A 57,671-nucleotide genomic window follows, 5' to 3' on the forward strand; every position below is an offset into this window, starting at 1 on the left:
ATTCAGCGCATAGGGGAATGAAATGTTGTTTTTTTCTGTAAATACTTCTATGACAGACCGTTTGCTCAGAATCAGATCTCCGGCCATGATACAGTCAATATTTTTGAATATATCTTCTTTACTGAAGCTGGCCAGAAAGCCCAGTCTGCCGGTATTGACACCGATCACCGGAATCTGAAGGTCCTGAATGTAAATCAGAGCATTCAGAATGGTACCGTCTCCTCCGAAACTGAAGAAAAAATCTACTTCATGGTTTTTCAGATCATCCCGGGAGGCAAAGGTCTGAAAGTCTCTGGAGAACTGAAGATTCTGGGCGGTAGTTTCGTGCAGTACAGATTCTATATTACGGCCCGCCAGTTCAGAAATAAATCTGCTCAGGTAAAGGAAGGTGTCCAGGTCTGTTTTTTGCGAATATATAGCAGCTTTCATGTGTACCTGTGCGTATTAAAATTCCAGATATTTCTGAAAGAAACCAAAACGGTCTTTCAGCAAGTCTTCTTTTTCGTCGTTATAATGTTTGTGAACTACATGGTAACCATATCTCTCGAACGTTTCATCAATTGAGGTAAGGTTTTCACTGCTGATTTTAAGCGTAAGCCAGAAATTATCTTCGTTAATGGCGCTCACATAGCATCCGTAGATTTTGGCGTTGTTGGACTCTACAATTCTTGCAATTTCCGTAAAAGAATAATGTTTGCTCGTAGTCTGTATGGTGAGAATGGCTCCCGGCTCAGAGAATAAGGGATATTTTGAGAATTCATTAAAAATGTCGTCACACGAGATATACCCCAGATATTTCTCAGTAAGTCCAATAACCGGTACTACATTCGCATTAAAGATATGAAAAAGTTTTACCGTATCCAGAATACTGCCATCTTCCAGAATTGCAAATCTTTCGAAATGGATTTCCAGACTTCCCAATGTTCCTTCCGGGCTCTCCTCCAGAAAACTCTGGCTCAGCGCCCCTGCAAACACGCCTTGTTTTTTAATAAAGACGTGTGAGTACCCGAATTCTTTGGCAAACTCACAGGCTTCCTCTATAGAATCCGACCAGTTGAAGGCAGGATAATCTTTCGAAATATAATCCTTAATAAACATTACGCTAAAATAATAAAAAATACAGAAAATAACAGACCGATGTGCATTTTGAAAAAAAGTAAAAATAAATTTGGAGGGTGTCATTCTAAAAATGTATCTTTGTCGCCTTTCATTTTTACTTTTTATTAGATTTATTTCAAACTGCATTGTCCATCAGGGTTTTGCAGTTTTTTTATTTTAAATTTCTGAAAAACTCCCACATCATGATTCCCCCGCATACCGAGACATTCAGGGAGTGCTTGGTTCCCATCTGGGGTATTTCTATAAAATCATCATACAGCGGGAGTGCTTCTGCAGTAAGTCCCTCCACTTCATTGCCCAGTACCAGCGCATATTTCTGACCTTTCTCTATGCTGTAATTTTCTGCACTGATGCTGTCTGTGGTTTGTTCTATTCCGGCTATAAGGTAGCCTTCCTTCCGCAATTGCTGCAATGCGTCTGCTATATTTTCTTCATATTGCCAGCTTACACTTTCTGTGGCGCCCAGTGCCGCTTTGTGAATTTCTCTGTGCGGGGGCACAGGGGTAATGCCGCACAATACGATTTTCTCTGCAATAAAAGCATCGGCTGTACGGAAGATGGCGCCTACATTATGCATGCTGCGCACATTGTCCAGTACCACCACCATCGGAATTTTTTCCAGTTGCCTGAAGCCTTCCACATCAATCCTTCCCAGTTCTTCCAGTTTCAGTTTTTTTGTCTGCTTGTTCATGATACCGGCAAAGATAAAGCATTAACCCGAAAGAAACCTGAAGAGATACCCGCACTGTGCTCTTTGTGCCACTTCAGTTTTTTGATTAAATTATTTGTATTTTTACGCTCCAATTTTTCTGAAAATCATGGCCAAGGCAAAGAAAGAAACCCCCTTAATGACGCAGTATAATACCATCAAGGCTAAATATCCTGATGCTTTGCTTTTGTTCCGGGTGGGAGATTTTTACGAGACCTTCGGGCAGGATGCTGTACGGGCTTCACAGATTCTGGGCATCGTACTGACCAAGCGTAACAATGGCGAGAGCAGCATTGAACTGGCCGGGTTTCCGCATCATTCCATAGATTCTTATCTGCCGAAACTGGTTCGTGCAGGATTGCGGGTGGCCATTTGTGACCAGCTGGAGGATCCCAAATCGGTAAAAGGCATTGTAAGGCGGGGTGTGACTGAACTGGTAACGCCGGGAGTGACTTTTAATGACCAGGTACTGATGTCCAAAAAAAACAATTTCCTGCTGTCTGTGCACCGGGAAAAGGAAAATTATGGAATGGCGCTGGTAGACATTTCTACCGGTGAGTTTTTTATTGCCGAAGGACATGCAGATCAATTGCTGCACATTATTGATACTTTTGATCCCAGCGAAATTATCTTTCAAAGAACCAAAGAATTACCGGATGCGGTGAAAAACCGCAGTACCTTCAGGCTGGAAGACTGGGCATTTCAATACCATTATGCTACAGAGAAGCTCACGGCTCATTTTAAAACGGCCTCATTGCGAGGTTTCGGTATTGAAAAAATGACGCTGGGCATTACGGCAGCCGGTGCTGTTTTTGCGTACCTGGTAGAGGATACCCATCACGATTTGCTGGCGCATATTACCAAAATACAGCGTATTCCTCAAGAAGATTATCTGATGATGGATCCTTTTACCCTTCGTAACCTGGAAGTGGTGCTCCCCGCACACAAAGAAGGAAAAAGCCTGTTGGATATCATAGATAAAACCAGCACGCCCATGGGCGGACGTTTGATGCGCAGACGCATGATCCTGCCCCTGAAGAGTGTACAGGAAATAGAACGGAGACTGGCTCTTGTAGAGTTTTTTAATAATGAAGATCATCTGAAATTCGACATTCAGAATATTCTGAAAGGCATATCTGATCTGGACCGGCTGATGGGTAAACTTGCTGCGGAAAAAATCTCACCGAAAGAATTCGGTTATCTGCGTCAAAGTCTTGCCGGCATACAGGAAATCCGCGAAAAATTAAGTGTGCATCATGATTTTGCTGCCTGGCTGGAGCCGCTACAGGATATGGCTCCGCTCATTGAATATCTCCACCATCAGCTGAATGCCGAACTTCCGGTTCTGCTTTCCAAAGGAAATGTTATCAGTGCTGGTGTTTCTGAAGAGTTGGATTACCTGCGTGGTCTTCAGAGCAAAGGAAAATCTTTTCTGGATGAGATGTGTGCCCGCGAAATCGAAAGCACCGGGATTTCTTCTCTGAAAATAGATTTTAATAATGTCTTCGGGTATTATATAGAAGTGAGAAATACCCATAAGGACAAGGTGCCGGAAAGCTGGACGCGCAAGCAGACCCTGGTCAATGCAGAACGCTATATCACAGAGGAACTGAAGGAATATGAACATCAGATTCTGGGTGCCGAGGAGAAAATTACCATACTGGAGCATCAGTTATACCGGGGGATTTGTGCCTACGTAATGGATTTTATGGATCAGATTCAGTACAATTCCCACATCATCGCCCAGCTGGATGTGGCCGTCGGGTTTTCTGAGCTGGCCGTGACCGAAAGCTATACCAAACCCGGACTTCATGATGGTTTTTCCATTGATATTAAAGAAGGAAGACATCCCATTATAGAAAATGCCCTGCCTTTGGGCGAAAAGTATATTCCCAATGACATCTATCTGGATCAGGATACCCAGCAGATTATTATGGTGACCGGACCCAATATGGCGGGTAAGTCTGCCATCCTGAGACAAACTGCGATTATTTGTCTGCTGGCACAGATCGGGAGTTTCGTGCCGGCAAAGCATGCTCAAATTGGTATACTGGACCGGATTTTCACCCGCGTGGGAGCCTCAGATAATATTTCAGCAGGTGAATCTACGTTTATGGTGGAGATGAATGAAGCGGCCAGCATTCTGAATAATGTGACGGACCGCAGCCTTATTCTGCTGGATGAACTGGGCCGCGGAACCTCCACGTATGACGGGGTTTCCATAGCCTGGGCTATTGCGGAGTATCTGCATCAGCATGTTACGAAACCCAAAACACTCTTTGCCACGCACTATCATGAACTGAACGAAATGACCCTGAATTTTGAAAGGATCAAAAATTTCCATGTGTCCATTCAGGAGAATAAGGGGAATATTATTTTTCTTCGGAAACTGGTGCCGGGAGGCAGTGAACACAGTTTCGGGATTCATGTAGCCAAGCTTGCCGGCATGCCCGCGTCTGTAGTACGCCGGGCTTCAGAAATCCTGAAAACACTGGAAAGCAGCCGTTCCCAGAAAGATAATAAAGATTCTATAAAACGGCTTACCGAAGAAAACATGCAGCTTTCCTTCTTCCAGCTGGATGATCCGGTGCTGGAGAACATCCGCGAGGAGCTCACGAAAATTGACATCAATACCCTGACGCCTATCGAAGCCCTTATGAAACTGAATGCCATCAAGAAAATGACCGGTAAGTAGTGATTCATACTTGAAAAATAATATCTTTGAATGAATTACACCAGGTATGAAAAGAGATCTCTATATTGACTTTGCGAAGGGTTTCGCCACGCTTTCCATCATCTTCATTCACACGGTTTTCTGGTCCGGGCAATTCTATGTACCCACGGAAATGCGCGTGCTTTCTTTACTGATTGATGTTCCGCTCTTCTACGCTTTGTCCGGCATTACTTCCGGTGGCAATGTAGAAAAAACACTCTACCGGCTTTTGAAACTTCAGATTACGTTCATGATTTTCGTGACGTTTTTGTTTTTCCTGGATTATCTTTTCAAGGTGGCCGGCATCCATATTTTCGGGATGGAATGGATGAAAAATTTCTATTCTTCTTTCGGATCCAAATATGTGCCCCGAAGCATCAGTGATGTGCCGCAGTGGCAGAATCTGGGCAACTGGTACTTGCACCAATATACCAATGCAGATACTTTTCCTGTGGTAATGGGCAGTTTCTGGTACCTGAAAGTGTATTTCATTCTGACCGTTCTGGGAGTATTGATTCTGAGGTTTTTTAAAAATCATATCAATTGGTTTATTGGAATATGCTTCGGACTTACGCTGTTATTCAATATTTTTCCACACTATTATCCTACGGGTCAGGTAGGCTATGTGGCACTTTATCTGGGGATTTTTCTGGTGGCTCACCAGTTGAAAGGCAAGAAGGTTCCACGGGGCTGGATTCCCGTATTGTATGGTATTTTGCTGTTGATTCTGATTTTTCTATTCCGCGAATATGGAAAGGAGTTGTTCTTAAAAATGAATAAGGCGAAGTTTCCACCGAAATTACTGTACGTATTTTGGTCATCATTCTCACTGGTCACCCTTTTTGTGCTCTATAACCGGCTGAAAATTTCAAAACCCAACTGGCTCACCTACATTGGCAAAAATGCCATTTTCTACTATTTTGCACAAGGCATCAGTTCATCCCTCGTCTATTTCGCAGTAATTGCACTGCAGGACGAAATGAAATGGTGGGTTCTTCTGCTCCTCATTTATGCTTTGAATGTGGGTTTAGCAGTTGTCATTGCCGAAGCATTAAAGAAAGTAGATGCGCTGGGCTGGAAAATACTGGAGTTTTTACGCAAAAAAACCGCATCGGCATGAGCAGATACGGTTCTATAAAATAATACTTGGGTGATTTAGTTCTTGCGGCCGCTTCGGGCAATTAAGGCAATGATTACAATCAGTACCAATGCGCCGATTACCCAGTAAAGAGGGTTGGTTACCCATTCCTCGGTAGTCGTAGAGGTGGTTACAGATTGCTGTACTGTTTCAGTAGCCTCCTGTGCGAAAGCCAGAATACTGCAAAACAGCATGATGATCAGTAAGGTCAGTTTTTCGTAACGTCTCTTTATAAAATTTGTAGTTTTCATAATTCAGAAATTTAATGTTTGATGATAATTAAATTTCAATTTGAGTACCAAAAACATCAGCCACCCGAAACATCTTTAAATAATATAAGCAATTCTTATAATTCTGAAAAGTTCCGGCTGGGCTGGTTTATGTTTTTAAATAATCTTAAATTTACCGAAAAATTAAGAATATGTTCAAACTGAAACTTCCTACAGATCCCCGCTGGGCGAATATTGCTGAAGGAAACCTGAGCGAAATCCTGACCGATCATGCCTGGTGCGAGCAAAAAGCTGCAACAAACGCCATTACCCTGATCACCATGTTGCCGGAATATCCTGAAATCGTTACGGAATTGCTGGTCATTGCTCAGGAAGAGCTGGAGCATTTTCAAATGGTACATGAAATCATCAAGAAAAGGGGCTATGAACTGGGACGTCCTCGCAAGGATGATTATGTGAATGACCTTTTTAAATTCATTATTCAGGGAAGCCGCGAAGATCTGATTGTTGATAAAATGCTTTTTGCGGCCATGATTGAAGCCCGGAGTTGCGAACGGTTCAAGGTGCTTACCGAAAACATTAAAGATGAAGAGTTAAAGTTTTTTTACCGCGACCTGATGATTTCTGAAGCCAATCATTATACCGCTTTTATCGGCTACGCCAGACAATTGGGCGATCCCGAAAAAGTAAACCGGCGCTGGGAAGAATGGCTGGAATATGAGGCCGGAGTCATCCGGAGTTATGGAAAAAAGGAAACCATACACGGATAATTGCCAGATATGAAACGAATACAGACCGAAACGGTACTCAACGTGCTCCTGAAATCTTTTTTTCAGGGACTGATGATTGTAGGTCCCTTCGGACTTACCATTTTTTTTATCTGGTACATCGTTTCTTCTGTAGATAACCTGTATCCGGCCATTTCGGCAAAATATCCCGGGGTTGTTTTTCTGTCAGTAATCAGCATCATTACCCTCCTGGGATTTCTGGGAAATAAATTTATTGTGGGCAGATTCCTGCTGGACCGCATGGATACACTTCTGGAAAGTACTCCCGGCATCAAGCACATTTATACCCCTACCAAAGATGTGATGTCTTCCTTTGTGGGAGACAAAAAGAAATTTAACCGGCCGGTCTGGGTGAAAACTAATGAAAATCCTGTGGTTTGGCGCATTGGCTTTCTGACCCAGGAAGATATGACCGATGTGGATAAACAGGACTTCGTAGCAGTGTATCTGCCGCACTCATATGCCATCTCCGGCTGGGTGATTGTCACCGATGAAAAGAATGTAAAGCCCGTGGTGGGAATGAGCGCTGCGGCAGCCATGAAATTTGCCGTAAGTGGTGGTGTGGCCGGATTTCACTCAGATAAAAATGTATTCAAAGCGCCGGAGTGAAGATCACTTTACCTATGATTCAGCATTTTCAGCGCCTGCATGGTGCAGACCCTTTCTATTATAATCAATTAAAAAATATTCAGCATAATGAAACTTCCATACGCAGAACCTTATCGCATAAAAATGATCGAAGAAATCCGCCAGTCCACGCCGGAAGACCGTGCAAAGTGGCTTAAAGACGCGGATTTTAACCTTTTTAACCTGAAATCTTCACAGGTTTTTATTGATTTGTTAACAGATTCCGGTACAGGATCCATGAGTGACAGACAATGGAGTGCACTGATGACCGGGGACGAAAGCTACGCCGGATCCCGCTCTTTTCAGGAGCTTCAGGAAACTGTACAACGCATCACCGGATTCAGATTTTTGCTGCCTACCCATCAGGGCCGTGCAGCAGAAAATGTTCTCTTTTCTGTCCTGGTAAAAGACGGAGATGTGATTCCCGGTAACTCCCATTTTGATACCACCAAGGGACATATAGAAATGCGTAAAGCACATGCAGTAGATTGTACCATAGACGAAGCTTTTGACATTGAAAATATGCATCCTTTCAAAGGTAATATTGACCTGGAAAAACTGGAAAACGTATACCAACAGTACCCGAAAGAACAAGTTCCGTTCTGTCTGATTACCGTAACGTGTAATACCTCCGGCGGGCAGCCTGTTTCTTTGGAAAACATCAAAGCTGTAAAGGAATTATCTGACCGCTACGGTATTCCGGTGTATTTTGACAGCGCGCGATATGCAGAAAACGCCTACTTCATCAAGAAAAGAGAAGCCGGGCAGGAGCACAGAACCATCAAGGAAATCTGTAAAGAAATGTTTTCTTATGGAGACGGAATGACCATGAGTTCTAAAAAGGACGGACTGGTAAACATAGGCGGATTTGTGGCGCTGAATAATGAAGAGGTATTCCGTCAGGCATCCAATATCACCATTATTTATGAAGGATTCATCACCTACGGTGGGCTGGCCGGAAGAGATATGGCTGCGCTGGCTGTAGGACTGGACGAAGCTACTGAATTTGATTACCTGGAAAGCCGGATTTCACAGGTGGAATATCTGGGAGCGAAACTGATGGAATTCGGCATTCCCGTGCAGAAGCCTATTGGGGGGCATGCGGTATTTGTTGATGCCCTGAAGTTTCTGCCGAATGTTCCTCGGGAAGAGTATCCTGCGCAAACTTTAGGGCTGGAACTGTATAAGGAAGCCGGAATTCGCGGGGTGGAAATTGGAACCCTGCTGGCAGACCGTGACCCTGAAACACGTGAAAACCGCTATCCGAAGCTGGAATTGCTGAGACTGGCCATTCCGCGCCGTACCTATACCAATAATCATATGGATTATATTGCAGCCGGACTGAAGAATGTATATGACCGAAGAAACGAAATTACCAAAGGTTATAAAATCACCTGGGAGCCGCCATTGCTGCGTCACTTTACCGTGAAACTGGAAGAAGCCTGAGAAGACAGGATTTCTGAATAATAAAATAACCGGAAACAGCACGTTTCCGGTTATTGTTATTTAAGCCTGAGCTCTTATTTATTGTGCAGATCCGCTTCTGATAAGGTCAAAAGAAGCACCCACCAAAAACGCAAACTGATTGTTCAAACGTCTGTAACCAATTCCTTCTGTATTGAATTTTGCAATCGGGAACTGAGTCTCTGCAAATACGCCGAATCCTTTGTCAAAGAAATAACGAACACCGGCATGGGCACCAAAATTCTTCAGACCAAGATTCAGACCCGGATAGATGTCAAAGTTTTCCGGCAAGCCGATCACGTCTCCCAGGTGCGCACTGGCACGAGCTTTCACGTCAAAACGGTGTTCTGCTCTAGGTTTTCCGTCTACCACGTTTTCATCTACACCCAGCAGGTAACCTGCCTGTGCACCCACAGAAAAACTTTCGCCCAGTCCGTAGTCCAGTGAAGTCACAATCCCTGCGCCGCCGCTCTGAATGTTGGCACCCAGATTCAGACGAAGGTCTCCGCTTCCGCGGAATGCATCATTGTCAGATTGTGCGCCGGCAAAACCAAATGCCACCATGGCAGCCCCTAAAAATATTTTTTTCATAATTTAAAATTTTACGTTGCAAAGATACTCTATTTATTTTTTTGATATTTTATACAGTTTTCCGCTGTCTGTGACCCCGTACAGGTTTCCGTCGGCACCACTCAGTACATCCCGGAAACGCTCATTCTGGTCTTCCAGTAACCATTCTTCACCGGTGACCTTATGACCTTCTATGACCAGCCGTATGATTTTATTACCACTGAGACATCCGACAAAGAGATTGTTTTTCCATTCTTCTATGGATCCGGTGTAGAAATCAATTCCGCTGGGCGAGACCGACGGATCCCAGAAATAAACGGGCTGCTCCAGTTCCTCTTTGTGACCGATGCCGCTGCCAATTGTCAAACCGCTGTATTCCTCGCCGTAGGTGATGGTGGGCCATCCATAATTTTTGCCGGCGAGAATCAGGTTGATCTCATCGCCGCCCTTTGGTCCCATTTCTGCTTCCCACAATTCACCTGTTTCCGGATGAAACGCAATTCCCTGTGGGTTTCTGAGGCCTGTCGCAAATATTTCGGGTTTCCAGCCCGCCGGTACAGGATTTCCGGGTGCGGCTTTTCCGTCACGGGTGATTCTGATGATTTTACCGTAGTATGTTTGCTGATCCTGGGCCAGCGGTCGGGTTTTGCGGTCAGAACGTTCGCCGGTACTCAGATACAGCATGCCTTGCTGATCAAATGCCAGTCTGCTTCCGTAATGTTTATCGCCATCATAAGTGGGGGTGGCGCGGAAAATGACCTGAGGATTCTCAACGCGCTGTTCATCATCACTGATGCGGCCTTTGCCTACTGCAGTATGGTTCCCCTCTTTGAAAGGTTCCGTAAATGACCAATAGATGGTCCGGTTGGTGGCGTAATCCGGATCCAGCGCTACGTCCAGCATCCCGCCTTGTCCTTTGTCATCTACCGCCGGAAAGCCGGTTATACGGGATATGGATTGCCCATCAGCAGAGATGATGTGCATGTGGCCGCTTTTGTCAGTGGTCAGAAACCTGCCTTCTGTGAAATTCACAATTGCCCACGGCCTTCCCAGCTCAGCATTGATGGCTTCTACCGTATAACCGGTTTTGGTTTTCACGGCCTTTATTCTGGTTTGTCCATCAAAAGCGGGCGGTATACTGGTGTTTCGTTTTGCTGTTTCGGGGTTTGCGTTATTTACAACGGAGTGGTTTGCCCCGGATTTCTGTGCTTTGGATTCTTCTTTACATGAAATAAGGAACATAACAGTAACCAGAGTATATTTAAGCAATGTAGTTTTCATCAGGAAAATTTTGCTAAAAATACCCAAAAATAAGGCCTGTTTCCTTACAGTTTTCTGCCCTTTTCTTTCAGAATTAGAGGGAGGCAGGTCACTGTTCCAGAACAAACTGGACCGGTACATGCACTCTGCCACTGACATTGCGAAAAATAATTCCGTTTTCTTCTTTGGTGACATTGACGGAATAATTATGCAGCCTCCGGATTTGCGAAATGACCCGTACGTTGTACATATCGCCGTTTTGTTCGGTTGGCGTTATGACTTTTTTGATTCCGTTAATCACCACTGCATAGGGTTTGTGAAAATCACTGCTGGCCTGAAATGAAACCAGATATCCACCTTCATCGGATACCTGATACATTCTGTAAGTGGGGTTTTTGATTTGAGGGATATCCACTTCGCTGGTATTATTTTTACAACTGATGAAGAATGCAAAAAATAACAGGAGGAATATTCGTGCAGTTTTCATATTTTTGAATATTAATGGATTAGTTTTTAATTTTAATCAAATTTGTCAGATGAAATTTACGAAAATAATAAGTATAATCATTGTTTTTTTTACAATTTTTGCGTCCTGTCGCAAAGATGATGATCAGAATTTTGGCTCTGTAAACGATTTTGTATGGCGTGGACTCAACTCCTGGTACCTCTGGCAGCCGGATGTGCCGCAATTGGCAGATCAGTTGATGATGAACCCCGGTCAGTACCAAAATGTGATAAACGGTAAATCACCCGACCAGCTGTTTTACAGTTTGCTGTACAAATATAATACGGTTCCCCGGGTAGATCGTTTTTCATGGATTGTAAGTGATGTGGATGCGCTGATGGCCAGTTTCAGTGGCGTGACCAAAAGTAACGGGATGGATTTTGCGCTTTTCGCGAAAGACAACTCCTCGGGCAGCGTGGTGGGCATTGTCAATTACGTGGTACCGGCGTCTCCTGCTGCGCTTGCCGGGATTAAACGGGGAGATGTCATTACCAGAGTCAATAACACACCGCTGACTACCAATAACTATACGGATCTGCTGAATGAGCAGTACAGCATCACCATAGCAGATACGGTAATGCAGACCGCGGGTGGGATCGTGACTACAGACGGACCGTCTTACAATCTATCCGCAGTGGTACTGGAGGAAAATCCGGTGGCCTTTTATAAAAAATTTGAGCAAAACGGAAAAAACATTGGTTACCTGGTGTACAACAGTTTCCGGTCCAATTATAATGATGAGCTGAACAACGCTTTTGCAACCATGAAGGCAGACGGCATCAATGAACTCATTCTGGATCTGCGCTACAATGGTGGTGGATCGGTAGAATCTGCTGCAGCATTGGGGCAAATGATTACCGGTCAGTTTACCGGACAGCCGTATGTACACCTGAACTTTAATCAGAAGCACGGGCAGTACAGCAGTACAGAAACGCTCTCCAACAGTGTGAAAATTTACGATTTTGCCAATGGGCAGACGACCCAGACCGGCACCCAGACTGCAAACACATTACAACTGAGTAAGGTGTATGTGCTCACCTCCGCCGGAAGTGCATCTGCCAGTGAACTGACCATACAGGGACTTCGTGCATATATCAATGTGATTACGGTAGGTTCTGAAACCTATGGAAAGTTTGTAGGCTCCAACACCCTTTTTGATTCCCCCGGCTACGATTACCTTTCATACGAGAAGCGCAATAAGGGACACCGCTGGGCCATGCAGCCCATCACCTTTGCGTATGTCAATGGAAACAGCGATCCCAATCCGGTTTCCGGAGGGATTTCTGCAGATTATGAAGTCAATCCGTATGCGTATTTCGGGACTATGGCGGAATTCGGTGAGCTCTCGGATCCCGGTCTTTCTACCGCACTGAATCTTGCTGCCGCCAAGATGGCTGCCGGCTTCGGCGATTCTCCGTTTAGAAAGATGAACAATTTTGTGGGCAATAAGAAAACACTGAGTCCTTTCGGCGCAGACGTGTACATAGAACCATCTACCCTGCAGAAAAGATAACGAGACCCATATGCAGTTCTGAATCAGGGCGCTTCGTTTTCCTGATTTCTTTTTTCATAATTTTGCAGAGTCATTGTTCAGCATATTGACTTTGATTTATATTATCAGGAAAAATGAAATTCAATCTGCATTCAGAATTCAAGCCAACCGGAGATCAGCCTCAGGCAATAGAAAAATTAACCCGGGGCATGGAAGCGGGAGAAAAATACCAGACGCTGCTGGGGGTTACCGGTTCCGGTAAAACTTTTACCGTGGCCAATGTGGTACAAAATATACAGCGGCCTACCATTGTACTGGCGCATAATAAAACGCTGGCGGCACAACTTTTTATGGAGTTCAAGGAGTTTTTTCCGGATAATGCGGTAGAATATTTTGTGTCTTACTACGATTATTATCAGCCCGAAGCCTATATTGCCACCACCGGTACTTATATCGAAAAAGATCTTTCTATTAACGAAGAAGTAGAGAAACTAAGACTTTCGGCGACAGCCAGTCTGCTCTCCGGCCGCCGGGACGTCCTGATTGTGGCCTCGGTATCTTGTATTTATGGTATCGGGAATCCTCATGAATTTAATAAATCGCTCATTGCCATAGAAACCGGAAGTAAAATCACCCGGACAGCGTTCCTGCATGCGCTGGTCAATGCGCTCTATGCCAGAACTTTGAATGAGTTTCAGCGGGGGACATTCCGGGTAAAGGGTGATGTGATTGATGTGTTTCCGGCGTATGCAGATAATGCCATCCGGGTGCAGTTTTTCGGTGACGAAATAGAACGGATTCAGAGTTTTGATCCGGTAAGTGGAAACGTGATGTCTTCCTTTGATAAAATTCAGATTTATCCGGCCAATCTTTTTGTTACCTCCAAGGAAACTTTAAATGGGGCCATCCGGGAAATTCAGGATGATCTGGTGAAGCAGGTTTCCTTCTTTGAAAGCATAGAAAAACCATTGGAAGCCAAAAGGCTTTTGGAGCGTACCGAACTGGATCTGGAGATGATTCGCGAACTGGGTTATTGTTCCGGAATTGAAAACTATTCCCGCTATCTGGACGGCAGAACGCCCGGCTCCAGACCTTTCTGCCTGCTGGACTATTTCCCGAAAGACTATCTGATGGTCATTGACGAAAGCCATGTCACTATTCCTCAGGTTCATGCCATGTACGGCGGAGACCGCAGCCGCAAGGAATCTCTGGTGGAGTATGGATTCAGGCTGCCTGCAGCGATGGATAACCGTCCGCTGAAGTTTGAGGAGTTTGAGGGGATGCAAAACCAGGTCATTTATGTCTCTGCCACGCCTGCAGATTACGAACTGGAGAAAACAGGCGGTGCTTATATAGAACAGATTATTCGCCCTACAGGATTGCTGGACCCGGTGATAGAAGTGCGGCCCACCCTGAATCAGATTGATGATCTGATGGAAGAAATACAGAAAAGAGCCGAGATTGATGAACGGGTTCTGGTTACCACCCTCACCAAGAAAATGGCCGAGGAACTTACCCGGTATTTTACCAAATTTGGAATCCGCTGCCGCTACATTCACTCAGATGTGGAAACCCTGGAACGTATTCAGATTATGCAGGATCTGCGTACCGGCTTGTTTGATGTGCTCATTGGTGTAAACCTTCTGCGGGAAGGACTGGATTTGCCGGAAGTATCCCTGGTAGCGATTCTGGACGCCGATAAAGAAGGAATGCTGAGGTCGAGACGGTCTATGATACAGACGGTGGGAAGAGCCGCAAGAAATATAAACGGCCGGGCCATTATGTACGCCGATAAAATCACCAAAAGTATGCAGACCGCCATGGACGAAACGGCTTACCGCCGGGAGAAACAGATGGCGTATAATACCGAGAACAATATTCAGCCCAAACAGATTAATAAAAAGATTTCTGAAGCGTTGGTGGGCCGGGCCAAGGATTTCCCGGATGACCGCTATACGCAGAAAGAAATACTGCAGCAGGTGGCAGAAGAACGGGCATCCTACAGCAGCGAAGATCTGGACAAGCTCATTGCCCAAAAACAGAAAGCTATGGAAAAAGCAGCAAAAAATCTGGATTTTATCACCGCTGCAAAACTCCGCGACGAAATTACAGCGCTGAAAGGATAATCGATTGCAGGAATTCCCGGAATTTGTACTCTTTCTAAATAAAGTTTCGCAGGAATTTTATAAGACTACTTTCACTTTTAATGATTATTTTTGAAGTAATCACAAAACAGACATAACATGAGCACACCCAAACCGATGCTGACCCTGAGTCAGGTCATGCAAAAATTAGCAGACAAAGGGATTACCCGGGAATTTAAAATGAATGAAGACGGCGAAATGAAATTGAATGATTCAGAGAAATCTTACCGCCCGGAAGAACTCCATATTTTGAAAACGTTCCGTTTCGAAGGGTTTAGTAATCCGGAAGACAATGAAGTATTGTATGTAGCAAAGGATACGGATGGCAACAAGGGAATGATCATTGATTCCTATGGTGCCGAAAGTAATTATTGCGGTGAAAAATTTGACGATTTTCTGCGCAATATTCCCGTAGATGACCTGGATGAGTATAACTTTGAATAAGATAGGGCGGAAGATCAGTCAGACTGCTTTTCCTTTTTCCTGAACAGCCGCTGCAGCAGATTGCCCTTTTCAGGTTGATCTTCTGCAGCGGTTTTTGATTTGATTTTTTCCCGGGTATCGTCTATTGTTCCTTTTACCGTAGAAGTTGCGCCCTGCACTTTGGATTTGACGTCCTGCACCGTAGATTTCGTATCGGTTACCGTATTCTTCATGCTTTGCTCGGTGTTTTCTATATTCTTACCAATCAGGGTTTTCTTTAAACCTTCTTCTATACCTTTCCAGAACAGATTAAAGAATGATTTGGACGGGTCGCGTTTCACATCATCTACCACCACAGAAGGTGGCAGCGCTCCTGAATTTGATTTCACAAAAAGATTAATGACCGCAGACAGCACTTTTCTTTTTTCGCCGGTTTCCTTCAGTAAATCCACTTTCAGGCCCTTGTGTTTCATCTGCATGGTTCCGTGCAGTCCGGATATGGTTCCTTTAAAATCAAAAATTAGATCCTGAATGCTTCCGGTGGCTTTGGCTTTCAGGTAAGGCTCTATAAAGGCATTGATGCGTACGGCGTTCAGATCTGAGATATTCCCGGAAATGCTGAAGGCGTCATTTTTGCTGGCAGAATCCATCAGCCATTTCACATGCATAGGTGAGGCATTCATAAAGCGGCAATTTATCGTAATGGTGATGGCGGTGGGTTTGCCGGGGGATTTTGCCGAGTTCAGATTTTTTACATTCATATTAAAGTTCCCGAAGGTCAGTTTGCCCGGGCCTTCGCTTTGTTGGGTGTCTTCTTCATATTCCAGTAAAGAATTTTTAAGGTCCAGTTGCTCTATGATCAGGGGAAACTTTATTTTCCTTAAAAGCTCGGAATACATGGGTTTTATAGAAGGATCATCCTTGGGAATCTTACTCCTGAAAATATTGGCATTGGCGCCAAGGAGTGTGACCTGTGTGGCGTATAGGTGTTGCTGATCCGTGAGCAGATCCCAGCTGCCACTGGCGTTGATCTGGTTTACCCGCAGGGTGTACAAATCTTTTTCCACCGGAATCATTTTGATGAATTGTGCCCGCGTGACCGTGGGGGTCATGGCAAAGTCCGAAATCTGCATCCGGCTTTTGTTCATTTGTATCCCTCCGGAAGATATCTGATAAAACGGTGTGCGATAGTTCAAATTCTCCGAACTGATACTGTAATCTCCTACCGAAAACGGCAGTCCCTGCTTCACGGTTTGTTCATTCATCTCAATCCGGCTCAGCCGTGCATTCAGTTTCTGAAGTGCTAATGGTTGGCTGTCTTTTTCGTAGATAAAATCGGCGTTTTTCAGTTCAATACTGTTTATTTTCAGTGGAAAAGCGATGCTGTTGTAAGAAGCTTTCTTCTTTGCCGGGGGCGTATTTGGAGAGGCAATTTTTCCCTCAAGATTTTGTACCAGTACATTTTCTATATCAAGTTTCAGCTTGTTGTCCTCAAATTTCATCTCATTCATGCGAACCTGAAGCCTGGGCGCATGAAGGTTCATACGGGTAGCAGCTGCAGACGGATTCACGGACTGTACTGAAACCAGATGCAAATCGGCAGATTTGGAATTTGTGGTCAGGGCACCGATTCTTATTTTTTCTGATTTGGAAATATATTGTAATTGCTGTCCGGATATGTTGAAGTCCTGATACAAAAATGGAATGTTTCCCCTGGCGGTTTCATCGTTCATGACCAGCTTATTGATATGGGCATTCAGGTCTGCCGCCGTAAATTTGGGCGAGCCATCCGGTTTCATCATATTGATTTTGGCATGATTCAGCCACAGATCTTCCAGATTCAGATCATAAGTAAAACTGCTCTCTTTTTCTTCCGGTTGTGCATCTGTCGTATACAATTTCAGATCGGGATGCTCCAGGCGGACCTCGGTAAGGGTAATCTGGTTGTTTTTCAGAATCATATCCCGGAAGTCCATTTCCCGGGCTTTAAAATCAAAAAGGTTTCGTTTTTTTGGATAGTATTTGCGGAACTGAGCAAAGCTCAGAAGCGGGTGCATCCGGAAATCCTGAATGCTCATCTGATTGTCGCGGGTGGTAATTTCCGTTGCGGTGAACGCATACACGTTATCCGGCCGGAAGAAGAAGTTATTTCCCCGGATGTTATACCGGTCAAATACAAGCGGTAGTTTTTTTTCTACCGATTCTTCCGTCATCTGCAGATTCTCTACGCTGAGATTGAGGTTGTTTACAGACAGGAACTTTTGCCGGTTGTGCCGGTAGATGCTGATGTCTCCATCCGTAATATAGATATTCTCCAGAACGTTGGGGTTTCTTTCTTTTACAGATTGTTCCTTCCGTGGCTTTTGCAGGGTGATGTTGAGGGACGGATTTTTCAGAAAAAGTTCGGTGCTGCTGATTCGTTTGTAAAAAAGCGCATCCAGGATGCCAAAACGGGAAACGGATACAGAATCTATGGTTCCTTGAAGTCCGATGACGTGCTGATTCTGAGGATTTTTATTATTGACGGAAACTCCGGTAGCCAGGATGTTTCCGGTGCCCAGATGTACATCCAGCATGGCATAGGTTACCAGATAATCGGAGTTGTTTTTCAGATAATCGGGCAGGCGGTTTTTCAGCCAGAAATTGAGGCCGAAATGCGCCATAATCACCAGCAGGAACAGAATTCCGAGGACAATACTGAAGGGTTTGAAATGTTTTTTTTTCAAGGGGTTGGGTTTCAAGCAAAAGTAGCGTAAACCCTTGCGGGATTTTTTACATATTGCGGTACAAAAATTACATGATTAGGATATGGAGGGATTGTTTTTCATGATTTCCAGGGTTGCCACATACCCTTCATGAGCCCGCACATTAATGAAATGTCCACCTTCAAACTGAAGGTATTGACCCTTGATGCCGGTCAGAATGCCTTCGAACTCCGGATTTTTATCCAGCGTAAAAGACGTGATTTTTTCAGGTGCCTGGTAGGGATAGTCCAGCTTCACCACATTTCCGTTGTCCATAGAAAATTTCCTGAAGTCATCGGGGAAATATTCGGCAACTTTATTGCGGAAATCCAGTAAATCCAGGTCGTCTTCAAAATCATCCTGCAGCATTTTCCGCCAGTTGGTTTTGTCGGGCAGGTGAGCTTTTAGCGCCACTTCAATCATCCCCGCTTCATAGCGGTTGTCTGTTTTGGCAATGGCAAGTGCGAAGGTAGCACCCTGGTCTATCCAGCGGGTGGGCACCTGGGATTCCCGGGTTACGCCTACTTTTACATCGCCGGTATAGGCCAGATACACAATATGAGGCTGTAGCTGGATTTCCTGTTCTACCGCAAGATCGCGTTCTGCAATGCCCAGGTGTGCGGTAGAAAGTTCCGGCCGGATGATGGTGTCACTGGCATAAGGGCTTTCAAAAAAACACTTTTTGCAGAATCCCATCCGGAATATTTTTTCATCACTGCTGCAGTTCATGCATTCATATCCGGAATGGCGTATTTTTATTTTTTTGTGTATCAGTTGATTAATGTTGATCAGGTCATGGCTCAGATTCAGATAATATTGAATGGGCTGGCCGTTTTCAGTGATCATTTTCCGGATTTGTCCCTGGAATTGCATAGCAGAATATTTTGAGTAAAATTAATGATTTGATTTTAATTAAATTTGTGCGTTAAACATATAAGATGAAATACCTGGTAACCGGCGGCAGTGGATTTATAGGATCACATTTGGTAGAACAATTATTAAAAAACGGACATTCTGTCATTAATGTTGACAATTTTGATGACTATTATGATTATCAGATTAAAATTAAGAATACACTGGAATCACTGGGCAAAAATACTGTTTTTGATTTTAAGGAAAAGGAGCAGGACATCAGTAAACTGGCAGCAGACTCCGCTTCAGAGCAGTACAGGCTTTACTTTCAGGACATAAGGGAGGTCTCCGGACTACGCGAAATTTTTGCCGGTCATCAGATCGATATGGTGATTCACCTTGCGGCATTGGCGGGGGTGCGACCTTCCATTGATCGCCCGCTGGTATATGAGGAGGTGAATATCCGTGGCAGCATGAACCTTTGGGAACTTTGCCGCGACTTCAAGGTTGGTAAATTTGTTTGTGCCTCGTCTTCAAGTGTTTATGGCAATAATGAAAAGGTTCCTTTTGCAGAAACAGATTCTGTGGACCGGCCTGTTTCCCCTTATGCAGCCACCAAAAGGTGTGGTGAAATTATGGGCCATGTGTATCATCATCTGTATGATATAGACATGATTCAGCTGCGGTTTTTCACAGTATATGGCCCGCGTCAGCGCCCGGATCTCGCTATTCACAAGTTCAGCAGCATGATTTCTCAAAATGCTGAGATTCCCTTTTACGGAGACGGATCTACTGCCAGAGATTATACCTATATAGAGGATATTATAGACGGAATTCTGAAAGCTGTACAGTATCTGGAAAAGCATGACTCGGTATATGAAATTATTAATCTAGGTGAGAATCAATCGGTTACATTAGATGAAATGCTCGCTCTGGTGGAAGAGAATCTGGGTAAAAAAGCGGTTCGGAAAGAGTTGCCGCTGCCACCGGGAGATGTGAGAAAGACTCATGCAGACATCCGGAAAGCGACAAATCTGCTGGGATATCAGCCGGTGACTGCTTTCCAAAATGGCATAAAAAAGTTTATGGAATGGTTTTTGAGAAAATGACGGAAATCTGACCGCCTGTTCACGTAAATGAGATTACGGAAAACGATGGCAGATGACAAAATCAAATTAATTGAAAATCAGACGGAAAAAGGTTTTTTTTCTCATCAATTTTTTTACTTTTGCAAAAATTTATAATACACAGAAAAAAATGTACTGGACACTAGAATTAGCTTCTTATTTAAGCGATGCACCCTGGCCAATGACCAAGGCTGAACTGATAGACTATGCCATTAGAACCGGCGCACCTATGGAAGTGGTAGAAAACCTTCAGGCAATTGAAGATGAAGGCGAAATTTACGAATCTATAGAAGAGGTTTGGAGTGACTATCCTACAGATGAGGATTTCCTTTGGAATGAGGATGAATACTAAACAGATATAGCACACGGCTACTGCAGCTTGCATTAGCCTTTTTTTAATAATACAGTTGTGTACAGCAGCGTTTGTGCACCAAAAAATGAAATAAATGAGTTTCTTAAACAAAGTTCTTAAAAGCTTTCTGGGCGACAAAAACGAGTCAGACCTTAAGGAAGTAAAAAAAGTAGTAGGCAAAATTAAAGCAGTGGAAGGACCGATCCACGAACTTACTGATGACGGATTAAGGGAGAAAACAAACGCTTTCCGCGAAAAAATTAAAGCGGCATCTGCCAGCGTTACAGATCAGATTGCACAAACTAAAGAACAGATTCAGACTACCACCAATATTGATGAAAAGGAAGCCCTCTTCAACAAAGTGGAAACCCTGAACAAGGAAGCTTACCAACTGGAAGAAAAAGTACTGAACGAAATTCTTCCCGAAGCATTTGCCCTGGTTAAAGAAACCGCCAGAAGATGGGCACAGAACGGTGAAATCCGGGTGACCGCTACAGACTGGGACCGGGAACTGGCCGAAACCAGAGATTTTGTTGAAATCCAGGGCGATCAGGCCATATGGAAAAACACCTGGAATGCACACGGAACCGAGATTGTATGGGACATGGTGCATTATGATGTTCAGTTCATCGGTGGGGTAGTCCTGCACAGTGGTAAAATTGCCGAAATGGCCACGGGTGAAGGTAAAACACTGGTAGGAACTCTGCCTATTTACCTGAATGCACTGCCGGGACGCGGCGTACACGTAGTAACCGTGAACGACTATCTGGCAAAACGTGACTCTGCGTGGATGGGGCCGCTGTACCAGTTCCACGGACTTTCCATAGATTGTATAGACAATCACCAGCCCAACTCTGACGGCAGAAGAAAAGCATATAACTGTAACATTACCTACGGAACCAATAACGAATTCGGATTTGATTATCTGAGAGATAATATGGTAACATCTCCCACCGAACTGGTACAGGGAGAACTGAACTTTGCCATTGTGGATGAGGTAGATTCCGTGCTGGTAGATGACGCCAGAACCCCACTTATCATTTCCGGACCCGTGCCTCAGGGCGACCGCCAGGAATTTGATGTGCTGAAGCCATCTGTGGACCGCATTGTCGCTGTGCAGAAACAAACCATTACCCAGATCTTTAACGAAGCCAAAAAGCTTATTGCAGCCGGAAATACCAAGGATGGAGGCTTCAAACTGCTGCAGGCGTACAGAGGTTTGCCCAAGAACAGACAACTGATTAAATTCCTGTCTGAAAGCGGAAACAAAACACTGCTTCAAAAAACAGAAGCCCAGTATATGGCAGACAACAACCGCGAGATGCCGAAGGTGGATAAAGACCTTTATTTCGTGATTGATGAAAAAAATAACCAGATCGATCTTACCGATAAGGGTGTGGAGTACATGTCTCAGGGTAATGATGATAAAGACTTTTTTGTACTGCAGGATATCGCTACAGAAATTGCCGAACTGGAGGCCAAAAACCTTTCCAAGGATGAAGAATTTGCCGCCCGTGAAGAACTTTTCCGCGATTTTGCCGTAAAATCTGAAAGGGTGCACACCATGAACCAGCTGCTGAAAGCCTACACGCTTTTCGAGAAAGATGATGAGTATGTGGTGATTGATGGTGAAGTGAAAATTGTAGATGAGCAAACCGGCCGTATTATGGACGGAAGACGCTATTCTGACGGACTGCACCAGGCTATTGAAGCCAAAGAAAACGTGAAAATTGAAGCGGCTACCCAGACTTTTGCAACCGTGACCCTTCAGAACTATTTCCGTATGTACAATAAACTTGCAGGGATGACCGGTACCGCCGAGACCGAAGCAGGAGAATTGTGGCAGATCTACAAACTGGATGTAGTGGTGATTCCTACCAACCGCCCTATACAGCGGGATGACAGACAGGATCTGGTATACAAAACCAATCGTGAAAAATACAATGCCGTTATAGAAGAAGTGGAACGCTTAACCGCTGCCGGACGCCCGGTGCTGGTGGGTACTACTTCTGTAGAAATCTCGCAGTTGTTGTCTAAAGCACTGCAACTCAGAAAAATTCCGCACCAGGTTCTGAATGCCAAACTGCACCAGAAAGAAGCAGAAATTGTTGCAGAAGCAGGCCGCCCGGGTCAGGTGACGATTGCCACCAATATGGCCGGACGTGGTACCGATATTAAACTGAGAGAAGGCGTGAAAGAAGCCGGAGGTTTAGCCATCATCGGAACAGAAAGACACGACTCCAGAAGGGTAGACAGACAGTTGCGCGGACGTGCCGGCCGCCAGGGAGATCCCGGTAGCTCGCAGTTCTATGTATCGCTGGAAGATAACCTGATGCGGCTTTTCGGATCTGAAAGAATTGCAAAAATGATGGACAGAATGGGACACAAGGAAGGTGAAGTAATTCAGCATTCCATGATTTCCAAGTCCATAGAAAGAGCGCAGAAAAAAGTAGAGGAAAACAACTTCGGTATCCGTAAAAGATTACTGGAGTATGATGATGTCATGAACAAGCAGCGTGATGTGATTTACAAAAGAAGAAAGAACGCCCTGTTTGGTGATCATTTGAAGTATGATATCTCAAATATGATTTTTGATGTGGCACAATCCATTGTAACTACTGCTAAAAACGAAGGAAGCTATAAGGAGTTTGAGTATGAAATCATTAAGTATTTCACCATGGAAGCTCCTGTTTCCGAGAATGATTTTAAAAACAAGCAAATTCCGGAACTGACCGATATCGTGTACAAAGCTGCCGAGGAAGATTATAAAAACCGTCTGGAACTGATGAAGGAAAAATCCTTCCCGATTATTGAAAACGTATATCAGAACCAGGGTTCCATGTTCAAGATGATTCAGGTTCCCTTTACAGACGGAACCAGAACACTGACCATAGTGGCAGATCTGCAGAAAGCGTTTGATACGAAATGTCAGAGCCTGATTGATGATTTTGAAAAGAATATTACACTTTCCATCATAGATGAAAACTGGAAAAACCACCTGCGTGAAATGGATGATCTGCGCAGATCGTCTCAGGGTGCGGTGTATGAGCAGAAAGATCCGCTGGTGATTTATAAGCAGGAATCCTTCTATCTCTTCAGTGAAATGGTGGATAAGGTGAATAAAGAAACCATTTCATTCCTCTTCAAAGGTGAGATACCCACATAATCATCAGATTACTGATCAAGCAGAACGGGCAATTTCAATTGCCCGTTTTTTTGTGTGAAAATGTGAATGCCATGAGTGGTTGCAAAGCCTACAACTGGTACGACACCCTTGGCAGAGCTGTGGGCAGCCACAGCATCAATCATCTGGCTGACGGGAACTTAGACGGTGATTTGTTTAGATATCAGATAAAATATACAGACCTTGTGTACTCCCCGCTCCCGTGCGATTGCATCACAAGGTAATAATGTCTTTGCATCATACAGAAGTTTTCAGTATTTTTGATTGGTGGTGATCTTTAAAATATTACCGGCCACACGAAAGGATTGACTCCGTCGAATTTCGTTTCGTGCAGCAGCGGGGTGTTTTGATTTTTGTGGATATTTAAATATTGGTGCCACACGAAAGGATTCGTGCGGCAGCGGGGGTTTTGGGTAAGAATGAATTTTGGAAAAATAATAATTATGATGAGTAAGGAACTGAACGGCTCAAAGTCTCCCGACTCGTTGAGCGGATAAACGGATAGTTTGACTTCATGGAAGATGATTTCGTGCGGCAGCCGGCAGTCCCGTAATCCGCCATGAAAAATTTATTGAATGAGATTTGAACAGCGTCAGCAGGGACCTCAGAAATTTTAAAATTTATCAATCATTAATTTTTGTACTTTTATTGCTTTAATTTTAAACCAAAATGGCAATAATTGATCTGTCACAGCAGGTGGCTCTCGGCATCGACATCGGGGGAACCAATACCAAATTTGGACTGGTGAATCACCGGGGCGAAATTCTGGCAAAAGATTCCATGAAAACGGACAGCCATGAAGAAGTGGAAGATTTCATAGACGAACTTTATGAAAATCTGCAGCCCCTGATTTCACAATACTGCACTGACCGGGAACTTGCCGGCATAGGAATCGGAGCGCCCAATGCCAATTACTATAAAGGAACCATCGAGCAGGCACCCAATCTGCGCTGGACCGGCGTCATTCCTTTCGCTGAGCTGATGACCAAAAGGTTTAATCTCCCCTGTAAAATGACCAATGATGCCAATGCCGCTGCACTGGGCGAGATGATGTACGGCGCTGCCCGGGGAATGCAGGACTTCATTATGATCACGCTGGGCACCGGCGTGGGAGCAGGCATTGTAAGCAGTGGCAAAATCGTGTACGGCCATGACGGATTTGCCGGAGAACTGGGGCATACCATTGTGAAGCCCGGCGGCAGAAAACACTGGAGTACCGGCTCCGAGGGAAGTCTGGAAGCATACGCTTCGGCTACAGGAATCACCATCACCGCAAAAAAAATGCGGGCAGAATTTCCGGATTCTCTGCTGAACAGTTTTGCGGAGAAAGATGTCAATGCCAAAACGGTGTACGAATGCGCCCTGAAGAACGATGCCACAGCCATAGAAGTGTTCCGGTACACGGGGCAGAAACTGGGCGAAGCATTTGCCAACTTTGTCATGTTTTCTTCGCCGCAAGCCATTTTGCTCTTCGGAGGCGTCATCCGTGCTGGAGATTTTATCCTGGAACCTGCAAGACGGCATATGGAGAAAAATTTGTTGCCCATCTTCCGGGACAAAGTAAAACTGGTTTTCAGCGAACTGAATGAGGCAGATGCCGCCATCCTGGGTGCCAGCGCACTAGTTTGGGAGCAATCATAATTAATTCCGAACTTTGCCGTTCAACTTATACAGCAGCTATGAAAAAGTTATTGCTCATCCTTATCTGCATCATCAGCATCTGCTGCAGTGGCAATGGTGCCCAACCTCTTAATTTATCTGATCAAAAAATGAATAACAGTCAAAATACAGCACAATTGGTTTTCGGTGGCGGATGTTTCTGGTGCGTAGAAAGTTGCTTCAATATGCTTAAAGGCGTGGAAGCAGCCATCTCCGGATATGCCGGAGGCCACGTGGCCAATCCTTCCTATGAGGAGGTCTGCACCGGGACGACCGGTCATGCAGAAGTGGTTCAGATTACCTACAATCCTGATATCATCAGCTACGAACAGCTCATGGAAGTGTTTTTCTTTCTGCATGATCCTACCCAGCTGAACAGGCAGGGAAACGACATTGGAACCCAGTATCGTTCTGTGATTTTTTATCAGGACAAAAACGAAAAGCAAAAAGCGGAAACGGCCATTCAGGTTTCAGAAAATTCGGGCAAATGGCCGGGGAAATATGTGACGGAACTGGCGCCACTGGAGAAATTCTGGCCCGCCGAGGCTTATCACCAGGGGTATTACAGTGCCAATCCCAATCAGCCGTATTGTTCTGCGGTGGTAGGACCCAAAATTCAGAAATTTAAAAAATATTTTGGTGAAAAAGGATGGTTGAAAGCGGATCAGATCAATTGATTCCGGTTTTTTTCCGGTAAATCCAGTAACCGGCTTCAGTGGGATGATCCTGAACATAATCTTCGGGACTTTCTTTACGGATGAGGTTGTAGATCATTAAATCTCCTGCCGCACTGCCGCTCAGCACAATGCCAAATAACAGTAACGGAGCATTTCCCAGAGCAATGCCTGCAACAGCCGGCAGGATTCCTACCAGAATAAGCGGAGCCAGCAGTGCTTTGATATAGTGCTTCACCTTCAGGGGTTCCTTGCAATGAGCGTATGGAGTAAGCATTTTCCACATCACCCCGAATTTTACAGAACGGAAGCCCTGTTTGGCATAGCGGGCAAAGAATATTCCGTGCACCAGTTCGTGCAGTGCAATCCCGAACAGGATTCCGATAACCGGTCCGGAAATGGTGAGCAGTCGAAAGTCTACAAGAATAAGATCAATGCTGTTAAACCCCCAGATCAGAAGATAAGGAGTGGCAAACAGTACTGTAAAAAATGCGAAATAGAGCAGCGCCTGGAAATTGGCCTTTACCAAATCTATGGTTTGCATTTCTTTATGATACTGACTGAAATCCATTCTGTGTGATTTACCGATAGGTATCCCATATCCGGGCTTTGTTACAGCCTCAGCATCTCGGTATGGGGCAGGTGGTCTTCCAGATATTGCTTTCCGGTGTTCTCAAAACCGAATTCTTCATAAAATCGGATGAGGTAATCCTGCGCTGAAATCCGGATCTGTGACGTGCCATATCGTGTTTCTATGGCTGATATAGCAATGTGCATCAGGGATTTGCCCAGTTTCAGGCGGCGGTAATCTGTTCCTGTGAGCACCCTGCCTATAGATGCTTCATCATATTTAATTCCGGGAGCGAAAATACGGCAATAGGCCGCAATGTTACCGTTTATTTCTGCCCGGATGTGCACGGCATGTTCATCAGACCCGTCTAAATCCTGATAGGGACAGTTCTGTTCCACCACAAAAACATCGGCTCGCACCTGCAATATTTTATAGAGTTCACTAGTAGAGAGCTCGTGGAAGGTCTGGATATGCCATACGGGCTTATTCATCAAAACGGACGTGATTTTGTTGGAGGAAATCGTTGGTCTTGCCGATGAATTTTAAAATCTCATCGGTTCCTTCTTTCTTCTCGGCAGATGTGACGTACAGTTCAGGCAGCGAATCCCAGGTTTTCAGCAGTTCGTTTTTGTAGCTTTCCACATTCTTAATCACTGCATTGGGCTTCAGTTTATCTGCTTTTGTGAATACAATGGAAAATGGAATGCCGTTTTCACCGCACCATTCTATAAATTCAATATCAATTTTCTGTGGCTCATGGCGTACATCTACCAGCACGAAAAGGTTCACCAGGTTTTTCCGGTTCAGAATATAATTGGTAATCAGTTTTTCAAAGTCGCGCCGCAAAACTTTGGAAACACGGGCGTATCCATAGCCGGGCAAATCCGTAAGGTACCAATTTTCATTGACCAGAAAATGGTTGATGAGCTGGGTTTTTCCGGGGGTCTGAGAGGTTTTGGCCAGATCTTTATGGTTCATCATGGCATTGATCAGCGAAGACTTTCCCACATTGGAACGGCCGATGAAGGCGTATTCCGGAAGGGTGGGTTCCGGGCATTCCTGCCACTTTCCGGAGCTTTTGACAAACGAAACTGTTTTGACAGTCATATTTTCAGTTTAAAAAAAAATGGAAATGTTTATTTCCGGTAAATATCGGGTGCTATGCTCTGCTTTTCAACCAGTCATAAAGAATCTGGTTAAAGGCGTCCGGTTTTTCCATCATGGCTGCATGACCGCATTCATCAATCCAGAACAAATCTGAATCCGGAATCAGGCGGTCCATTTCTACGGCCACATCTGGTGGTGTTACATTATCCTGTTTGCCCCAGATGATGCAGGTGGGTGGTTGAATTTTGTGGAGTTCCGGTTCCATATTGTGTTTAATGGCGCTTCTGGCCAGCATTACGGTTTTAATGCCTTTGCTTCGGTCATTCACTACAGAAAACACTTCGTCTACCAGTTCTTCGGTGGCCACTTTGGGGTCATAGAAAACTTCTTCTGCTTTTTTACGAATGTATTCGCGGTCGTTTTTCCGCGGAAAACTGTCGCCGAAAGACCGTTCATATAATCCTGAGCTGCCGGTGAGCACCAGGTATTTTACCAGTTCCGGTCTGGAGAGGGTCAGGATAAGTCCCACATGTCCGCCCATAGAATTGCCCACTACAATAGCGGGTTCTCCTACTTCCTCAGAAATGAATCTGGCCACAAACTTCGCCAGACTGGACAAATTGGTGTTCAGAATTGGCAAATCGTATACGGGCAGGGTGGGGAAATATACTTTATATCCTCTGGTAGAAAAAAACTCTATCAATTTGGTGAAATTACTCAGTCCGCCCATCAGTCCTTGCAAAAGCACTATAGGTGTCCCCTCGCCCTCCTCAATGAAAGAGAATTTTTTCTGTTTTTTGGTTTTAAAAATCATAGATCTTATTCAAGCCCTGCAAAATTACAAATTTGATTTTTGGATTTATGCTGCTCTTTAATATTTTATAAAAATAGCATTTTTTTTCGTAAACAACTTATTTCTGAGTCCTGATTTTAGGTGATGCATACTTTTTTGCTCAACGCGTTTTGCGTCAATTACTTACATTTTGCGGGTTTCTCTTTTCAAAAGTTATTCACATTAAGTTAAAAAGTGGGAAAAAGTGGGAGGTTTTGGAAATAAATATATAAATTTGTCCCAAATGATAAATTTCATTGGCACATATGAATGCAAGATAGACGACAAGGGTCGGCTGAAACTTCCTTCTTCGCTGGCGAAGCAGATGGAAAGCTATGCCGGTGAATCCTTTGTGGTGAAGCGTTCTGTGTTTCAGCACTGTCTGGAGGTATATCCCATGCAGGGCTGGGAAAAGCTGATGACGAAGATTAATAAGCTGAACCGTTTCAACAAGCAAAACGCAGATTTCATCCGCACATTTACCGCGGGTCTTAAGACTGTGGAGCCGGACAGCGCCGGGCGGTTGCAAATCTCGAAAGATTTAACTGCTTTTGCAAATCTCACCAAAGAGGTGGTCATCACCAGTGCCGGCGAGTTGTTTGAAATTTGGGACAAAGCAGCTTATGAAGAAGTTATTGCGGCATCACAGCAAGATTTTGCCATGCTGGCGCAACAGGTTATGGGCGACATCAGTTTCGATGATGAGAATTAAAAAACAAAAACAAAAACACATCCTTTTATATGTATCACAATCCCGTCCTTCTGAAACAGAGCGTAGATCAGCTGGCAATTAATCCGGCCGGAATCTACGTGGACTGTACCTTTGGCGGCGGCGGGCATTCCCGGGAAATCCTGTCCCGGCTTTCGGACCACGGAAGACTCTATGCTTTTGATCAGGATCTGGATGCTTTGGCTAATGAGATACAGGATTCCCGCTTCACGCTGATTAACCAGAACTTCCGCTATCTGGAAAACTCCCTGCTGCTGTATGGGGTGAGCGGTGCAGACGGCATTCTGGCAGACCTGGGGGTGTCTTCTCATCAGTTTGATGAGGCTGAACGCGGATTTTCTACCCGGAGCGATGCGCCGCTGGATATGCGCATGAATGTGATGCAAACCCTGGATGCCAGAGTCGTGGTGAATGATTATGAGGAAGAACAGCTGGCAGACATCTTTTACTATTATGGAGAACTTCGTGAAGCCAGAAAGCTGGCCCGCGAAATTGTTCATCAAAGAAAAACAAAAAGAATAGCAACCACGGAGGATCTGAAGAATTTATTCTCGTATATCCCTCAGCATAAGCGAAATAAGTTCTTTGCGCAGTTGTTTCAGGCTATCAGAATAGAGGTGAATCAGGAACTGGAGGCGCTGAAGGAAATGCTGCAGCAGGCATACAGGGTGCTGAAGCCCGGCGGCCGGCTTGTGGTTATTTCATATCACTCTTTGGAAGACCGGCTGGTAAAGCGGTTTCTGAAGAACGGCATGTTTGAGGGCGAGCCGGAAAGAGACGTGTATGGCAATTATGAAAAGGCGTTTGAACTCCTGAAAAGTAAAGCTACCGTACCGGACGAAAGTGAAATAGAAGAAAATTCCCGCGCGCGTAGTGCTAAAATGAGAACCGGAATAAAAATATAAACAAAAAGTGGCAAAGAAATCATCATATAAACCTCAGAAGAAACTGACCTTCATAGATATTGTGAAGGGCAATTTTCTGAACCGTGATGAGATCAAAGTGCACTACAAATATTTTTTGTTGCTGTTTGTCCTCATGATGATCATGATCTACAGCAACCACCTTGTGAATAAAAAAATTGAAATCGTAAACGAACTGAAAGAGCAGAACGAAGAATATAAATCAAGAAACGCATTTGCCCAGAGCAGACTGATTAAGGTAAAAATGGAATCAGAACTGGGAAAGGAGATGGTCACGGATTCACTGCTTCCGCTGGAGAATCATCCGCATAAATTATTGATAAAACTGGACAGTACACATGCTAAAGCCAAGTAATTTCGACAGTAAAAGACGTAAATCTTTAAAATGGGGCTACCTTTTCACGATGGTGGCCGGCTGTCTTTTTATCTTGTTTCTGGCCAGAATCCTGGTGCTTCAGAACTCCAATGTAGATGAGATTGAAGTATACATCAAGAATAATTACCGGGAAGCGACCCTGAAGGCGGCACGTGGAAACCTCTATGCATCAGATGGCTCCATACTGGCCACCACGGTAATGCGGTACGATATCTATGTGGATTTTAAAGTCATTAAAGATTCTGTGTACAATTCCAATATTGCTGCACTCAGTGATTCTATGAACGTTATGTTCGGGAAACCCAGAAATGTTTATCGTCAGCGGTTTGATGAGCAGCGTAAAAAAGAAAATCAGTACTACGCACTGGTCAAGAATCTGGATTTCGACCAGTATGACCGCATCCGTAAATTCCCGATATTCAACAAAGGAAAACATAAAGGCGGTTTTATAGTGGACCGCAAGTACAAAAGAGAACTGGCCACATCTGAAATCGGTGCCGGAACCATAGGAATGGATAACGGACCGTACAAATCAGGACTGGAAGCCGCATTCTCTAAATACCTCTCCGGCACAGACGGATCCAGACCCGAACAGAGAGTCAACTCGACACAATGGAAACCCATAGACTACTGGAAGATTAAAGAACCGGTAGATGGTCAGGACGTCTTTACTACACTGGATCTGCGCATTCAGGATATTGCCCATTCGGCACTGGAAAAGCAGCTGATTAAGTTTGATGCGCACCACGGAAGTGTACTGGTAATGGAAGTGGAAACCGGTAAGGTACGGGCGATGGTGAATCTGACCAGAACCGACCCCGGGATTTATGTGGACTCTTACAACTATATTCTGAAAGACGGCATTGAGCCCGGATCTACCTTTAAAACTGTATCCCTGCTTGCCGCTATGGATGACGGATTCATTACCGAAGAGACCACCGTGAACATCGGCAATGGTGTCTGGCATTATGCCGGGCAGAGAATTTCAGACGGTCATGGCGGGGGCACCTATGACATCAGTGATGTTTTGGCAAAATCCAGTAATGTGGGAACCGCCAAGCTCATCACCCAATATTATGGTGAAAAACCACAGATTTTCCTCGATCATCTCAAAAGATGGAAGATGTTCGATAAAATGGATATTGAGCTCCCGGGAGTGACCGAACCATTTATTTATACGCCGGATCACAAGCGGTGGAATGCGGCTACACTGGCCTCTATTTCATACGGATATTCCAGCAGCTTCAACCTGTTGCAACTGACCACCTTCTATAATGGGATTGCCAATGATGGGAGGATGCTGAAACCGCTTTTTATCGATAAAATCATGAAGGACGGCAAAGTCACTTACGAAGCAAAGCCTCAGGTGATGGTAAACCGTATGGCATCCAAAGAAGCCATTGATATGATGACCAGTGCACTGACCAAGGCGGTGGAAAAAGGTACCGGAAGAAGCATCTTCACCCCCAACCTGAAAATGGCCGGGAAAACCGGTACAGCACGGTTTGAGTATTGGCTGCCGGGACCCATGAAGTATAGGGCTTCTTTTGCAGGTTTTTATCCGGCAGATAATCCCAAATACACCTGCTACGTAATGGTGGATCAGCCCGATGTGAAGAAAAGTTATTACGGCGGAACCGTTGCGGCTCCTGTATTTAAGGAAATAGCAGGAAAGACCTTCCTGAAAACGCCGCAAAACATTGAGCAGGAAATGCTGGTAGAAAAAAAAGTGGACTTGTCTAAAATGACCGGCTCACAACAGAAAATCAACCTGAAAGATGGTCGTATGCCAAGTCTGGTTGGGTTAACAGGTAAGCATATCATTCCGCAGCTGGAGAACGCCGGCTACCGGGTAGATTATAAAGGTGTAGGAAAAATTACAGAGCAGTTCCCGGCCAGCGGTACCATGCTGAATGAGAATCATAAGCTGTATCTGAAATTACAAAATTAAAACATAAGAAAGTAGTATTTATATAAAGTCGCCTGGCGACACCCATTTGTTTACATGAATTTATTACAATTGTTAAACAGAATTCCCACATTGGAAACTCACGGTGAAATGAACCGTGAAGTTTCTGCTGTGGTTTTTGACAGCCGGCAGGCTCTGCCGGGTGCGCTGTATGTTGCACTGAGGGGCACATTGTCTGACGGGCATTCCTTCATCAGCGCAGCAATTGCAAATGGGGCAGATGTGGTAATCTGTGAGGACCTGCCGGAACACCGGAATCCGGATGTTGCGTATATCAGGGTTAATGATGCATCCCGGTCACTGGCAATTCTGGCTTCTGATTTTTATGGAAATCCCTCTGCCAAACTGAAACTGGTGGGCATTACCGGTACCAATGGTAAAACCTCTGTGTGTACACTGCTTTTTGATATCTTTAAAAATCTCGGCTATAAGCCGGCGCTTATTTCCACAGTGGAATACCGCATTGGCGATACTGTACTGCCTTCTAAGCATACCACCCCGGATGTGGTAAGTCTGAACCGGATGCTTGCAGAAGCAGTAGATCAGGGGTGTCAGTGGGCATTCATGGAAGTAAGTTCTCATGGTATCCATCAGAACAGAACCACAGGGCTGCAATTTGCTGTGGCCGGTTTTACCAACCTGACTCATGATCATCTGGATTACCATAAAAGTTTCGAAGAATACCTGAGAACAAAAAAAAGATTCTTTGATGAACTGACTCCAGATACAATTGCCATTACCAACCTGGACGATAAAAACGGAATGGTGATGCTACAAAATACTGCTGCCAAAGAGAAAAATTATGCGCTGAAAACCATGGCAGATTACCATGGCCGTTTTCTGGAAGGTGATTTCAATGGCATGTTGCTCAACTTTCAGGGGAAAGAATTCTGGACCACCCTTACCGGTAAGTTTAATGTATATAACCTGTTGCTGGCTTTCGCGGTTGCGGTAGAACTCGGCTTGGAAGAGCAGGAAGTGCTGCGGGCTATTTCACAACTCAAGCGGGTAAATGGCCGGTTTGAAACCCTGAAATCTCAGGGCGGGATTTTCTTTGTGGTTGATTATGCCCATACACCGGATGCGCTGGATAATCTGCTGGACAGCATTAACGATATCAGGACCAAAAATGAAAGACTGATCACCGTTTTTGGCTGTGGTGGAAACCGCGACCGGGCCAAGAGACCCGAAATGGGAAAAATTGCCACCCGCAAATCTACCCTGGCCATCATCACTTCAGATAATCCCAGAACAGAAGATCCGGTGGAGATTATAAAGGAAATAGAAGCAGGGGTAGAGGCACACCATTTCAGCAAATACATCACCGTGCCGGATCGCAGAGAAGCCATTAAAATGGCTATAAAATTTGCGGAGCCTAATGACATTGTCCTCGTGGCAGGAAAAGGTCATGAAACCTATCAGGATATCAATGGGGTGCAGCATCATTTTGATGATAAGGAAACCCTGATGGAACTGTCTGAACTTATGAGTAAATAAACCAGAAAAAGAGTAAACATGTTGTACTATTTATATGAATATCTTACCACGCAGGGAATCCAGATTCCGGGGCTCAATCTGTTCCGGTACATCTCATTCCGGGCGGCACTGGCGGTGTTATTCTCACTCCTTATTGCACTGGTCTATGGTAAAAGAATCATCAATTACCTGCGGAACAGACAGATGGGAGAACTGGTGAGAGATCTGGGGCTGGAAGGTCAGAAACAGAAAGAAGGTACCCCTACCATGGGTGGCCTCATCATTATCCTGGCTACCCTGATTCCGGTGATTCTCTTTACCAAAGTGCTCAATGTGTACATCATCATGCTCATTGTATCCGTGGTGTGGATGGGCATCATTGGTTTCATTGATGACTATCTCAAGAAAATTAAAAAGAATAAAGACGGCCTTTCCGGGAAGTTCAAGGTAATCGGGCAGGTAGGTTTGGGACTTATCGTAGCCGTGACCATGTATTTTCATCCGGATATTACGGTGAAAAGGAAATATGCAGATGCCAGTGTGGTGAACAGAAATAATGTGGAACAAAACTTTATGCCGACAGAGAAATCTACGGTTTCCACAGTTCCGTTCTTTAAAAATAATGAGTTTGATTACAGCAAAATGCTCTTCTGGATGGACGAAGAAAGCCAACAGGAATGGGCGTGGGTGGTTTTTGTACCCATTGTCATCTTTATTGTGATTGCCGTTTCGAACGGAGCCAATATTACCGATGGCATTGATGGCCTGGCGGCAGGAACCAGTGTGGTGATTTTGCTCACTCTCGCATTTCTGGCCTACGTTTCGGGAAATATCATTTTTGCAGATTACCTGAATATTATGTTCCTCCCGGATATGGGCGAAACAACCATTTTTGCCGTGGCACTGGTAGGAGCCGTCATTGGATTTTTCTGGTACAATACGTATCCGGCACAAGTGTTTATGGGAGATACCGGTAGTTTAATGCTGGGTGGGGTAATTGCGGTTCTGGCCATCATTCTCCGCAAAGAATTGCTGATTCCCGTGCTCTGCGGAATCTTCCTGGTAGAGAATCTCTCGGTGATGCTCCAGGTGGCCGTTTTCAAATACAGAAAGAGAAAATTCGGGCTGGAATATGCTCAGAATAACCGGCTGTTCAAAATGTCGCCGCTGCACCATCACTACCAGAAAAGCGGATATCATGAGAGTAAAATTGTAAACCGGATGATCATCATCGGTGTGATGCTGGCTATTATTTGCCTGACTACACTGAAAGTAAGATAGATTTTTGCCAAAATTAGAAATATGAAAATAGTTGTTTTAGGAGGAGGAGAGAGCGGTTTCGGTGCAGCGTATCTGGCCAGGAAGAAAGGGCTGGAGGTATTTCTGTCGGATAAAGGCAAAATCAAAGATGTATATAAAGCACAGCTTGTGCAAAACCAGATTGAGTTTGAAGAAGGACAACATTCTGAAGACTGCATTCTGAATGCAGACTGGGTCATCAAATCACCCGGGATCCCAAAAAAAGCAGAGATCATCACAAAAATTCATCAGAAAGGCATTCGCCTGTCATCTGAAATAGAATTTGCAGCCGAGTTTACCAATGCCCGGATTATTGCGGTGACAGGGAGTAATGGCAAGACCACCACAGCATCGCTCATTTATCATATTCTGAGAAATGATCATCTTAATGTTGGACTGGGTGGCAATATAGGAACGAGCTTTGCCAAGCAGGTGGCCGATGAGAATTATGACTATTACGTATTGGAAGTCAGCTCATTTCAGCTGGATGATATCCAGAACTTCAGACCCAGCATCTCACTGTTGCTGAACCTGAGTCAGGATCATCTGGATCAGTACAATTACAATTACGAAGAGTATGCGCTGGCCAAGTTCAGAATTACAGAAAACCAGGAGAATGATAATTTCTTCATCTACAACCGGGACGATGAAATGAGCATGAAACTGCTGGAAAAGTTGGAAATTAAAGCCAAAAAGCTGCCTTTTTCATTAAAACAAAAGGAAACAGAAGGCGCATATGCAGATGAGGACCGCATTTTTGTAAAACTGCAGGAACAGTTTTCCATGAAAATTGAAGATCTGGCGTTGGCGGGCAATCATAATGTGGCCAATAGTCTGGCTGCATCGCTGGCCGGTAAAATTCTGAATATTACCAATGAGAGCATACGGAATTCACTGATGACGTTTCAGGCCGTAGAACACCGCCTGGAGCAGGTAGCAGAAATAGACGGGGTAAAGTACATTAACGACAGTAAAGCGACCAATGTAAATGCAACCTACTATGCCTTAGACAGTATGAAAAATCCTACGGTATGGATTGTAGGCGGCGTGGATAAGGGAAATGATTACACCGAGATTGAACATCTGGTGAAGCGAAAAGTAAAGGCAATTGTTTGTCTGGGTATTGATAATCAGAAAATTATCAATTTTTTCCAGGACAAAAAAGAACTTATTTATGATACTTCCAGTATGGAAGAAGCAGTGAAAGTATGTACTGAACTGGCCACAGCAGGAGATACGGTGTTGCTGTCGCCGTGTTGCGCCAGCTTTGATCTTTTCCGGAATTATGAAGACCGCGGGGATCAGTTTAAAGCAGAAGTGTTAAAAAAAATGAATGTGGGCGCAAGCCGGTAAGAATTAGAATGTAAGATGAAAACGAACCAGACAGAAACGAAAATAGAATATCTGAAGGGCGATAAAGTGCTTTGGGCGGTCATCATTCTGATTTCCGTATTCTCTGTATTTCCGGTATATTCTGCAAGTTCTAACCTGGAGTATATCGTAAATAACGGAACCACCACCAGTCACTTGCTGAAGCATGTATTCTTCGTGGTGTTCGGACTTGGGCTCATGCGCGCTGTAGGGTTTGTGAAATATGAACACATCGGAAAACTAAGCACCATCATGCTGGGGATTTCCGTGGTACTGCTGCTGGTTACCATGTTTTCCGGTACCACCATAGACGGTGCCAGTGCATCCAGATGGCTCACCATTCCCGGTACGCCGTTCAGTTTTCAACCATCGTCTGTAGCTTATTTGTCACTTATTATTTACCTCTGCAGATACCTTACCAAACGCATTAACCGCGAAAGGCTGGCACTGGAAAATATCTTTTATATTTTCGTGCCTATTCTGCTGGTTTTCGGACTGGTAGCCAAGGATAACGGCTCTACAGCATTGATGATTCTCATTGTTTCTATTGCGGTGCTGATTGTAGGGCAACTGAACTGGAGGTATGTGGCCGGCTTTATCGGGATTTCCGGAGTAGCCATTGTTGCGCTGATCCTGATTGCGCTCAATACCACACTGATTCAGAATAACCGGGTGCATACCTGGATGAGCCGGGTAGAAGTGTTTTTTGATAACAAGAAGGATAACCAGATAGAAACCGAGGCAGATAAAGCCAAAAATTACCAGGTAATGCAGGCCAAAGCGGCGATTGTGCATGGTGGTATTTCGGGTATGGGACCGGGGAAAAGCGCACTGAAACAAATGCTTCCCCAGTCTGCATCAGATTTTATTTTTGCCATCATTGTAGAAGAATACGGCTTTGGCGGTGCTTTGGTGCTCATAGCACTGTATATGATTATGATTATCCGCATCGTCATGATTGCCAGTAAAATGCCCGCATTTTTCGGAACCTTGCTGGTTCTCGCCATGGGCATTATGATTTTTGTGCAGCTGACTGTTAATATTGCGGTGGCCGTCAATCTGATTCCGGTCACGGGTCAGCCACTGCCGCTCATCAGCTACGGGGGGACGTCCATGCTGGTCACCTACGCCCAGCTGGGTCTGGTACTGAATGTAAGTTCACGTATTCAGGTGTATGATGAAGAAGGATTGGGCAAAAAACAGAGCATAGAGGAAATTAATGATATTGCGTAAAACAGCATATGATCAGTACAAGTAATCTGGATAAACGGAGTAAATCAGAACAGAAATAAATGAACAGTCAGAATCTACATACAGGAAATCACCGTAAGCTTCGCGTGCTGATGAGCGGCGGCGGGACCGGTGGTCACATCTATCCGGCGGTGGCTATTGCAGACGAGATACGCCGCAGATTTCCGGATGCAGAGTTTCTGTTCATAGGCGCCGAGGGAAAAATGGAAATGGAGAAAGTTCCGCAGGCCGGTTATAAAATTGTGGGACTGAATATTGCCGGATTTGACCGGGGAAATCTTTTGAAGAATATAGGACTTCCCTTCAAACTGATTTCAAGTCTTCTGAAAGCTAAAAAGATTATTAAAGAATTCCGTCCGGACTTTGCCGTAGGAACCGGTGGATTTGCCAGCGGCCCTGCATTGTATATCGCCGCAAAAAATGGGATTCCCACTTTTATACAGGAGCAGAATTCACTTCCCGGAAAAACCAATATGATCAACTCGGCCAGGGCTGTGGCAGTTTTTACGGCCTATCCGGGTATGGAGCATTTTTTCCGGAATACGAAAACCGTATTTCTGGGTAACCCTATCCGCCAGAGCATCACAGAGGAGATGACCACCCGTAAGTCTGCCAGGGAACAAATGGGACTGGATCCGGATAAACTAACCATTCTTTCGGTAGGGGGATCACTGGGATCCCGTACACTGAATCAGGGCTGGATTGCCCATTTGGATCAGGTCATTGCTGCAGATTATCAGCTGATCTGGCAAACCGGCAAAACAGATTACCGGAGCATCCTGCGGGAAACCGAAAACCGCCAGCACCGCAATCTGCAGATTATGGAGTTTATTAAAAATATGGAACTGGCTTATTCTGCAGCAGATGTAATTGTGTCCCGCGCCGGTGCCATCGCAATTTCTGAACTGGCAGTGGCACAGAAACCGGTATTGCTGGTACCTTTTCCCTTTGCGGCAGAGGATCATCAAACGCAGAATGCACAGACGCTGGTAGATCAGCACGCAGCAAAAATGGTGAAGGATTCAGAAATGCAGGAAAAATTCTGGGACGTACTCTCCGGAATCTGTGAAAGTGAATCGCTGAGGGAAGAAATGTCTGCCAGTCTTCGGCAGTTTGCGCGGCCAAAGGCTACTGAAATGATTGTGGATGAAATTTTAAAACAAATAAAGAAAGATTAACCGGTTGCAGAAAAAGCAGCATAATGGTTGTGGAAATACAATGGAAAATTCAGGAAAATATCAAAACTTCTACTTCGTGGGAATTGGCGGCATCGGGATGAGTGCGCTGGCCAGATACTTCCATGCAAGCGGAAAAAATGTGCTGGGCTACGATAAAACCGTGACCAAACTGACCGAAGCGCTGGTTTCGGAAGGGATAGATATTGTTTTTGAAGATACCATTAATCCTAAAATAGCCGCTCTGAAGCCAGAAGAAACCCTGGTTATTTATACCCCGGCCATCAAGCAGCTTCATATTCTGGACTATTTCACAGAGCAGGGGTTCGAGGTGATGAAACGGGCAAAAGTTCTGGGTCTGATTACCCGGAATACAGAATGCATTGCCATAGCAGGAACGCACGGAAAAACCACCACGTCATCCCTTGTAGCACATCTGTGCCACGTGGCACAATTGCCGTTTTCGTGTTTTCTGGGCGGTATAGCAGAAAATTTTAAATCTAATTTCCTGTTTAACGGGAGCGATATTTCTGTGGTAGAAGCAGATGAGTATGACCGCAGTTTCCTGAACTTATCCCCGGACTGGGCGGTGATTACCTCTACAGATGCAGATCACCTGGATATTTATGGGGATCCGGCAACCATTCAGAAAGGATTTCAGGATTTTGCAGACCTGGTACCGGAGGACCGGCAATTGTTTGTAAGAAAAGGAATAGAGGTAGGTCGCAAATGCGTCACCTATGCGGTAAATGAGAAAGCAGATTATTATTCAGACCACTTGCGAGTGGAAGATGGGATGATGCATTTTGATTTCCATAACGGAGATGAGGTGATCCCTTTTTCCTGGCATACGCCCGGCATTCACAACGTAGAAAATGCCACGGCATCCATCGCTTTGCTGCATCGCCACGGAGTGGATTTTGAAACGCTACAGAAGGGAATTGCCGGTTTTCAGGGAATAAAAAGAAGGTACACCATTCACAGTTTTGAGAGTGGTAAAGTATATATTGATGACTATGCCCATCATCCTACGGAACTGGATGCGGTCATTGGATCCATCAGAACGTTTTACCCCGGCAAAAAACTGGTGGTGGCGTTTCAGCCGCATCTGTTCAGCCGGACCCGTGATTTTGCGGCTGGTTTTGCACGCAGCCTCAGTGCGGCAGATGAACTGATTCTGCTGGATATTTATCCGGCGCGCGAACTTCAGGAGAACTATCCGGGAATCACCTCGGACTGGCTGCTGAATCAGATAGAGACCGGGAAAAAGGAGGTTTCCTCTTTGGGCGATGCTTTTTCCAGAATCAGAGAAAAAGATTTTGATGTTTTACTTACCGTAGGAGCCGGCAATATAGATACCCTGTATGATGGGATTGTGGACTGGCTTTCCGGCGAAATGATATCTATGAATGAGCAGGCATGAAGAATAAATTCAGAATATTAAAAATATTGGTCACCGTCATTATTTTCGGGTGTCTGCTGAGTTTTTCCTTGAAGAGATTCAACAATGCCCCGGTAGATGTCATTACGGTGAACCTTATAGAGCAGAAGGGCAAGGATAAAGTGTATTTTATAGATGAAAAAAATGTGAAAGATTTTATCCGCAGTAAAAATACTTCAGGAAAAGTAGGAGATGTGGATATTCCGTATCTGGAAAAGGAAGTGAAAAATTTTCCGTCTGTAGACAGTGCAAACGTGTATCTGAATCTGAATGGAGACCTGAATATTGACATCCTGCAACGGGTTCCTGCTTTCCGGCTCAGTAAAAACGGAGAAGATTTTTATGTGGACCATAAAGGCGTGGAGTTCCCCGTATCCAGAATTTACTCGCATCCGGTAATGCTGGTCCAGGGAGATGTAAAGCGGGGCGAATACAGAAAACTGGCTGAACTGGTAGATAAAATAAAGAAAGACGATTTCAGCAATAAATATTTTATAGGAATCGTGAAGGAAAAAGGGGATTATAATCTCCTTACCAATGATGGATTTTATAAAGTGGAGATTGGCTCATTAGAGAATATCGACTTCAAGGTGAAAGGCTTTAAAACTTTTGTCAAAAAATATCTGATATATCAGAATCCGGAGAAGTACAATAAGATATCCGTGAAGTATGACAATCAGGTGGTCACAACGCTGAATCCCCGATTTCCGGAGAATGACAGTATTCTGGCAGTAGGCAGAAAGGAACTGGCCAAAATACCGGAACTGCTGGAACGCCGGGAAGCAGCAGGAAGACAGGCCGCAATGCCTGCACGGGCGTCACAGTGAATGAAAAAAAAGAGATAAAACAAAATCAAATCAATATACAAATGGAAAATCAAGAGTATTCAGTAGGACTGGACATCGGTACAACCAAAATTGTAGCGATTGTAGGCCGCCGGAACACTCACGGAAAAATTGAAGTTCTGGGAGTGGGCAAAGCCAAGAGCCTCGGCGTGCACAAGGGCATCGTGAATAATATTTCACAAACCATCAATTCTATAAAGGCAGCGGTGGCAGAGGCACAGGCCAGCGCCGGTGTAGAAATCAGAAAAGTAACAGTGGGCATAGCGGGTAAGCACATCCGGTCTCTGCAGCATTCGGATTACATTATGCGGGAAAACCCGGATCTGGTCATCGGCGAGGAAGACATTGAAGCTTTGAAAGAACAGGTGAAAAAGCTGGTCATGATGCCGGGCGAAGAAATTATTCATGTCCTGCCACAGGAATTTAAAGTAGACAGCCAGGGAGACATCCATGAACCCATCGGGATGCACGGCAAAAGACTGGAGGCTAATTTTCACGTAGTGGTCGGTCAGATGGGGAGTATTAAGAATATTGTAAGATGCGTGAAAGAGGCCGGTCTGGAAATGGAATCCCTTACTCTGGAACCGCTGGCCTCGGCAGAAGCTGTATTGGCCAAAGACGAGAAGGAAGCCGGCGTAGCCATTATAGACATCGGTGGTGGCACCACAGATATTGCCATCTTTAAGGACAATATTATCCGCCACACCTGCGTCATTCCGTACGGCGGTGGCATTATTACAGATGACATCAAGGAAGGGTGTTCCATCATAGAAAAATATGCAGAGCAACTGAAGGTAAAATTTGGTTCTGCACTGCCCGATATGGAAAAAGAAAGTACCTATGTCACCATTCCCGGGCTTCATGGCAGGGCAGATAAGGAAATTTCGCTGCGTACGCTGGCAGAAATCATTGGGGCCAGAGTAGAAGAAATTCTGGAAATGGTTAATGTAGAACTGAAGGCCTATGGCGCCTTCGAAGAAAAAAAGAAACTGATTGGGGGTATTGTGCTTACCGGTGGCGGGTCTAACCTGAAGAACCTGAGACAGCTGGCCAATTACAGTACAGGATTTGACAGCCGCATCGGCTTTGCCAATGAATATGTGGTGAATGATAAAAGCCAGCACCTTAAAGGACCGGAATATGCCACTTCCATAGGATTGCTGATGGAAAGTCTGAAAATCCGGGACCGCAAGGAAATGCCGGAGCACGAACCGGTGCAGCGGGAACAGAAAAGTGAAGTTAAAGAAACGTCTGCCTCCGATGGCGATGGATTCCGTGGCGAAGAAATTCCGGAAGAGGTCGCGACCGAGGAACCAAAAAAGGTAAAACTGACCCTGGGCGAAAAACTGATGAACCAGGTAAAAAGATTCTTCGAGGAAGTAGAGTAACGCTTCCGCAGTATATAACTAAATAAATATTCAAGAGATATGGAAAACAACAGCACACACGGGTTTTCATTTGATTTGCCAAAGGGAAATTCATCAATCATAAAAGTTATAGGCGTAGGTGGCGGCGGTAATAATGCACTGATGCACATGTACGAAAAAGGAATTCATGGGGTAGACTTCATCATTTGTAACACAGATGCCCAGACACTGGATAATAATCCGGTTTCCAATAAAGTACAGCTCGGGTTAACCATTACCGAAGGACTGGGCGCAGGTGCAGATCCCGAAGTAGGAGAAAAAGCAGCCATAGAAAGTATAGATGACATCAAAGCAGCCCTGGGACAAAACACCAAGATGGTTTTCATTACTGCCGGAATGGGTGGGGGTACCGGAACTGGTGCAGCACCTGTGATTGCCAAAATTGCCAAGGAAATGGGAATCCTTACCGTAGGTATTGTAACCGTTCCGTTCAGCTTCGAGGGCAGAAGACGTCTGGATCAGGCAGATACCGGACTGGATAAACTGCGGGATAATGTAGATTCCCTTATTGTCATCAATAACGATAAACTGCGTCAGCAGTTCGGTAACCTGGGCTTCAAGCAAGGGTTCTCTAAGGCAGATGAGGTACTGACCAATGCAGCCAAAGGTATGGCCGAAGTCATTACAGCACCTTTTACCATTAACATAGACTTCAGGGATGCGAAATCTGTACTGCAGAATTCCGGTACGGCACTCATGTCTACCGGCGTGGCTACCGGCGAAAAGAGAGCCGAAGAAGCCGTGAAAAAAGCGCTGGATTCCCCGCTGCTGAATGACAATAAAATTACCGGTGCCAAAGATGTCTTGCTGCTTATTCAGAGTGGAAGCAATGAGGCTGCCGAGGCTACTATGGATGAGATAGGTCTCATTAATGACTATATCCAGAGTGAAGCCGGAAATACCGCCAATATTATCTTTGGGGTAGGTACCGATGATGAACTGGGAGATGCTATAAAAGTGCTGGTGATTGCCACCGGTTTCGCCAAAGATAACCGTAAAAATACCGGACAGGTAGAGAAAATCAAAATCAACCTGGAAGATTATACAGAAAAGACAGCGAAGCCATCCCCTTTTGATACCAAAACCGAAGTCAGAACAGAACCACAGGCGTCTCTGGGTGCCACCGGTCTGTTTACGCTGGATGCAGAAGATGACGAAACCGATGAGCCGGATCATTCCCCCAGAGCAACTGCTGCTGAAGAACCGGTGACGTTCCGCGTAGTAGATAAGGAGCAACCTTCCGTTCAGGAAGATGTTCAGGAACTGGATCTGTTTTCTTTTGATGAGGAAAGCAGTGATGCCAGTGATCTGCAGGCACAGTCGTTTACCTTTGAAACCGAAGACCGGCCGCAGCAGACGCAGAAACAACCTGAAGAAACACAGGCGAAGGAAGTCTCGTCTTTTTCTGATGAGAGCCCCATGGAATTCAGTTTTTTCGTAAACGAACCGATTCATGAACCCGTAGCTGAAGTCAGCAAGCCTGCGGAAATAGTGAAACCCGAAACGGTTCAGAAAACAGAAGTGCTGAAAACAGAATCACCCGTAACCAACATTGTGGAAGCTCCCGGAGAGGTAGTAGAAACTACAGAAGATGAGTTGGTATTCATCAGTAAAAAAGTGGATGAGGATAAAGTTTTTGAAAGAAGAAATAAACTGAAAGAATTCAACTCCAGATACCAGGTGGTGGATCAGGAAAGTGATTTTGAAACCGTGCCTGCTTTCAAAAGAAAAAACATTGCCGTAGAAGGGCATAATGCGTCTCAGCAGCAGGTACGGACCTATCTTTCCGAAAATAATGACGGGCAGATGCAGGTGCGGGAAAACCGCTTCCTGAATAAGGACGTAGATTAATCAGTACATCATGAAATCCCCGGGATCGTGGCTTGCCATGAGGGTCAGAAGATTCCGGCGATTTCCAAAAATCAGCTAAAAAATGAGTTTAGAAAATACCATTACCGAAGCAATTAAAACCGCAATGCGGGAAAAAGATAAAGTGGCGCTGGATTCACTGCGTGCCGTGAAAGCCCAGATTATGCTGCTGAAAACCGAAGCCAGAGGTGCAGAAGTGACCCCGGAGCAGGAGATTGCCATCTTGCAGCGCATGATCAAACAGCGTAAAGATTCTTATGATCAGTTTACGGCTCAGGGTCGTGCAGATCTGGCCGAAGTAGAAACCGCTCAGATGCAGGTCATAGAAAAATTTCTGCCCAAACAACTGACTGCAGAAGAACTGGAAACGGAAATTTCCGGAATTATTTCCGAAACAGGTGCCGAATCCCTGAAGGATCTGGGCAAAGTGATGGGTGTGGCATCCAAAGCTCTTGCCGGCAAATCCGACGGTAAAAGCATCTCCGAAATGGTGAAAAAATTACTTTCATAATTTCATTGCGCAGGTTCTTACCTGCACATTAGTAAGGATATACAACCTTTGCATATCGATTTGATTGGAACCCGGAGCCCCGTGCTTCGGGTTTTTTATGGCTTGTGCTTCAGCAAATGAAAAATTAACCTTTGGTTAACAGCAAGCTCAGCATTCTCTTTTAACTTTGAAAAATGATTTTGGAGAAGCGCAATACTGAAATTGTAGTCCTTTCAGATATTCACCTGGGTACCTATGGATGCCATGCCCGGGAACTGGTCGCCTTTCTGAAAAGTATCAATCCCCGGCTTCTTATTCTGAACGGTGATATTATAGACGGCTGGGCTTTCTCTAAAAAATATTTTCCTAATGCCCATATGGCAGTGCTTAGTGAGTTTTTCCGGATGATGAAGCAGGGCACCAAAATCATCTACATCACCGGCAATCATGACGAGTTTCTACGGAAATATTCTGATCTTACCATGGGCAATCTCTTCCTTACCGATAAATATTTGCTGGAAATTGATGGCAAAAAGCACTGGATTTTCCATGGCGACATCTTTGATCATACCACCAAAGGCGGTGCCAGAGTTATTGCCAGAATCGGAGGGATTGGTTATGACTGGCTCATCCTGCTGAACCGGGGAATCAACCGGATTCTGGAGTCCTTCGGGAAGCAGAAGGTTTCACTATCCAAAAGGATAAAGAATTCCGTAAAGAAGGCGGTAAAATTCATTGCCGATTTTGAAGAAAAAGCCATCGAACTGGCCATTGATCATGGCTATGACTTCGTCATTTGTGGCCATATTCATATGCCTGTAGACCGGGAAGTGGTCACGCAGCAAGGAAAAACCCGCTATCTGAACTCGGGCGACTGGATCGAAAATCTCTCGTGGCTGGAGTATCAGAATGGTGAATGGCAGCTTTGCTTCTTTGACAAAGAAAACTATCAGCAACCGGAAATAGAAGCGTACAATACAGCTGTGAATCTGGAAGAGCTCATCAGCCCCACCAGTTTTTCCGCTTTTTCTGCCGGAAATTTCTCCGGAACCCAGTCCTGATTCCCCTGTAAATCCCCCGGAATCAGCCGGGTGCTCAGTCGTCAGGATTCAGTAAGGCATCCCAACCCTGTGCGGTAATCCGGGACAATTCGTTGCTTCCCCTCAGTACCATGTAATTCCCGTCCTCCTGTTCTGTGGCGTGACCGATAATGGTGAAATCCGGATGATTTTTAATTTTATCATAATCGCCGGACGCTATGGTGAACAGCAATTCATAATCCTCACCACCATTCAGGGCGCAAACCGCAGGATTCAGGTTAAATTCATCGGCTGTGGTAATGGTAAGGGTATCCAGCGGGATCTTCTCCTCATACAGGCGGAAACCTACACCAGACTGATCAGAAAGATGCAGAATCTCTGATGCAAGCCCGTCAGAAATGTCAATCATGGAAGTGGGCTGTATGTCCAGTTCTGCCAGAATACTGCGGACATCCGTGCGTGCTTCGGGTTTCAGTTGTCTTTCCAGCAAATAATCATAACCGTCCATTTCCGGTTGCATATCAGGATTGGCCAGAAAAACCGCATGTTCTCTCTCCAGAATCTGAAGTCCCAGATAGGCGCCGCCCAGATCTCCGGAAACCACCAGTAAATCATTGGGCTGTGCGGTGCTTCTTTTGACTATTTTATCCTCCGTTTCCATACCAATAGCGGTGATACTCAGAATAAGACCTGCATTGGAGCTGGTCGTGTCACCCCCTACGAGATCCACATTATACCGCTGACAAGCCAGCGCTACACCTTCGTAGATCTCCTCCAGTGCTTCTACCGGAAAGCGGTTAGATACCGCTACAGAAACCAGAATTTGCGTGGGAGTGGCATTCATGGCGGCAATATCGCTCAGATTGACCACCACCGCTTTATAACCCAGATGCTTCAGCGGGACATAACCCAGATTGAAATGTATGCCTTCTGCCAGAATATCTGTGCTGATGACCACCTTGCGGCCTTGCGGGTGGATTACGGCAGCATCATCACCAATGGCAATCATCGTGTTTTCTTTATTAAAACTAAATTTTTCGGTAAGGTGTTTGATGAGTCCGAATTCGCCCAGGGTAGCAATCGGGGTTCTTTGTGGGTTTTTTTCTTCAAGCATGGCAGTGAATTTGGTAAAGGGTTCGGGTTACTTCAGAAAAGAGGGATCAATATTCTCTGGCCGGAATGGCAGTGCCTTGATGTCTTCTCTGGTGAAGGTACGGTGATTTTCAGATTTAAATTTGATCAGTACTTCCAGAATATCATCCGGCGGGGTGGTAGATTTGCGAAGCATCATGTCTATCCACACGCCGAAAGCTTCTGCGGTAGCACAGTGCGTCCCGTCTGGCAGGTAAAATTTATGAAGGAAACGATAGATGCTTCCGTCTTCAGAAAAACCGTCTATTTCCAGGCTTACATATACTTCCTGATCCATATAGATCTCCTTGAAGAAGGAAAATCGTTCGTGCAGGATTACGGGCCCGATGCCCCAGCGGTTCAGTTCTTTCAGCCCCATTTTATTTTTAGCCATAAAAGACATGCGGGTCTGCGCACAGTACTCTACATACGTAGAATTGGCCAGGTGGCGGTTCGCATCAATATCGCTCCAGCGAACTTCAAATTTATGATGGTAAACAGACATATTTTTGATATTTTTTGAAGGGTCAAATTTACGCATTAATCATGGGGTAGAAAAATTGTATTTTTGCTGGCAGTAATGGATAAGAAATCAGTCATCATCATCGGCGGGGGAGCCGCAGGCTTTTTCTGCGCAGCCAATCTGGACGAAAGACTGTTCCGGGTGAAAATCCTGGAACAGAATTCGGACGTACTTCAGAAAGTGAAAATTTCCGGTGGCGGGCGGTGCAATGTAACGCACGCCTGCTTTGATCCGGCAGAGCTCACCGGTTTTTATCCGCGGGGACAGAAAGAATTGCGCAGTGTTTTCCATAAATTTCAGCCTGGAGATACCATGGAATGGTTCAGCACTCGGGGTGTGGAACTGAAGGTGGAGGCTGACAACCGGGTTTTTCCGGTTTCGGATTCGTCCCAAAGCATCATCAATGCGCTGGTGAATGCTGTGACAGAAAAAGGTTTTGAAATATGTACCCGCTCGGTGGTCACGGCCATTATACCACAGGGAACGCAGTATCTTGTAAAGACCGCTGATGAAACTTTTGAAGCAGATGATCTGATTTATTGTACCGGCAGCTCGCCCAAATCCCTGAAGATGATTGCAGGGCTGGGGCATCAGATTGTAGAACCGGTGCCTTCCCTGTTTACGTTTAACATTAAGCATGATTTGCTGAAAGATCTGCCCGGAACCAGTTTTCCAAACGCTGAACTGTCTATACCCGCACTGAAAACAGAAGAAAGCGGCCCACTGCTCATTACCCACTGGGGACTCTCCGGACCGGCAGTGCTGAAGATTTCTGCATGGAAAGCACGTGAACTTGCCGCCCTGCAGTACCGCACAGAACTGGTGGTAAATTTTGCAGGCATTCCCCGGAGTGATGCAGAAGAAATGCTGATGGATTATAAGCAAGATCATCCGAAAAAAACGGTGGGAGCGGCAAAGATTTTTGAGGTAACCTCCCGGTTCTGGCAGCAGCTGCTGAAAGTTCAGCAAATCAATCCCGAAAAACAGATGGCCAATCTTTCTGCCACAGAGATTCAGATGATTGTTAATTTCTTGTGCCAGAACAAAATGCAGATTACCGGCAAATCTACTTTTAAGGATGAGTTTGTAACGGCAGGCGGCGTGGAACTGAAGGAAATCAACTTTAAGAATATGAGTTCTAAACTGCTCCCGAATGTATATGTAGCCGGCGAAGTTCTGAATATAGACGCCGTGACGGGCGGGTTTAATTTTCAGGCCTGCTGGAGTGAAGCCTGGCTGATTGCTCAGGATTTAAATGAAAAAACGGATGTCTGGTAAATAAAATTTTGCTAAATCACACGTTTACAGTCAAAATTTTTTGTGCGGTACATTATTATTCAGAAAAAATGATTACTTTTGCACACTCAAATAAATAGTTAACAACCTAAAATTTATAAACAATGTTTGCAATTGTAGAAATAGCAGGGCTTCAATACAAAGTTGAGCAAGACCAGAAATTGTTTGTAAACCGTCTGAGCGGGGAGAAAGGAGACAAAGTTACTTTTGACAAAGTTCTTCTTACCGTAAACGGTTCTACAACAGTGGGCGCCCCGGCTGTAAGCGGCATCACCGTAGATGCTGAAATCGTGGATCATCTGAAAGCGGATAAAGTAATCGTCTTCAAAAAGAAAAGAAGAAAAGGATACGCCGTAAAAAATGGACACAGACAATCCCTTACTCAGATTGTGATTACCGGTATTACTGGTTTTGACGGTGCGAAGAAAACAGCAAAGAAAGAAACTGCTGAGCCTAAAGCGGCGAAGACAGAGAAAACGGCTGCTGTAAAAGGTGACGCTGCTACCGTAAACTTCGGTGAAGATCATGAACTGAACTACAAACTGAAAAAATTCAACCTTTCTCAGTCCAAAGACAACAGAGCACTTCTGGTTTCTTTAGGTAAAGAATTGAAGGAAGAGTCTGGAGACGCAGTGCTTACGCATGAGCAGGTAGATGCACTGATTGAAAAAAATCTGGAAAAATTTGCAGCAAAAAATTAATCAATAAAAATCCAAAAATAAAATGGCACACAAAAAAGGAGTTGGTAGCTCCAAAAACGGTAGAGAATCACATTCCAAGAGACTTGGAGTGAAGATTTTCGGTGGACAAGAGGCTATTGCAGGAAACATTATTGTAAGACAAAGAGGTACGCAACACCACCCTGGTGATAACGTAGGTATGGGGAAAGACCATACACTTTTTGCTCTTGTAGATGGTAAAGTAGTTTTCAGAAAGAAAGCCAATAACAGATCTTTCGTATCTGTAGAATCAAACGCATAAGAATTTACGCATACAATTCATAATCCCGGCACCGTGCCGGGATTATTTTTTTTTGGTCATTTCAATTAAGGTTTAAGCGTTAAAAATAGCTATTTTATTGCACCGGTAAGCAGTGTTTGGAATTCCGCGTGCTGACGGTTATTCTGAAAAATACTGAATCAATAAAAGAACTGGAAACCGGCTTTGACGCCAAACCGTGAAGCATCCGGATTCTGAAGGTAGTTGCCGCGCCAGTTGAAATCTACACGGAATATCCTGAGGTTTCCGAACCCAATATTCTCAATCCCGAATCCGTACTCGTAATAGATGTTTCTGTCCGGGGCAGCGTATTTGAAACCTTCTGTATTGATCATTTTGGATTCCTCGCTTAGTGTGCCGTAAGCCGCACGGATAAAGGCCACTTCACGAAGTTTCAGTTTTTTGATTAATGGAATAAAGGAAAAAATTTTCCCGTTGAAATGGTGTTCCAGATGTCCCGTAGCATACGAATCTGCCACAAATTCATAGTAATTGAGCTGTGAAAATGTATTCGGAGCCAAGCTGTATGACTGGTTGCCGGGTATCACGTTCTGCAACGCCAGCGGCACAGGATCAAAGTTTTTACCGGCTTCCACATTGAGGAAAGATTTGCCCCAGCTGCCAATCAGCATGGGTTTGTAAAACATGAACTGTAATTTGTTATAACCATAGTCCGCATTAAAAAGATTTTTCAGTCCGCGGGTATATTTCAGAACCAGGGTGGGGGCCAGCGTGCTGTGCTCATAACGGTCTACACCGGTCTGAGAATATTTGGCGCCCGGTCTGGCAATCAGACTCAGTGTCAGATGGCTGTCGTTTACCGTTTTGCGCAGGTTCCCTTCCGTATCATGATAATACAGGTTAAAGCCTTCTTCGTTGGCAGATTTGATGCTTTGCAGGGTTCCGTCCGCCCGGATGGTGAAGTTTTTGAAAGGGTCAACAGCAGCAAAAACATTGGTCTGGTTTACCGAACTCAGCGAGGCATTTTCGCCCCTGCCGAAAACGGATGACGAGGCAAAACTCCTGGACATAATGCCGTCATCAGTGGTGAGTTGCACGCCCAGCTGCATAATGTCCCTGCGGGTGCCTGCGCCCAGCGTGAAACGGTTTACCTTATTGAACATATACTTGCCTTCTACTCCGTATTTAAACTGCCGGTCGCGAAATCCATAGGCTCCGTATCCCTGCAGCCGCCAGTCGTCATTCTGAGAAAAATACGTGCGCCCTCCCAGCCGGATGCGGTGCCCTTCTACTTCATTAAAGCCATAAACCGAATAAATATTTCCAATGTCTATGGCATTTCCTACATTGTAATATCCGGAAGCGAAGGTTTCATATGCCTTTACAATGCGCTGAAATCTCGGGGTTTCTTCCAGTTTTTCCAGCATTTCATAAATGCCCTGCTCAGTTTGGTTCAGCGAGTCTGTACGGGCGGCTTGCCAGTAGGAATCATCTTTCTTCAGGACCGCTGTGGTGAGCTCGCTTTCCTTTACTTTAAAATCATCTTCGCTCAGGGGGATTTCAAAGGTATAATCTGTGTAGTCCACGCTTCGGGTGGCAGTGAGGCTTTTGGCGTTTTTACCTTTGGAGAATGGCGAGAGGTCCAGCGTAGTGCGGTATTTCTTCGGCAGGAACGTCTCTTCATCCGGATTATCGTATTCCAGTTCGGTGAAAATTCCATTCACAAAATTCACGCTCATTTTTCTGGTAGAGCGCAGGGTAGCCTGTACCACGGCATAATGGTCTGTGGAAATATACAACTGACCCTGAAATGCAAGGACATCCGCACGTTTTGGCTGATACCGGATCTGGTACACCTCCTGGCCGTTTACCTGCAAGGTATCAGTAAGTTCGTAATGGTAGGTACTAAAGCCGTCCCGCGAGACGGGGCTCTGAAATCCGATATCGAAATAATTGATGGTGTTATCGTAAATATCAATTTCCTTGTACAGATTTTTGGCAGTAAGGGTGACAATCTGATTGTCCTCGAATCCGGAAGTTTTCTGCGCGGTAAGGGTGCGCTTTTTGCGGACCGAAGGTTCATTGCGGCCTATATTTTCGTAAACCGCTTCGTTCAGAAATATGGGCAGCGCCAGCGCACCATTGGCAGCAGAATCTGCATAATCAAATATGAAATCCAGCTTTTTAAAAACCTTACGGTTCATAAAAGCACTGTCTAAATTGGCCGCATCAAACTGAATTTTTTCGTATTCCCGGAAGGAGTAAGTTTTGTATTTATGTAAACCATTATTGCGTTTGCGCTTCCAGACTTCCTGCATAATGGCGTACGCCGGATTTTCTTTTTTATTTTTGTAGCGCCTGGTTACTTTGGTGACCACCACTTCTTCCAGTTCTTTTTCCCGTTCTGTCTGTGCGGCAATCCAGCTGCCGGTAAGCAGCAGCAAAATCAGAAAAAATTTTGGTAGAAATATATTGTTCACGTAAGCCTGGGTTCTATAAAATCTGATTTCACTTTGCAATAACTGTGCTAAAGTAAGTGATTCGGCAGCAGGGTGGCCTGTTTCCGGATGTGGGGAGCGCAGGAAAGGAGTTTTTTCTTAGCTAATCACGCTTTGTCCTGTTTTTTTATAAATTTAGCATTGATGAATTCCCAGACCATTGGCAGTATGGAAATCCCGATAATCCCGAAAATAACGGTTTCAAAATTCTCCTGCACAATCGGGATGTTCCCGAAAAAGTAACCCAGCAGGGTAAGGCTGAAAACCCAGATGATGCCGCCGATGATGTTAAAGCGAAAGAACGTGCTGTAATTCATGGATCCGATGCCGGCCACGAAAGGGGCAAAGGTGCGCACGATGGGAACAAAACGTGCAATGATGATGGTTTTCGGTCCGTTTTTTTTATAAAAGTCCTGAGTCTGCTCTATGTATTTCGGATTCACCAGGCGGTTGCCCCGGAATTTCCAGTTCAGCATCTTCAGACCAAGATTTTTGCCGAGGTAATAATTGAGTGAATCGCCGGTGATGGCTGCTACAGTAAGCAATCCCAGAATGAGCCACAGATTGAGACTGGCCGTTTCCCCGGTACTGCCTATCACACCTGCACAGAACGTGCCGGCTGCAAAAAGCAGGGAGTCTCCGGGCAAAAATGGCATGACCACCAGACCGGTTTCCACAAAAATAATGAGAAATAAAATAAGGTAGATCCACACCCCATAATCTACAATCATGGTAAAGAGGTGCTGATCCAGATTTAAAAAGAAATCCAGTACGGATTGCAAAAATTCCATAAGTTGATTAAAAACAACTGCAAAAATACTGATAACCATTTTCATAACAGAACTTCTGCCTAAATTTTATGTAAAATTAACTTTTGACATTAATGTGCAACCGGATGCGGAGGAAGATAAGCGCTGAGAACCGCCAAATACGATGTTATGATCGCTTTTGTAGTGCGGTACGGGCTGGGGCAGTCAGCAGCGCATTTGGTAGTTTGAGGAAAATGTCAGTATCTTGAAGAACAAATAGTGACTTTCATTCAGCAAGTGAATGAGGGTCCGGGACCGTTAATTTCATAATTTTAAAAAAAACTACACAATGAAAAAAATTGCTTTACTGTGTGCTTTGGTAATGTATGTGGCATTATCTGCACAAAATTTAACAATGAATGAACTGTATAATCTCCGGCAGCAGAGTTTGAGTCAGGTTGATTCTTATCTGAAGAAAAAGGGCTGGTCTTTTGTGAAAGGCGCAGAACCGGGATATAATAAAATGGGATCGGCTTTCTATGAATATCATACGTATGATGATGTACCCACTATTTCTTATTTATACAGTCGTGCAGGTGTGCGCAGGGTAATGCTGAGAATGAAGAGTGAGGAACTATATGACGAATACCTTACGGAGCTCACCACGCAATCAGGAAGACCGGAAGCGAAGAAAGATGCGCTGGGCGGTCTGGTTAAAATTTTCAAAGGAAAAACCACCACATTCTGCCTTACGGAAGCAAACGTGTCTTCTTCTTCAGGCGCAAAATCTATGCTGTACTTTGTGACATTATATGCCAACAGGGATTTTGAGACACAGGTCAGACATAAGTTTACAGATTTGTAAGGCTCACGTACCGTAATTGTCAAGGATTTATCCCACAAAAAAACCACCACATTTCTGTGGTGGTTTGCTCCTCTTCTTGGGCTCGAACCAAGGACCCTCTGATTAACAGTCAGATGCTCTAACCAACTGAGCTAAAGAGGAATGTTGCTATTTGTGTTAAGCGTGTGCAAATATAAAAACTTTTTTATTTACGCCAAAATATTTTGAGGGAAAAATTGTTAAATTTTTCCCGTGAATATCTTAAAGATGTCATTACCAAAGATTAACAACATTAATCCTAATAAGAAAATTACCCCAATCATTTGGGCATTCTCCAGAATTTTCTGAGGAACCGGCTTTCCGGTAATGATTTCCCACAAGGTAAACATCACGTGTCCCCCGTCCAGACCCGGAATCGGAATCAGATTCAGGAAAGCCAGCCATACCGAAAACATGGCGGTGAAACTCCAGAATGCAGGCCAGTTGATGCTCATGCTGCCGGACTCACTTTTCTCTACCGGCATCATTTTTACAATGGCAATGGGGCCACCCACACTCTTGTACCCCTGAGTCTTGGAATTGAAGATAATTCTGAACTGTTTTACTTGTGATGTCAGCGCCTCAATGGTTCTCTGAAATCCACGCGGTATGGCTTGCAGGAAACTGTATTCTTTGGTCACTCTCACGTTATGATCTGCTTTTTGCAACGCCGCAGGATCAAAAGCAAAGCCCAGTTTGCCATCGTCTGTTACCGTTGCTTCCAGTTGCAGCGTCATGTGGCTGCGTTCTACATTCAGCGTGACTGTTTTGCCTTTTTGCATATCGAGCTCTTCGCTCAGTTCATCAAAATACGGGGTAGATTTACCGTTGATGCCCGTAATCAGGTCACCTTTCTGAAGACCTGCTTTTTCGGCAGCACTGTTTGGTAGTACAGATTCTACCACCGTTTCAAAACGCGGAGCCAGGTATAATTTGGCTTCACGCTGGCGGATGACTTCTGCAATGCCCTCTTCATTTACCGGGAAAGTGATTTCTTTGCCATCTCTTTCTACGGTAACATCATTGCTGAACAGGATATTCAGGGCGGCAGTTTCGTAGCGGTCTACTACTTTGCCGTCTACTTTCAGAATTTTATCTCCGTTCTGGAATCCCATTTTCTTGCCGGAACCCATCACCCCGATGCCGTCTTCAAATTTATTCAGGTCACGATAGGTTTCGCCGTTAAAGAAGCTCAGGCAGGAATAGATGATCCATGCCAGGAAAAAATTGACGGTTACTCCGCCCAGCATAATGATGAGTCTCTGCCAGGCCGGTTTGCTACGGAATTCCCACGGTTGTGCCGGCTTTTTCAGCTGTTCGGTATCCATACTTTCATCCACCATACCGGCAATTTTCACATAACCTCCCAGCGGAAGCCATCCGATGCCGTATTTGGTGCTCTCCTGGTGTTTTCTCCAGTCGCTGTCCGGCAGATTGTCAATGTTTACCGGTACTTCTTTGGTTTCCCCGTTCACGGTAATGGTTTCGGTATCGGGCAGGTTTTTACTCAAAAATTTATATTGCCATTTCCCGTTGATTTTCTTCATGGAAAAAAGTGAAAACCAGGGGTCAAAGAATAAGAAGAATTTCTCTGCTCGGGTCCGGAACCAGCGGGCGGGAAGAAAATGCCCTAACTCGTGGAGGAGTACTAAAATAGAAATGCTGAGTATGAATTGAAAGATCTGTAATGCTAATTCCATTAAAATTTTTATTAATTTGCAAATGTACTAATTATCAAAAGCATGCCAAAAGGAATCTGTAGATATTCGTGAACGTTTTGTCAGATTTCAGTGCAGGCATCAGCGGTTCTCATTAAACGGAAACAGATGCTCTGGCATGAATGGTATAAAAAATAGAGCATATGAAAATATCAGGTATCAGTCTGGACATCGCCTGGAAAGATAAGGCCCGGAATTTTAGCAAAATAGAAGACACTTTTCTACATGAAACGGCAGACTTGTACTTGCTGCCCGAAATGTTCTCTACGGGATTCTGTATGGAACCGGAAGCAATTGCCGACCGAAATGAGGAAACTCTGATGTGGATGAAGGGATTTGCTGCCCGTAAAAATGCGGCAGTATGCGGTAGTGCATCGGTGCAGGACGGCGGTCGTTTTGTAAACCGGATGTACTTTGTGTTTCCCGATGGCCGTTTTGAGTTTTATGACAAGCGCCATCTTTTTTCTTTTTCCGGCGAAGATCAGGTGTACAGCAAAGGACAGGAAAGGGTTGTGGTAGAATATATGGGCTTCCGGATTTTACTGCAGGTATGTTACGATCTGCGTTTCCCCGTATTCTCCCGTAACCGTGGCGATTACGATGTAATGCTGAATGTGGCCAACTGGCCGGAGAAGCGTGCGGACGCCTGGGAACATCTTCTGAAAGCGCGCGCCATTGAAAATCTGTCCTATGTGTTCGGGCTGAACCGCATCGGAACAGATGGCAATAATCTTTACTACCGGGAAAGTTCCAGGGTGTGCTTTGCAGACGGGTCAGATATACACCGGAAAGAAGGAAATATCATCTCTGCTGAATTTGATTTGGAGAAACTCAGCGATTTCCGGAGTCATTTCAGATTCCTGGATGACCGGGACGAGTTTACCATTCATTAATCCTCAGTTTCATTGGCAAAATCTGTCAGCAGCCTGGTCAGGGTGTTTACATCATGGACGCCGCTTTGCTTGTACAGCAGACTGCCGTTTTTGAAAACCGCCAGCGTAGGAACACCTCGTACGCCGTATTGGGCAGCAATGGCCGGGTACTGGTCTACGTCTATTTTCACAATGCGGGCCATATCGCCTATGTGATCTTTCACCGTGGTCAGTACAGAGGACTGCACTTTGCAGGGTCCGCACCACGTGGCGAAGAAGTCTATGAGAACGGGTCTGTCAGACTGTATAAGTTCCTGAAATTTCTGTGACATGGATATGTTTAAATGGTTAAATCAATTTTTTGTTCGGCTTCATCGTCATCAGGTAGTTTAAGGGGTGGAGTGTCATCCATGGAAAATTCATCCCGGTAAACCTGCAGCAGCAGCACGGTCATGGAAACCAGAATGGGTCCGAAAATAAGGCCCATAAAGCCAAACAGCTTCATTCCCATAATAATTCCGAAGACGGTATTCAGCGGATGGATATTCTCCAGTTTTTTCAATAAGGTAAACCGCAGCACATTATCGGTAAGTCCTACGACAACAAGGCAATAGATCAGCAATCCGATGCCGGAACTGGTATCGCCTTCCGCCACCATATAGATGCCTACCGGCACGAAAATAATGGCGCCGCCTATGATGGGAATCATGGACGTAACCGCGGTCAGCGCAAAGAGTAAAACGGGACTCGGAGCACCAAAGATATAATAACCCACCAAAGCCACCAGACCTTGTCCCACGGCCACAACCGGAATACCTACGGCATTGGCAATCACAAGCTTTCTGAATTTCTGTCCGATGAGGTTGATGTTGGCTTTCTTAAGAGGGGCTGCCGAAGCCACAAGTCGCTCAAAGGTTCTGGGCTTTTCCAGCATGAAATACAGCATGAAAAACATGGATAATATCACTGAAAGTGTATTGAATGTCCCGCTCAGGGCAGACGTGGAAATGCTGGCAACCTGATCTTTTACTTTGTCCAGCGTTTCCTTACTCAGAATATCAAAATTTGTTTTTGC

General features: G+C 44.9%; 53 protein-coding genes and 1 tRNA gene (2 of these 54 cut by a window edge). 33 read left to right on the plus strand and 21 right to left on the minus strand.

The window, feature by feature from the left end; genetic code table 11:
• The 3 genes from LKO26_RS09525 to LKO26_RS09535 form a co-directional block, all read right to left on the minus strand.
• Positions 1-429, minus strand: the 5' end (the start) of a protein-coding gene (locus LKO26_RS09525; RefSeq protein ID WP_227587624.1) for an NAD kinase. Its footprint begins 438 nt before the window's first position; 429 of the gene's 867 nt are visible here — the first part of the coding sequence; its start codon is at positions 427-429; the stop codon falls past the left edge of the window.
• Positions 430-444: 15 nt separating this feature from the next.
• The gene (locus LKO26_RS09530) at positions 445-1,098 is read right to left on the minus strand and encodes a CBS domain-containing protein (RefSeq protein WP_227587625.1); all 654 of its coding nucleotides are present in this window, start codon (positions 1,096-1,098) and stop codon (positions 445-447) included.
• Between the two features lie 172 nt (positions 1,099-1,270).
• Positions 1,271-1,810, minus strand: a complete 540-nt coding sequence (locus tag LKO26_RS09535) for an RNA methyltransferase (RefSeq protein WP_227587626.1) — start codon at positions 1,808-1,810, stop codon at positions 1,271-1,273.
• A gap of 127 nt (positions 1,811-1,937) precedes the next feature.
• On the opposite strand from LKO26_RS09535, the gene mutS reads away from it, so the two are divergent.
• Together mutS and LKO26_RS09545 are read left to right on the plus strand one after the other, a co-directional pair.
• Positions 1,938-4,523 (plus strand): DNA mismatch repair protein MutS, encoded by a 2,586-nt coding sequence (gene mutS / locus LKO26_RS09540; RefSeq protein WP_227587627.1) that lies wholly within the window; start codon positions 1,938-1,940, stop codon positions 4,521-4,523.
• A 46-nt stretch (positions 4,524-4,569) separates the two neighbouring features.
• Positions 4,570-5,661, plus strand: coding sequence for an acyltransferase family protein (locus tag LKO26_RS09545; protein WP_227587628.1), 1,092 nt, complete (start codon positions 4,570-4,572; stop codon positions 5,659-5,661).
• Between the two features lie 35 nt (positions 5,662-5,696).
• Here the strand turns inward: LKO26_RS09545 and LKO26_RS09550 are convergent, their stop codons facing one another.
• Complete coding sequence (locus LKO26_RS09550; protein WP_227587629.1) at positions 5,697-5,930, minus strand: hypothetical protein; 234 nt, start codon at positions 5,928-5,930, stop codon at positions 5,697-5,699.
• Positions 5,931-6,100: 170 nt separating this feature from the next.
• Between LKO26_RS09550 and LKO26_RS09555 the strand changes: the two genes are divergently transcribed.
• From LKO26_RS09555 to LKO26_RS09565, 3 genes are all read left to right on the plus strand, one after another.
• On the plus strand, positions 6,101-6,679 hold the full coding sequence (locus tag LKO26_RS09555) for a tRNA-(ms[2]io[6]A)-hydroxylase (RefSeq protein WP_227587630.1): 579 nt from the start codon (positions 6,101-6,103) through the stop codon (positions 6,677-6,679).
• Positions 6,680-6,688: 9 nt separating this feature from the next.
• Positions 6,689-7,306 carry a DUF502 domain-containing protein gene (locus LKO26_RS09560; RefSeq protein WP_227587631.1) on the plus strand — a complete coding sequence of 206 codons (618 nt, stop codon included), beginning with the start codon at positions 6,689-6,691 and terminating at the stop codon, positions 7,304-7,306.
• Between the two features lie 87 nt (positions 7,307-7,393).
• Positions 7,394-8,770 carry a tryptophanase gene (locus LKO26_RS09565; RefSeq protein ID WP_227587632.1) on the plus strand — a complete coding sequence of 459 codons (1,377 nt, stop codon included), beginning with the start codon at positions 7,394-7,396 and terminating at the stop codon, positions 8,768-8,770.
• A 78-nt stretch (positions 8,771-8,848) separates the two neighbouring features.
• Here LKO26_RS09565 and LKO26_RS09570 read toward each other — a convergent pair whose 3' ends face one another.
• From LKO26_RS09570 to LKO26_RS09580, 3 genes are all read right to left on the minus strand, one after another.
• Positions 8,849-9,379: a DUF6646 family protein gene (locus LKO26_RS09570; protein ID WP_227587633.1), complete on the minus strand. Its 531-nt coding sequence runs from the start codon at positions 9,377-9,379 to the stop codon at positions 8,849-8,851.
• A 33-nt stretch (positions 9,380-9,412) separates the two neighbouring features.
• A complete protein-coding gene (locus LKO26_RS09575; RefSeq protein WP_227587634.1) occupies positions 9,413-10,639 on the minus strand; it encodes a PQQ-dependent sugar dehydrogenase in 1,227 nt (408 codons plus the stop codon).
• Between the two features lie 88 nt (positions 10,640-10,727).
• On the minus strand, positions 10,728-11,105 hold the full coding sequence (locus LKO26_RS09580; protein ID WP_227587635.1) for a hypothetical protein: 378 nt from the start codon (positions 11,103-11,105) through the stop codon (positions 10,728-10,730).
• 49 nt (positions 11,106-11,154) lie between these two features.
• Here LKO26_RS09580 and LKO26_RS09585 point away from each other — a divergent pair, with 49 nt between their 5' ends.
• From LKO26_RS09585 to LKO26_RS09595, 3 genes are all read left to right on the plus strand, one after another.
• The gene (locus LKO26_RS09585; RefSeq protein WP_227587636.1) at positions 11,155-12,636 is read left to right on the plus strand and encodes a S41 family peptidase; all 1,482 of its coding nucleotides are present in this window, start codon (positions 11,155-11,157) and stop codon (positions 12,634-12,636) included.
• 113 nt (positions 12,637-12,749) lie between these two features.
• Positions 12,750-14,741, plus strand: a complete 1,992-nt coding sequence (uvrB, locus tag LKO26_RS09590) for an excinuclease ABC subunit UvrB (protein WP_227587637.1) — start codon at positions 12,750-12,752, stop codon at positions 14,739-14,741.
• A 117-nt stretch (positions 14,742-14,858) separates the two neighbouring features.
• A complete protein-coding gene (locus LKO26_RS09595) occupies positions 14,859-15,203 on the plus strand; it encodes a hypothetical protein (RefSeq protein WP_227587638.1) in 345 nt (114 codons plus the stop codon).
• A 14-nt stretch (positions 15,204-15,217) separates the two neighbouring features.
• Here LKO26_RS09595 and LKO26_RS09600 read toward each other — a convergent pair whose 3' ends face one another.
• Both LKO26_RS09600 and LKO26_RS09605 read right to left on the minus strand, forming a co-directional pair.
• Positions 15,218-17,908, minus strand: a complete 2,691-nt coding sequence (locus LKO26_RS09600) for a hypothetical protein (RefSeq protein ID WP_227587639.1) — start codon at positions 17,906-17,908, stop codon at positions 15,218-15,220.
• Positions 17,909-17,983: 75 nt separating this feature from the next.
• Entirely contained in the window at positions 17,984-18,799 is an 816-nt protein-coding gene (locus LKO26_RS09605) for a DUF2797 domain-containing protein (RefSeq protein WP_227587640.1), read from the minus strand.
• Between the two features lie 65 nt (positions 18,800-18,864).
• Here LKO26_RS09605 and LKO26_RS09610 point away from each other — a divergent pair, with 65 nt between their 5' ends.
• From LKO26_RS09610 to msrA, 5 genes are all read left to right on the plus strand, one after another.
• Positions 18,865-19,887: a GDP-mannose 4,6-dehydratase gene (locus LKO26_RS09610; RefSeq protein WP_227587641.1), complete on the plus strand. Its 1,023-nt coding sequence runs from the start codon at positions 18,865-18,867 to the stop codon at positions 19,885-19,887.
• 148 nt (positions 19,888-20,035) lie between these two features.
• Positions 20,036-20,257: a DUF2795 domain-containing protein gene (locus LKO26_RS09615; RefSeq protein WP_002662059.1), complete on the plus strand. Its 222-nt coding sequence runs from the start codon at positions 20,036-20,038 to the stop codon at positions 20,255-20,257.
• A gap of 94 nt (positions 20,258-20,351) precedes the next feature.
• Positions 20,352-23,423, plus strand: a complete 3,072-nt coding sequence (gene secA / locus LKO26_RS09620; RefSeq protein WP_227587642.1) for a preprotein translocase subunit SecA — start codon at positions 20,352-20,354, stop codon at positions 23,421-23,423.
• 687 nt (positions 23,424-24,110) lie between these two features.
• Complete coding sequence (locus tag LKO26_RS09625) at positions 24,111-25,082, plus strand: ROK family protein (RefSeq protein ID WP_227587643.1); 972 nt, start codon at positions 24,111-24,113, stop codon at positions 25,080-25,082.
• A gap of 38 nt (positions 25,083-25,120) precedes the next feature.
• Positions 25,121-25,777 carry a peptide-methionine (S)-S-oxide reductase MsrA gene (gene msrA, locus LKO26_RS09630; RefSeq protein ID WP_227587644.1) on the plus strand — a complete coding sequence of 219 codons (657 nt, stop codon included), beginning with the start codon at positions 25,121-25,123 and terminating at the stop codon, positions 25,775-25,777.
• On the opposite strand, the gene LKO26_RS09635 is transcribed toward msrA, so the two are convergent.
• Genes LKO26_RS09635 through LKO26_RS09650 form a run of 4 tightly spaced genes read right to left on the minus strand, consistent with a single transcriptional unit; the run spans position 25,770 to position 28,266 of the window.
• Positions 25,770-26,345: a DUF3267 domain-containing protein gene (locus LKO26_RS09635; protein WP_227587645.1), complete on the minus strand. Its 576-nt coding sequence runs from the start codon at positions 26,343-26,345 to the stop codon at positions 25,770-25,772. The two genes, msrA and LKO26_RS09635, sit on opposite strands and share 8 nt — an antisense overlap.
• A gap of 41 nt (positions 26,346-26,386) precedes the next feature.
• Positions 26,387-26,836, minus strand: coding sequence for a GNAT family N-acetyltransferase (locus LKO26_RS09640; protein ID WP_227587646.1), 450 nt, complete (start codon positions 26,834-26,836; stop codon positions 26,387-26,389).
• The gene (gene yihA, locus LKO26_RS09645; protein WP_227587647.1) at positions 26,829-27,452 is read right to left on the minus strand and encodes a ribosome biogenesis GTP-binding protein YihA/YsxC; all 624 of its coding nucleotides are present in this window, start codon (positions 27,450-27,452) and stop codon (positions 26,829-26,831) included. The genes LKO26_RS09640 and yihA overlap by 8 nt, the downstream gene beginning before the upstream one ends.
• A gap of 52 nt (positions 27,453-27,504) precedes the next feature.
• Positions 27,505-28,266 (minus strand): alpha/beta fold hydrolase, encoded by a 762-nt coding sequence (locus LKO26_RS09650; protein WP_227587648.1) that lies wholly within the window; start codon positions 28,264-28,266, stop codon positions 27,505-27,507.
• Positions 28,267-28,528: 262 nt separating this feature from the next.
• Here LKO26_RS09650 and mraZ point away from each other — a divergent pair, with 262 nt between their 5' ends.
• The 15 genes from mraZ to LKO26_RS09725 all read left to right on the plus strand — a co-directional run bounded on the left by mraZ (position 28,529) and on the right by LKO26_RS09725 (position 45,987).
• The gene (gene mraZ / locus LKO26_RS09655; protein ID WP_227587649.1) at positions 28,529-28,996 is read left to right on the plus strand and encodes a division/cell wall cluster transcriptional repressor MraZ; all 468 of its coding nucleotides are present in this window, start codon (positions 28,529-28,531) and stop codon (positions 28,994-28,996) included.
• 29 nt (positions 28,997-29,025) lie between these two features.
• Positions 29,026-29,919, plus strand: a complete 894-nt coding sequence (gene rsmH / locus LKO26_RS09660; protein WP_227587650.1) for a 16S rRNA (cytosine(1402)-N(4))-methyltransferase RsmH — start codon at positions 29,026-29,028, stop codon at positions 29,917-29,919.
• A 7-nt stretch (positions 29,920-29,926) separates the two neighbouring features.
• Complete coding sequence (locus LKO26_RS09665) at positions 29,927-30,292, plus strand: FtsL-like putative cell division protein (protein WP_227587651.1); 366 nt, start codon at positions 29,927-29,929, stop codon at positions 30,290-30,292.
• On the plus strand, positions 30,276-32,264 hold the full coding sequence (locus LKO26_RS09670; protein ID WP_227587652.1) for a penicillin-binding transpeptidase domain-containing protein: 1,989 nt from the start codon (positions 30,276-30,278) through the stop codon (positions 32,262-32,264). Before LKO26_RS09665 ends, LKO26_RS09670 begins: the two co-directional genes overlap by 17 nt.
• Before the next feature lie 54 nt (positions 32,265-32,318).
• Positions 32,319-33,779: a UDP-N-acetylmuramoyl-L-alanyl-D-glutamate--2,6-diaminopimelate ligase gene (locus LKO26_RS09675; protein WP_227587653.1), complete on the plus strand. Its 1,461-nt coding sequence runs from the start codon at positions 32,319-32,321 to the stop codon at positions 33,777-33,779.
• 18 nt (positions 33,780-33,797) lie between these two features.
• The gene (gene mraY / locus LKO26_RS09680) at positions 33,798-35,039 is read left to right on the plus strand and encodes a phospho-N-acetylmuramoyl-pentapeptide-transferase (RefSeq protein WP_227587654.1); all 1,242 of its coding nucleotides are present in this window, start codon (positions 33,798-33,800) and stop codon (positions 35,037-35,039) included.
• 21 nt (positions 35,040-35,060) lie between these two features.
• A complete protein-coding gene (gene murD, locus LKO26_RS09685; protein WP_227587655.1) occupies positions 35,061-36,410 on the plus strand; it encodes a UDP-N-acetylmuramoyl-L-alanine--D-glutamate ligase in 1,350 nt (449 codons plus the stop codon).
• A 15-nt stretch (positions 36,411-36,425) separates the two neighbouring features.
• Entirely contained in the window at positions 36,426-37,661 is a 1,236-nt protein-coding gene (locus LKO26_RS09690; protein ID WP_227587656.1) for an FtsW/RodA/SpoVE family cell cycle protein, read from the plus strand.
• Between the two features lie 59 nt (positions 37,662-37,720).
• Positions 37,721-38,857: an undecaprenyldiphospho-muramoylpentapeptide beta-N-acetylglucosaminyltransferase gene (gene murG, locus LKO26_RS09695; protein ID WP_227587657.1), complete on the plus strand. Its 1,137-nt coding sequence runs from the start codon at positions 37,721-37,723 to the stop codon at positions 38,855-38,857.
• A 40-nt stretch (positions 38,858-38,897) separates the two neighbouring features.
• Positions 38,898-40,277 (plus strand): UDP-N-acetylmuramate--L-alanine ligase, encoded by a 1,380-nt coding sequence (gene murC / locus LKO26_RS09700; RefSeq protein ID WP_227587658.1) that lies wholly within the window; start codon positions 38,898-38,900, stop codon positions 40,275-40,277.
• Positions 40,274-41,122 (plus strand): cell division protein FtsQ/DivIB, encoded by an 849-nt coding sequence (locus tag LKO26_RS09705; protein WP_227587659.1) that lies wholly within the window; start codon positions 40,274-40,276, stop codon positions 41,120-41,122. The genes murC and LKO26_RS09705 overlap by 4 nt, the downstream gene beginning before the upstream one ends.
• Positions 41,123-41,163: 41 nt before the next feature.
• The gene (gene ftsA / locus LKO26_RS09710; RefSeq protein WP_227587660.1) at positions 41,164-42,528 is read left to right on the plus strand and encodes a cell division protein FtsA; all 1,365 of its coding nucleotides are present in this window, start codon (positions 41,164-41,166) and stop codon (positions 42,526-42,528) included.
• Positions 42,529-42,567: 39 nt separating this feature from the next.
• Positions 42,568-44,418 (plus strand): cell division protein FtsZ, encoded by a 1,851-nt coding sequence (gene ftsZ, locus LKO26_RS09715; protein WP_227587661.1) that lies wholly within the window; start codon positions 42,568-42,570, stop codon positions 44,416-44,418.
• Between the two features lie 82 nt (positions 44,419-44,500).
• Positions 44,501-44,947, plus strand: a complete 447-nt coding sequence (locus LKO26_RS09720; protein ID WP_227587662.1) for a GatB/YqeY domain-containing protein — start codon at positions 44,501-44,503, stop codon at positions 44,945-44,947.
• A 173-nt stretch (positions 44,948-45,120) separates the two neighbouring features.
• Positions 45,121-45,987: a UDP-2,3-diacylglucosamine diphosphatase gene (locus LKO26_RS09725; RefSeq protein WP_227587663.1), complete on the plus strand. Its 867-nt coding sequence runs from the start codon at positions 45,121-45,123 to the stop codon at positions 45,985-45,987.
• A 34-nt stretch (positions 45,988-46,021) separates the two neighbouring features.
• Here the strand turns inward: LKO26_RS09725 and thiL are convergent, their stop codons facing one another.
• Both thiL and LKO26_RS09735 read right to left on the minus strand, forming a co-directional pair.
• The gene (thiL, locus tag LKO26_RS09730) at positions 46,022-47,080 is read right to left on the minus strand and encodes a thiamine-phosphate kinase (protein ID WP_227587664.1); all 1,059 of its coding nucleotides are present in this window, start codon (positions 47,078-47,080) and stop codon (positions 46,022-46,024) included.
• A 27-nt stretch (positions 47,081-47,107) separates the two neighbouring features.
• The gene (locus LKO26_RS09735; protein WP_227587665.1) at positions 47,108-47,602 is read right to left on the minus strand and encodes an acyl-CoA thioesterase; all 495 of its coding nucleotides are present in this window, start codon (positions 47,600-47,602) and stop codon (positions 47,108-47,110) included.
• Positions 47,603-47,677: 75 nt separating this feature from the next.
• Between LKO26_RS09735 and LKO26_RS09740 the strand changes: the two genes are divergently transcribed.
• The 3 genes from LKO26_RS09740 (at position 47,678) to rpmA (ending at position 49,897) form a co-directional block, all read left to right on the plus strand.
• Positions 47,678-48,898 carry an NAD(P)/FAD-dependent oxidoreductase gene (locus tag LKO26_RS09740; protein WP_227587666.1) on the plus strand — a complete coding sequence of 407 codons (1,221 nt, stop codon included), beginning with the start codon at positions 47,678-47,680 and terminating at the stop codon, positions 48,896-48,898.
• A gap of 122 nt (positions 48,899-49,020) precedes the next feature.
• Positions 49,021-49,617: a 50S ribosomal protein L21 gene (gene rplU, locus LKO26_RS09745; RefSeq protein ID WP_227587667.1), complete on the plus strand. Its 597-nt coding sequence runs from the start codon at positions 49,021-49,023 to the stop codon at positions 49,615-49,617.
• Between the two features lie 22 nt (positions 49,618-49,639).
• The gene (rpmA, locus tag LKO26_RS09750) at positions 49,640-49,897 is read left to right on the plus strand and encodes a 50S ribosomal protein L27 (protein ID WP_227587668.1); all 258 of its coding nucleotides are present in this window, start codon (positions 49,640-49,642) and stop codon (positions 49,895-49,897) included.
• Positions 49,898-50,055: 158 nt separating this feature from the next.
• On the opposite strand, the gene LKO26_RS09755 is transcribed toward rpmA, so the two are convergent.
• Together LKO26_RS09755 and LKO26_RS09760 are read right to left on the minus strand one after the other, a co-directional pair.
• Positions 50,056-52,356: a DUF5686 family protein gene (locus LKO26_RS09755; RefSeq protein WP_227587669.1), complete on the minus strand. Its 2,301-nt coding sequence runs from the start codon at positions 52,354-52,356 to the stop codon at positions 50,056-50,058.
• Between the two features lie 125 nt (positions 52,357-52,481).
• Positions 52,482-53,165 carry a DedA family protein gene (locus LKO26_RS09760; RefSeq protein WP_227587670.1) on the minus strand — a complete coding sequence of 228 codons (684 nt, stop codon included), beginning with the start codon at positions 53,163-53,165 and terminating at the stop codon, positions 52,482-52,484.
• A gap of 307 nt (positions 53,166-53,472) precedes the next feature.
• Between LKO26_RS09760 and LKO26_RS09765 the strand changes: the two genes are divergently transcribed.
• Entirely contained in the window at positions 53,473-53,988 is a 516-nt protein-coding gene (locus LKO26_RS09765) for a hypothetical protein (RefSeq protein ID WP_227587671.1), read from the plus strand.
• A 67-nt stretch (positions 53,989-54,055) separates the two neighbouring features.
• On the opposite strand, the gene LKO26_RS09770 is transcribed toward LKO26_RS09765, so the two are convergent.
• Positions 54,056-54,129, minus strand: a tRNA-Asn gene (locus tag LKO26_RS09770).
• Between the two features lie 77 nt (positions 54,130-54,206).
• Positions 54,207-55,706 (minus strand): RIP metalloprotease RseP, encoded by a 1,500-nt coding sequence (gene rseP, locus LKO26_RS09775; RefSeq protein WP_227587672.1) that lies wholly within the window; start codon positions 55,704-55,706, stop codon positions 54,207-54,209.
• Between the two features lie 161 nt (positions 55,707-55,867).
• Between rseP and LKO26_RS09780 the strand changes: the two genes are divergently transcribed.
• A complete protein-coding gene (locus LKO26_RS09780) occupies positions 55,868-56,617 on the plus strand; it encodes a nitrilase-related carbon-nitrogen hydrolase (RefSeq protein WP_227587673.1) in 750 nt (249 codons plus the stop codon).
• On the opposite strand, the gene trxA is transcribed toward LKO26_RS09780, so the two are convergent.
• Both trxA and LKO26_RS09790 read right to left on the minus strand, forming a co-directional pair.
• Positions 56,614-56,928 (minus strand): thioredoxin, encoded by a 315-nt coding sequence (trxA, locus tag LKO26_RS09785; RefSeq protein WP_227587674.1) that lies wholly within the window; start codon positions 56,926-56,928, stop codon positions 56,614-56,616. The genes LKO26_RS09780 and trxA overlap by 4 nt on opposite strands.
• Positions 56,929-56,936: 8 nt before the next feature.
• Positions 56,937-57,671, minus strand: partial view of an AI-2E family transporter gene (locus tag LKO26_RS09790; RefSeq protein WP_227587675.1) — the 3' portion only. Its footprint extends 351 nt past the window's final position; only the last 735 of its 1,086 coding nucleotides appear in the window; its start codon lies off the right edge, out of view; the stop codon is at positions 56,937-56,939.

Source organism: Chryseobacterium sp. MFBS3-17 (assembly GCF_020687745.1).
Classification (GTDB): domain Bacteria; phylum Bacteroidota; class Bacteroidia; order Flavobacteriales; family Weeksellaceae; genus Marnyiella.

What these genes read in the sequence shown, in the direction of transcription:
- LKO26_RS09530 (WP_227587625.1), bottom strand. Translation starts at nt 1,098, where the DNA reads ATGTTTATTAAGGATTATATTTCGAAAGATTATCCTGCCTTCAACTGG.
- LKO26_RS09535 (WP_227587626.1), bottom strand. Translation starts at nt 1,810, where the DNA reads ATGAACAAGCAGACAAAAAAACTGAAACTGGAAGAACTGGGAAGGATT.
- mutS (WP_227587627.1), top strand. Translation starts at nt 1,938, where the DNA reads ATGGCCAAGGCAAAGAAAGAAACCCCCTTAATGACGCAGTATAATACC.
- LKO26_RS09545 (WP_227587628.1), top strand. Translation starts at nt 4,570, where the DNA reads ATGAAAAGAGATCTCTATATTGACTTTGCGAAGGGTTTCGCCACGCTT.
- LKO26_RS09550 (WP_227587629.1), bottom strand. Translation starts at nt 5,930, where the DNA reads ATGAAAACTACAAATTTTATAAAGAGACGTTACGAAAAACTGACCTTA.
- LKO26_RS09555 (WP_227587630.1), top strand. Translation starts at nt 6,101, where the DNA reads ATGTTCAAACTGAAACTTCCTACAGATCCCCGCTGGGCGAATATTGCT.
- LKO26_RS09560 (WP_227587631.1), top strand. Translation starts at nt 6,689, where the DNA reads ATGAAACGAATACAGACCGAAACGGTACTCAACGTGCTCCTGAAATCT.
- LKO26_RS09565 (WP_227587632.1), top strand. Translation starts at nt 7,394, where the DNA reads ATGAAACTTCCATACGCAGAACCTTATCGCATAAAAATGATCGAAGAA.
- LKO26_RS09570 (WP_227587633.1), bottom strand. Translation starts at nt 9,379, where the DNA reads ATGAAAAAAATATTTTTAGGGGCTGCCATGGTGGCATTTGGTTTTGCC.
- LKO26_RS09575 (WP_227587634.1), bottom strand. Translation starts at nt 10,639, where the DNA reads ATGAAAACTACATTGCTTAAATATACTCTGGTTACTGTTATGTTCCTT.
- LKO26_RS09580 (WP_227587635.1), bottom strand. Translation starts at nt 11,105, where the DNA reads ATGAAAACTGCACGAATATTCCTCCTGTTATTTTTTGCATTCTTCATC.
- LKO26_RS09585 (WP_227587636.1), top strand. Translation starts at nt 11,155, where the DNA reads ATGAAATTTACGAAAATAATAAGTATAATCATTGTTTTTTTTACAATT.
- uvrB (WP_227587637.1), top strand. Translation starts at nt 12,750, where the DNA reads ATGAAATTCAATCTGCATTCAGAATTCAAGCCAACCGGAGATCAGCCT.
- LKO26_RS09595 (WP_227587638.1), top strand. Translation starts at nt 14,859, where the DNA reads ATGAGCACACCCAAACCGATGCTGACCCTGAGTCAGGTCATGCAAAAA.
- LKO26_RS09605 (WP_227587640.1), bottom strand. Translation starts at nt 18,799, where the DNA reads ATGCAATTCCAGGGACAAATCCGGAAAATGATCACTGAAAACGGCCAG.
- LKO26_RS09610 (WP_227587641.1), top strand. Translation starts at nt 18,865, where the DNA reads ATGAAATACCTGGTAACCGGCGGCAGTGGATTTATAGGATCACATTTG.
- LKO26_RS09615 (WP_002662059.1), top strand. Translation starts at nt 20,036, where the DNA reads ATGTACTGGACACTAGAATTAGCTTCTTATTTAAGCGATGCACCCTGG.
- secA (WP_227587642.1), top strand. Translation starts at nt 20,352, where the DNA reads ATGAGTTTCTTAAACAAAGTTCTTAAAAGCTTTCTGGGCGACAAAAAC.
- LKO26_RS09625 (WP_227587643.1), top strand. Translation starts at nt 24,111, where the DNA reads ATGGCAATAATTGATCTGTCACAGCAGGTGGCTCTCGGCATCGACATC.
- msrA (WP_227587644.1), top strand. Translation starts at nt 25,121, where the DNA reads ATGAAAAAGTTATTGCTCATCCTTATCTGCATCATCAGCATCTGCTGC.
- LKO26_RS09635 (WP_227587645.1), bottom strand. Translation starts at nt 26,345, where the DNA reads ATGGATTTCAGTCAGTATCATAAAGAAATGCAAACCATAGATTTGGTA.
- LKO26_RS09640 (WP_227587646.1), bottom strand. Translation starts at nt 26,836, where the DNA reads ATGAATAAGCCCGTATGGCATATCCAGACCTTCCACGAGCTCTCTACT.
- yihA (WP_227587647.1), bottom strand. Translation starts at nt 27,452, where the DNA reads ATGACTGTCAAAACAGTTTCGTTTGTCAAAAGCTCCGGAAAGTGGCAG.
- LKO26_RS09650 (WP_227587648.1), bottom strand. Translation starts at nt 28,266, where the DNA reads ATGATTTTTAAAACCAAAAAACAGAAAAAATTCTCTTTCATTGAGGAG.
- mraZ (WP_227587649.1), top strand. Translation starts at nt 28,529, where the DNA reads ATGATAAATTTCATTGGCACATATGAATGCAAGATAGACGACAAGGGT.
- rsmH (WP_227587650.1), top strand. Translation starts at nt 29,026, where the DNA reads ATGTATCACAATCCCGTCCTTCTGAAACAGAGCGTAGATCAGCTGGCA.
- LKO26_RS09670 (WP_227587652.1), top strand. Translation starts at nt 30,276, where the DNA reads ATGCTAAAGCCAAGTAATTTCGACAGTAAAAGACGTAAATCTTTAAAA.
- LKO26_RS09675 (WP_227587653.1), top strand. Translation starts at nt 32,319, where the DNA reads ATGAATTTATTACAATTGTTAAACAGAATTCCCACATTGGAAACTCAC.
- mraY (WP_227587654.1), top strand. Translation starts at nt 33,798, where the DNA reads ATGTTGTACTATTTATATGAATATCTTACCACGCAGGGAATCCAGATT.
- murD (WP_227587655.1), top strand. Translation starts at nt 35,061, where the DNA reads ATGAAAATAGTTGTTTTAGGAGGAGGAGAGAGCGGTTTCGGTGCAGCG.
- LKO26_RS09690 (WP_227587656.1), top strand. Translation starts at nt 36,426, where the DNA reads ATGAAAACGAACCAGACAGAAACGAAAATAGAATATCTGAAGGGCGAT.
- murG (WP_227587657.1), top strand. Translation starts at nt 37,721, where the DNA reads ATGAACAGTCAGAATCTACATACAGGAAATCACCGTAAGCTTCGCGTG.
- murC (WP_227587658.1), top strand. Translation starts at nt 38,898, where the DNA reads ATGGAAAATTCAGGAAAATATCAAAACTTCTACTTCGTGGGAATTGGC.
- LKO26_RS09705 (WP_227587659.1), top strand. Translation starts at nt 40,274, where the DNA reads ATGAAGAATAAATTCAGAATATTAAAAATATTGGTCACCGTCATTATT.
- ftsA (WP_227587660.1), top strand. Translation starts at nt 41,164, where the DNA reads ATGGAAAATCAAGAGTATTCAGTAGGACTGGACATCGGTACAACCAAA.
- ftsZ (WP_227587661.1), top strand. Translation starts at nt 42,568, where the DNA reads ATGGAAAACAACAGCACACACGGGTTTTCATTTGATTTGCCAAAGGGA.
- LKO26_RS09720 (WP_227587662.1), top strand. Translation starts at nt 44,501, where the DNA reads ATGAGTTTAGAAAATACCATTACCGAAGCAATTAAAACCGCAATGCGG.
- LKO26_RS09725 (WP_227587663.1), top strand. Translation starts at nt 45,121, where the DNA reads ATGATTTTGGAGAAGCGCAATACTGAAATTGTAGTCCTTTCAGATATT.
- thiL (WP_227587664.1), bottom strand. Translation starts at nt 47,080, where the DNA reads ATGCTTGAAGAAAAAAACCCACAAAGAACCCCGATTGCTACCCTGGGC.
- LKO26_RS09735 (WP_227587665.1), bottom strand. Translation starts at nt 47,602, where the DNA reads ATGTCTGTTTACCATCATAAATTTGAAGTTCGCTGGAGCGATATTGAT.
- LKO26_RS09740 (WP_227587666.1), top strand. Translation starts at nt 47,678, where the DNA reads ATGGATAAGAAATCAGTCATCATCATCGGCGGGGGAGCCGCAGGCTTT.
- rplU (WP_227587667.1), top strand. Translation starts at nt 49,021, where the DNA reads ATGTTTGCAATTGTAGAAATAGCAGGGCTTCAATACAAAGTTGAGCAA.
- rpmA (WP_227587668.1), top strand. Translation starts at nt 49,640, where the DNA reads ATGGCACACAAAAAAGGAGTTGGTAGCTCCAAAAACGGTAGAGAATCA.
- LKO26_RS09760 (WP_227587670.1), bottom strand. Translation starts at nt 53,165, where the DNA reads ATGGAATTTTTGCAATCCGTACTGGATTTCTTTTTAAATCTGGATCAG.
- LKO26_RS09765 (WP_227587671.1), top strand. Translation starts at nt 53,473, where the DNA reads ATGAAAAAAATTGCTTTACTGTGTGCTTTGGTAATGTATGTGGCATTA.
- rseP (WP_227587672.1), bottom strand. Translation starts at nt 55,706, where the DNA reads ATGGAATTAGCATTACAGATCTTTCAATTCATACTCAGCATTTCTATT.
- LKO26_RS09780 (WP_227587673.1), top strand. Translation starts at nt 55,868, where the DNA reads ATGAAAATATCAGGTATCAGTCTGGACATCGCCTGGAAAGATAAGGCC.
- trxA (WP_227587674.1), bottom strand. Translation starts at nt 56,928, where the DNA reads ATGTCACAGAAATTTCAGGAACTTATACAGTCTGACAGACCCGTTCTC.